We start from the raw sequence: 53,767 nt of genomic DNA on the forward strand, positions 1-53,767 counted from the left end.
CCAACGTTCCGGCAGAGCAAGGAGAGTAGCGGTGCAGCGCGAGATCTTCACCGAGCAGCACGACGACTTCCGGGCCACCGTGCGGTCCTTCCTGGCCAGGGAGGTGCTGCCGCACTACGACCGCTGGGAGAAGGCCGGCATCGTCGACCGCTCCGCCTGGCTCGCGGCCGGCCGTCAGGGCCTGCTCGGCCTCGCCGTTCCCGAGGAGTACGGGGGCGGCGGCACCCCCGACTTCCGCTACGCCGCCGTGCTGGCCGAGGAGTTCGCCCGGGCCGGCGCCTCCGGCCTGGCGATCGGCCTGCACAACGACATCATCGGCCCCTACCTCACCTCGCTCGCCACCGAGGAGCAGAAGCGCCGCTGGCTGCCCGGCTTCTGCTCGGGCGAGCTGATCACCGCGATCGCGATGACCGAGCCCGGCACCGGCTCCGACCTCCAGGGCATCCGTACCCAGGCGGTCGACCAGGGAGACCACTTCCTGCTCAACGGCGCCAAGACCTTCATCTCCAACGGCATCCTCGCCGACCTGGTGATCGTGGTCGCCCGCACCACCCCGGAGGGCGGCGCGCACGGGCTGAGCCTGCTGGCCGTCGAGCGCGGCACGCCCGGCTTCGAGCGCGGCCGCAACCTCGACAAGATCGGCCAGAAGGCCCAGGACACCGCCGAGCTGTTCTTCGAGGACGTCCGGGTGCCGAAGGAGAACCTGATCGGCGAGCTCGACGGCGGCTTCGTCCACCTGATGCAGAACCTCGCCCAGGAGCGGCTCACCATCGCCGCCGCGGCGATCGCCGGTGCCGAGTACCTGGTCGAGATCACCACCGACTACGTCAAGCAGCGCGAGGCCTTCGGTCGCCCGCTCGCCAAGCTCCAGCACGTGCGCTTCGAGATCGCCGAACTGGCCACCGAGTGCGCCGTCACCCGCGCGTTCGTGGACCGCTGCATCACCGAGCACAACCGCTGGGCGCTCACCCCGGCGGACGCCTCGATGGCCAAGTGGTGGGCCACCGAACTGCAGAAGCGCACCGCCGACCGCTGCCTCCAACTGCACGGCGGGTACGGCTACATGAGCGAGTTCCCGGTCGCCCGGGCGTTCACCGACGGCCGCATCCAGACCATCTACGGCGGCACCACCGAGATCATGAAGGAGATCGTCGGCCGGTCCGTCCTCGGCTGAGCGGACCCCGTTCCCGCCGCTGTCCGTACGTTCCCCGTTCCGGATTCCCGCCCGTCCCCGGCTTCCCGCCCCTGGAGCTCCCCGCCCCGCGGGCCTCCCGCCCCCGAAAACCCGCTGAAAGGCGTTCCCACCGTGACCACCGAAGCGTACGTCTACGACGCGATCCGCACCCCGCGCGGCCGGGGCAAGGCCTCCGGCTCGCTGCACGGCACCAAGCCGATCGACCTGGTCGTCGGACTGATCCACGAACTGCGCAACCGCTTCCCCGGGCTGGACCCGGCCGCGATCGACGACATCGTGCTCGGCGTGGTCAGCCCGGTCGGCGACCAGGGCTCCGACATCGCCCGGATCGCCGCCATCGCGGCCGGCCTGCCCGACACCGTCGCCGGCGTCCAGGAGAACCGCTTCTGCGCCTCCGGCCTGGAAGCCGTCAACCTGGCCGCCGCCAAGGTCCGTTCCGGCTGGGAGGACCTGGTCCTGGCCGGCGGCGTGGAGTCGATGTCCCGGGTGAAGATGGCCTCCGACGGCGGCGCCTGGTTCGCCGACCCGATGACCGCGTACGAGACCAACTTCGCCCCGCAGGGCATCGGCGCCGACCTCATCGCCACCATCGAGGGCCTCTCCCGCACCGACGTGGACGCCTTCGCCGCCGAGTCCCAGGCCCGCGCGGCCAAGGCCCAGGCGGACGGCCTGTTCGACCGCTCGGTCGTCCCGGTGCGCGACCGCAACGGCCTGGTCGTGCTGGAGCGCGACGAGTTCATCCGCCCCGGCACCACCGTCGAGACCCTGGCCGGCCTCAAGCCGTCCTTCGCCGCCATCGGCGAGGCCGGCGGCTTCGACGCCGTCGCCCTGCAGAAGTACCACTGGGTCGAGGCCATCGACCACGTCCACCACGCGGGCAACTCCTCCGGCATCGTGGACGGCGCCGCCCTCGTCGCCATCGGCAACCGCGAGGTCGGCGAGCGGTACGGGCTGCGCCCGCGCGCCCGGATCGTCTCCGCCGCCGTCTCCGGCTCCGAGCCGACCATCATGCTCACCGGCCCCGCCCCGGCCACCCACAAGGCGCTCGCCAAGGCCGGGCTCACCGCCGCCGACATCGACCTGGTCGAGATCAACGAGGCCTTCGCCGCGGTCGCGCTCCGCTTCATCCGCGAACTCGGCTTCCGCCACGACCAGGTGAACGTCAACGGCGGCGCGATCGCGCTCGGCCACCCGCTCGGCGCCACCGGCGCGATGCTGCTCGGCACCGTGATCGACGAACTGGAGCGGCGCGACCTGCGCTACGGCCTGATCACCCTCTGCGTGGGCGGCGGCATGGGCATCGCCACCATCGTCGAGCGCATCTGACCCCCCTCCCAGACCTGGAGCACCTGATGAGCGACACCACCACCATCCGCTGGGAGCAGGACCAGGACGGCGTGGTCACCCTCGTCCTCGACGACCCCGCCCAGTCCGTCAACACCATGAACGAGGCCTTCACCGCCGACTTCGAGACCGTCGTCGGGCGGCTGGCCGAACTCGCCTCCGCCGACGCGCTGCGCGGCGTGGTGATCACCTCCGGCAAGAACACCTTCTTCGCCGGGGGAGACCTGCGGATGCTCTCCGCCGCCCGCCCGCAGGACGCCGGGGCCGTCTTCGAGAAGTCGATGCGGATCAAGCGCGCGATGCGCACGCTGGAGACCCTCGGCAAGCCCGTCGTCGCCGCCGTCAACGGCAGCGCGCTCGGCGGCGGCCTGGAGATCGCCCTCGCCTGCCACCACCGGATCGCGCTGGACACCCCGGCCAGCCGGATCGGCCTGCCCGAGGTCACCCTCGGCCTGCTGCCGGGCGGCGGCGGAGTGGTCCGTACGGTCCGGCTGTTCGGCATCACCGACGCCCTGCTGAAGTTCCTCCTCCAGGGCCGCCAGTACCGTCCGGCGCAGGCGCTGGAGCACGGCCTGGTGCACGAACTGGTCGACACCCCCGAGGAACTGGCCGCCCGGGCGCGCGCCTGGATCGAGGCCAACCCGACCGCCGTCCAGCCCTGGGACGTCAAGGGGTACAAGATCCCCGGCGGCACCCCGGCCACTCCGGCCTTCGCCGCCAACCTGCCCGCCTTCCCGGCCAACCTGCGCAAGCAGCTGAACGGCGCGCCCTACCCGGCGCCGCGCAACGTCCTGGCCGCCGCCGTGGAGAGCGCCCAGGTGGACGTCGACACCGCGATGACCGTCGAGGCCCGCTACTTCACCGAGCTGGCCTGCGGGCAGACCAGCAAGAACATGATCCAGGCCCTGTTCTTCGACATGCAGGCGGTCAACTCCGGTGCCGGGCGCCCGAAGGACGTCGAGAAGCGGCTGGTCCGCAAGGTCGCGGTGCTCGGCGCCGGGATGATGGGCGCGGGCATCGCCTACACCTGCGCCAAGGCCGGCATCGAGGTCGTGCTCAAGGACGTCAGCGTCGAGGCCGCCGAGCGCGGCAAGGCCTACTCCGAGGGGCTGCTGGACAAGGCCGTCGCGCGCGGGCGCTCCACCGAGGCCGAGCGCGACGAGCTGCTCGCCCGGATCACCCCCACCGGCGACACCGCCGACCTGGCCGGCTGCGACGCGGTGATCGAGGCCGTCTTCGAGAACACCGAGCTCAAGCACAAGGTGTTCCAGGAGATCGAGGGCGTGGTCGACCCCGACGCGCTGCTCTGCTCCAACACCTCCACCCTGCCGATCGGCCTGCTCGCGGAGGGCGTCGAGCGCCAGGCCGACTTCATCGGGCTGCACTTCTTCTCGCCGGTCGACAAGATGCGCCTGGTCGAGATCATCCGCGGCCCGCGGACCGGGGACGGCGCCCTCGCCCGCGCCTTCGACCTGGTCCGGCAGATCGGGCGCACCCCGATCGTGGTCAACGACTCCCGCGGCTTCTTCACCTCGCGGGTGATCGGCCAGTTCCTCAACGAGGGCGTCGCCATGGTCGGCGAGGGCGTCCACCCGGCCAGCATCGAGCAGGCCGCCGCCCAGGCCGGCTACCCCGCCAAGGTGCTCTCCCTGATGGACGAGCTCACCCTCACCCTGCCGCGCAAGATCCGCGACGAGTACCGGCGCTCGGTGGAGGCCGTCGGCGGCACCTGGACGCCGCATCCGGCCGACGCGGTGGTCGACCGGATGGTCGACGAGTTCGGCCGCCCGGGACGCAGCGGCGGCGCGGGCTTCTACGAGTACGGCGAGGACGGCAAGCGCGGGCGGCTCTGGCCGGGGCTGCTGGAGCACTTCGGCGGCTCGCCCGCCGACGTCCCGTTCGAGGACCTCAAGGAGCGGATGCTGTTCAGCGAGGCGCTGGACTCGGTGCGCTGCCTGGAGGAGGGCGTGCTGACCTCGGTCGCCGACGCCAACGTCGGCTCGATCCTCGGCATCGGCTTCCCGGCCTGGACGGGCGGCGTGTTCCAGTACATCAACGGGTACGAGGGCGGCCCGGCCGGCTTCGTGGCCCGCGCCCGCGAACTCGCCGCCGCGTACGGCGAGCGGTTCGCGCCGCCGGCGCTGCTGGAGCGGGTCGCGGCGGAGGGGCGGACGTTCACGGACTGAGCTTCTCGGGCCGAGGCTCTCGGACGGGGGTTCTTGGGCTGGGGTTCTCGGGCTGCGGCTCTCGGGCTGACCGGCGGGGCGGTCCTTGCCCCGGTGAGGCCGTGCGGTGCACGGCCTCACCGGGTTCCTGCTCCTGTCGTGGCTGCTATTGGGCCTACTCCTGCTCCTGCTCCTGTTCGTGCTGGTGCTCGTGCTGGTGCTCCTGGCGCAACTCCTCGCCCAGCTCCTCCCGCAGGTACCGCTGGAAGGCCGTGACCAGTGCCTGCGCCACCATCGGCTGGATGTGGTCGGTCAGCGCCCGCATCCGGGCCAGCTCCGCCGGCTCGGGCTCGCTCTCCCGGTACGGCTTCCACACCGTCTCGCGGAACAGCCGCTGCAGCTCCCGCGCCGTCGCCCGGCTGTGCTCCACCACCACCGCCCGGGCCGCCAGCAGCGTCTCCAGCGGGATCGGCACGTCCAGGATCCGCACGCCCAGCGGCAGCAGGCCGGGATCCACCCGGAACACCTCCGGATCGTCCGTCCGCTCCAGCGCCCCCATGGCGGCGAGCCGCTCGACCTGCTCCTCCGTCAGCCCCCGACCGGCCCGGCGCTCCAGCTGCGCCCTGGTGGCCTCCTCCGGGGTCTCCGGCGTCCAGGACGCCACCAGCGCCCGGTGGATCGCCAGGTCCAGCGGGGAGCTGTCCTCCGGCAGCCGCGCCAGGTACCGCTCGATCGCGGCCAGCGTGAGCCCCTGCCGCTGCAGTTCCTCGATCAGCTCCAGCCGGTCCAGGTGCGCCGCCCCGTACAGCCCCACCCGCCGCGGCCCCAGCTCGGGCGGCGGCAGCAGGCCCTTCGTCCCGTAGAACCGCACCGTGCGCACCGTCACCCCGGCCCGCGCCGCCAGCTCGTCCACCGTCAGCCGCGGCCCGGCTCCGGCCCTGGTACCGGCTCTGGCCCCGGTTCCGGTCCTGGTCCCGGTGGTGGCCCCGGTTCCGGCGCCGCCGTGCTCCCCCATTTGCCGCCTCCCGCGCTGGCACACTCCTGCTGTGACAGCAGCAGTGTGACAGTGCGCTCCGTGGCGGTCCACCGACGCGGAGGGAGGTGCGTGCGGGGACGGGGCGCCCGGCCGGGTACGCCGACGCCCCTGCCGTCCGCCGGGGATCCGGTCCGGCTTCGGGCAGGGGCGTCGGGACGGTGCGCGTTTCGGGTCAGGCGAGGGCGGGGTGGTGGCGGCGGGTGACCTCGGGGTGGGCCCTGGTGTAGCCCTTCCACTCGTTGAGGCCGAAGTCGGCGAAGAGCGGGTTGTCCGGGTCCTCGGTGGCTCCGGGGGCGTGGTGGGCGAGCGGGAAGTCCAGCGGCTCGATGTGGGCGTCGAGGCGGGGGTTGTAGAAGAACGGCACCGAGAAGCGCTCGCGGGCGCCGGGCGGGCTGACCACCCGGTGGCTGGTGGCCTTGAGGTAGCCGTCCGTGGCCACCTCCAGCAGCTCGCCGAGGTTGACGACGAAGGCGCCGTCGAGCGGCGGGACGTCCAGGAAGGTGCCGTCCGCGCGCTCGACCTGCAGGCCGCCGACGGTGTCCTGCAGCAGCAGGGTGATGAAGCCGTAGTCCTTGTGGGCGCCGACGCCCTGGCCGGCGCCGTCCGGGGCGGTGCCGGGGTAGCGGACCAGCTTCAGACGCAGGTGGGGGTGGCCCGCGAAGGCCTCGTCGTAGAAGTCGGGGCGGGCACCGATCGCGGCGAGGAGTTCGTGCAGCAGACGGCGGGCGACGTCGCCGAGGTGGTCGATCCAGCCGAGCGCGGCGGTGCGCAGCTCGGGCAGCGCCGCGGGCCACTGGTTGGGCCCCTCCAGCCACCAGTACGGGGGCTCGCCGGTGCCGGGGACGTGCGGGGGCAGCTCGGCGCCGATGTCCAGCTGGTCGCGCCAGTCCTGGCTGCCGCCGGTGCGCTCGTCTCCGGTGCGGGTGTAGCCCCGGTAGTGGGGGGAGTTGAGGTTGCTCACGGCGAGCCGGTCGGCCTCGGGGAGCGTGAAGAAGGCACGCATGGCCCGGGTGAGGGCGGCGGTCTCCTCCGGGGTCACGCCGTGGCCGACGAGCTGGAAGAAGCCGACGCCGGTGGCCGCGGAGCGGAGCTCGTCGTGCAGCCGGCGGCGGTCCTCCGGGCTGCCGTCGGCGAGCGAGAGGTCGATCACCGGGAGGGCGTCGGGGACGGATCCGGCACCGGTTTCGGATATGGGGGTGTACTGCTGCGTCATGTGTGACATCCGCTGGGTCTCGTCCCGGCTGGTCCCGGTGGTCGACCGGGGACGGCCGGAGCAACGCCTGGTGCGGCGGGTGCTCGGGAGCCGGGAGGTGGTGGCGACCGGGCAGGGGTCGCCGTTGAGGGTGGTGGCGCGAGGTTCAGCCGGAGCGTCGACAGGACATGGTCGTCACGCGGAGCAGGTCCACGTGGCGGCGGCGAACAAGGATGAGCACCCCACCAGCCTAATTGACCCGTTCCGCGGCAGGCGAGCCCCCTGCGGCGGAGGGCCACCCCTCACTTGTCGGTGGTCTATCAAACTGTGGGGTGGTGGTGCCGGTGGCGGTGCCGGCGCGCGGCCGACGGGCGACCCCTTCAGGAGTTGTTGAGGTAGGCCAGGACGGCGAGGACCCGGCGGTTGTCGTCGTCGGAGGGCTGGAGATCGAGCCGGACGAAGATCGACGCGGTGTGCTTGGCGACCGCCCGCTCGGTGATCACCAGTTGCTGGGCGATCGCCGCGTTGGACCGGCCCTCCGCCATCAGGGCCAGCACCTGCCGCTCGCGCGGCGAGAGGGTGGAGACCGGACCGGCCGAGGAGTTGTGGGTGAGCAGCCGGGTGATCACCTCCGGATCCATCGCGTTGCCGCCCTGGGCGACCCGTCGTACGGCGTCGATGAACTGGGTGCCGTCCATCACCCGGTCCTTGAGCAGGTAGCCGATCCCGCCGGTGCTGCCGGCCGGCAGCTCGCGCGCGTAGAGCTGTTCCACGAACTGCGACAGCACCAGGACGGGCAGGCCGGGGTGGGCCTTACGGGCCGCCAGCGCGGCCCGCAGCCCCTCGTCGGTGAAGCCCGGCGGTCGGGATGTCTTCTCGGCAGACCGTCGGCATGGTGCTCACCTCGGTCTGCGGCAGCGGGCTGGTGGCCGGGTTGGTCGGGGTCCCGATCGGCGTCCTGGTGCACCACCAGGTGCTGCCCGCGATGGCCCGGGCCGCCGGGATCGGGGTGCCGGACGCGGACCTCGCCGTGTTCGCCCCGCCGGTGGTGGGGCCGCTGATACTCGGCGGCCTGGTGCTGGCCCTGCTCGGCGCGGCCCTCCCGGCCACCTGGGCGGCCCGCACCCGCACGGTCGCGGCGCTGCGGACGGAGTGACATGGAGTGCGGGCGAGAGAGGGCCGGTAGCCGGGCCGGACGCGGCGTCCAGCCAGATCCCTCCGGCCCCTCCCGGCCCGGATCAGGACAGCCGTGCCGCCGCGTACGCCTCCATGGCGGCACGCTGGTACGCGGCCAGGCCCGGGGCGACGGCCTCGTACGCGGCGCTCCACCGCTCGTTCTCGGTGCAGGAACGGGCGATCGCCAGGTACTCCTCGGTCGGGACGGACCGGAGGGCGCCGAGCAGTCGGTATTCCTCGTCGATCGCGCTCTGCACGGGCTCGGCGTCGGCGGGGTGGCCGGCGGCCATCAGCTCGGCCAGGTGGATCATGCGGGCGGTCCGCTCGCGCTGTCCGGCCTCGATCTCGGCCGGGGTCATCGCGGCGGTCGCACGCCGGGCCGCCTCGGCGTGCTCGGGGAAGTCGCGCAGGCTCGCGTCGACGTCGTCGGGCTGGACGCCTTCGAACAGGTTCTCGGGGCGGTTGATGGTCATGGGTGTGCCGTCCTTCCGGGAGCGTTCCAGGTCGGCGATCGTGCGGGAAACGGTGACGGCCAGGGCGTCGAGCCGGTCGCGCTCGGCTACCAGCCGCCGCCGGTGGCCCCGCAGGGCCTCCAGCTCGTCCACCTGATCGCCCAGGATCCGGGCGATCTCGGTCAGCCCCACGCCCAGCGCCCGCAGCACCAGGATCTGCTGCAGCTGGAGCAACTGCCGCTCCTCGTAGTAGCGGTGGCCGTTGGAGCCGATCCAGGCCGGGGTCAGCAGCCCGATCTCGTCGTAGTGTCGGAGCGTCCGGGCGGTCACGTTCGACATCCGGGCCACCTCGGCGATGGGCCAGGCCATGGCCGCCTCCCTCGTTTCCGCGTCCCCACGTTCGCGTGGACTGGGGCCGGTTCTCCGGCCCCGGTCACGACGGTAGAAGCTGCCGCTGCGGCAGCTTCAAGCCCGACAGCCCGCTCCGTTCCCGCCGGTCTCCAGCAGTCCCCGGTCGCCCCGTCGTCCGGCCGCCTACGCCTCGCCGAACCAGTCCAGGGACTGCCCGTGCGGCCCGGTGAAGGCCACCGGCCGTTCGTCCAGGGCGAGCGCGAACAGCCCGGAGCCGGCCGGGGCAGGACGGGGAAGGCGCCGGGCGACGGTCGGCAGCACCGAGACCGCCTCGTTGGAGATCCAGTGCCCGGGCAGCCCGCGCATCGTCGCCGCGAACTCCTCCCGCTCCTCCGGCGGCAGGTACGCGAGCACCGCGCTGTGGAACACCACTGGCGTCGCCCCCGCCGGGGCCCGTGCCACCAACTCCCTTACCGTCGCGTTGAGATCGCCGCGCACCAGCAGCGGCGGTTCGGCCCGGGCGACCCGCACGGCGCCGCGCAACCGGTCCAGCCGGTGGGTCTGCTCGGGCCAGACCAGCGACTCCAGCCACCGCATGTCCTCCTCGGCCCGCACGTCCAGCGGATTGAGGTCGATCCCGGCCCGCCACACCACCTCGGGCAGCCGCTCCCGCAGGGAGGCGGGCAACGGCACCGGCCCGCTCACCTCGCAGTCCAGCGTCACCGGGCTCGCCTCGGGGCCGAACTCGGAACCGATCTCGGAGCCGAATCCGGTAGCGGTCACGTAGCGGTACCGATACCGGTCCGGGTACAGGCAGAGCCCGGCCGAGGCGCCCACCTCGATCAGGGCGAGCGGCTGCGGCAGCGCGGCCAGCACCGGCAGCAGGGTCGCGCAGCGGCCCGCCTCGTTGGTCTGCGTCCGCCGCTCCAGCATCGTCGCCGAGACGTCGGCCCAGTGCCCCACCGCCCAGTCGTGGAAGGCCGGCCAGCCCTCCGTCACCGGGCCGCCCAAGTGCCGGACGGCGCCGAACAGCAGGTTCGGCTGCCGCTTCGCGGCCGGAAGCCCGTCCAGCAGCGCACACAACCGCCCGTCCCCGGCGACGCGTTCGGCCAGCTCCTGGTAGCTCGGCGAATTGCCGCGCGCCTCCCGCTCCGCGAACGCCCGGTAGAGCTCCCCCGTCTCGCCGCGCATCCCCCGCACGTCCCTTCCGCACCCTCTCGCGTGGTCGAACCGGCCCAGCCTACGCCCGGCCCGCCCCGCCTTCAGTCGCGCCTTCCGCCGCCCCCAGCGCACCGACCAGCACGCGGAGCACGGGTCGGCTCCAGGCCCCTCCCGGACGACTGCGTGCACGGTGCGAACCGGCTCCCGATCGGGGCAACCACCGTATGACGACACCCGGATGGCGCCGACTCAGGCCCAGCAGCGGGGCCGGCACCCCCCCAGCCCGGCCGCGACGAACCCCTGCGCGGTGGCGTAGTCCGGGACCGGGTCGGGCGGCTCGGCGCCCACCCAGGGCCCGCCCGCGAGTTCGGCCGGCTCCGAGCACGCACCGGGCGGCGAGCCGACGGCCCCAAGGCAGCACGGCGCGGTACGGATCGTCCCGCAGGCGGACCACCCGCAGGCCGTCCGGGGCCGGCGCGTCCGTGGGGCGGATCACCACTGCCAGCCCGGCGCGGCCGTCCCACACCTCGCCTGAGCGGTCCCCCGGGCTCGGTCGTGACGAGGTCGAGCCGTACGCCCGGAGGCTCCCGGCGGAACGCGGTGCAGGCGGTAGCGAAGCAGCGGACGGTCAGGCTGCCGCTGCGCCCGGCCCGCAGCTCGGCCGGCGCCGCGCCCGCCTCGGCGATGTGCCGGTCGATGGCGGCATCGTCCCCGGCCAGCTGGCGGTCGGCTCCGCGCTCTCCGGTCTGCTCGGTGAACTCCTCGGCCCGCGCTCCACGATCCGGCTCGGCGGGGCCGTCCTGGCGACGGCCTTCCTGCCGATGTTCCTGTCCCGCTCCGCATCCGCCGCAGCGTGCCGGAGCCAGGACGGCCCCGCCGATCGGCCCGGCCCGGCCCCCGCCCGGCACCGAGGCCGGGCCGGGTCGGCTGAGGCGCTCAGCCCAGCAGTCCGCCCATGTGCCCGTCCTCGGCGAGCAGCCGCCAGGAGCAGCCCGGCGAGGCGAAGGCCTCCGGGTCGACGGCCTCCACCAGCCGGTCCACCACCGCGCTCAGCAGCGCCTGCGGATCGAACACCGCCCAGGTGTCCCGGGCCCGGCCGTAGTCCCAGCGGTCCCACTCGGCGCGCAGCCGCTCGTACGTCCAGAGGGCGTAGAGCAGGGCGGACAGATCGCGGTTCAGGTAGGCCTCGGGGTGGCCGTCGTCGTACCAGTCCGGCAGCTCCAGCCGGCCGGTGGCGCCGTCCAGGGCGATCGTGAGGTCGGTCGGCCAGTCCCCGAGGGCCAGGAAGTCCCGCTGGTACGGCCGCTCCTCCTCGCCGTCGAAGTACTCGGGGTACGCCTCGCCCATGGTGACCAGCGGCTCCTCGCACACCCCGAACATCGCCCCGCCCAGCGGCAGGCCGACCTCGGTCAACAGCTGCCGGGTCGGCCCGTGCACCAGGGCGGCGGGCAGTTCCTCGGACCGGAAGCGGTGCACCCGGCCGGAGCCGCCGTCCTGGTCCGTCAGCGCCGCCAGCTCCGCCACCAGCTCCGGGGTTATCTCGTACGCGGGTCCGCCCGGACCGCCCGGCAGCGCACCCCAGCCCAGCGCCCGCACCAGCAGCGCGGTGCCCCAGTGCGGGGGCGGCGCGGACGCGTCGCCGAACAGCCCGGGATCGACGTCCCGCATCCGCCGCTCGGTCTCCGCCAGCACCTCCGCCATCACGGCAGGCCCGCGCCGCCCGTCCAGCGCCTCCGGCCGCCGGGCCGCCTCGGCCACCGCGTCCACCTCACGGACCAGGTCCGCCAGCGCGGTCAGGCCGGAGGCCAGCAGGTCGCGCCGCGGGCCGCCGTTGTCCAGGAACACCTCGCCGGTCACCCCGTCCAGCAGCACCAGGCTGCCGCCGGCCGCGAAGGGCGTGCAGTACTCCGTCTCCCCGAGGACGAACAGCCGCTCCGCCTCCGCGGGGAACGCCGTCAGCTGCCCGTCCCCGAGCGCCTCGAAGTCCAGGAACGCCCCCGTCGACGGCAGCCCCTCCCGCACCAGGAACTCCCGGCTCCCCGCGTGCACCACCCCGTCCGGCGCCTCCGCCACCCGCTCGAACCCCACCCGTCCCACCCCTCTCCCGACCTACCCCGTGACCCACAGACCCTAGCGGCCCGGCCCGACAACTCCGACGGGCGTGCTGTGGGGAGGTGTGCGGCGGGCGGTGGGGTGTGGTGGTTGCCTGGGTGGGGGGCGGTCTGTGGCGGCCGGGGTGCTTTCCGTCGGGGAGGTGTTGTGGGGCGGGCCCGTAGAGTGCGGGGATGAGGCGCTACGTGCTGACCGGCACGCCGGGGGCCGGGAAGACGGCGATCCTGCGGTGGCTGGAGTGCGCGGGCCATCCGGTGGTCGAGGAGGCCGCCACGGACGTGATCGCGCTGCGGCAGGCCCAGGGCGAGCCGGAGCCGTGGACGGACCCGTCGTTCGTGGACGCGGTCGTCGCCCTGCAGCGGCGGCGGCAGGAGGGGGCGGTCGGCCCGCCGGGGGAGGTGCGGCTCTTCGACCGCTCGCCGGTGTGCACGTACGCCCTGGCGGTGTACCTCGGCCATCCGGTGACCCCGGCCCTCGCCGGGGAGCTCGACCGGGTCCGGGAGGCGGGGGTCTACGAGCGCCGGGTGTTCTTCGTGGAGAGCCCGGGCTTCGTCACCCCGACCGGGGCGCGGCGCATCTCGTACGAGGAGTCGCTGCGGTTCGAGCGGATCCACCGGGAGGCCTACGCCGAGTTCGGGTACACGTGCGTTCCGATCGCCCCGGGGCGCCTGGCCGACCGGGCGGCGGCCGTCGTACGGCACGTCGGCGCGGCCGCCCGGCACGGAGGCTGACGTCCCCGGTTGCCTCGGATCCCTGACGCCCCGAACCCCCGGTCTCCGAAGCCCCGACTCAGGCGAGCCCGCCGGCCTCCCGGGCCGCCCGCTCCACGCGGTCGTGGTGGGCCCGCCACCAGTCGGCGTCGCCGGGGGCGGTGTTGGCGCCGTCGGAGCGCTGGCCGGCGGAGCCGTCCACCAGTTCGCGGACCAGGTCGGCGTGGCCGACGTGGCGGTGGGTCTCGGCGATCATGTGGACGAGCACCCGGTGCAGGGTCTGCTCGTGGCGGGCGCCGAACGGCACCCTGCCGACGGCGTCCAGCGGCAGGGCCTCGATGGTGGCGTCGGAGTGCGCCCAGACCCGCCGGTAGCGCCCGATGATCTCCTCGGTGCCCTCGTCCGCCCGTGCCCACAGGTCGCCGTTCGGCTCGGTCCCACCGGTGATCCACAGGGGGGCCGGTTCGGGGAAGGGTCGGCCGAAGGTGTCGCCGAAGTACAGGGCCTCGGCGCCGGTGACGTGCTTGACCAGCCCCAGCAGGTTGGTCCCGGTGGGGCTGAGCGGTCGGCGCAGGTCGTACTCGGAGAGGCCTTCGAGCTTCCAGAGCAGGGCGTCGCGGGCGTCCTGGATGTAGATCCGGAGGTCGGTCTTGTCGTCTGTCACGGTCATCGGATCAGTCTGTTGATCTCAGAATGCCTGTCCATCGATTTCCGACGCCGACGGCTCCTGGCCGCCAGTCGATCCACATTCCGACCAAGCCCGTTCACCGGGAACCTCCCCGAGGGAGGCGGAGAGTGCGCGGTCAGCGGACGACGTCGAGGACCTGCTTCTGGATGCCGTTGGCGTACGCCTCGTGCTCGACCAGCTTCAGCTTCTGGGCGTCCTTGTCCGTCGCGCTGAACAGGCGCTTGCCGGCGCCGAGCAGCAGCGGGAAGACGAGCAGGTGGTAGCGGTCGATCAGGCCGGCGTCCGAGAGGGCGTGGTTGAGGGTGGCGCTGCCGTGGACGATGATCGGGCCGCCCTCGGTCTCCTTCAGTGCGGCGACTTCGTCGAGCGAGCGCAGGATGGTGGTCTCGCCCCAGTTCGACACCAGGTCGCCGTCGGTGAGGGTGGTGGAGACGACGTACTTCGGCAGCGTCCTGTAGCGGGCGAACTCCGCCATGTCCGGCCACACCTGGCTGAACGCCTGGTAGCTGGTCCGGCCCAGCAGCATCGCGGTGGCCTCCTCCTGCTCCCGCCCCTTGATCTCGAACGCCTCGGGGAGGAACTCGACGTCCTTGAAAGTCCAGCCGGAGTTGCGGTAGCCGGGTTCGCCGCCGGGGCCCTCGACGACGCCGTCGAGCGAGATGAAGGCGGTGCTGATCAGGGTGCGCATGGGTGGTTCCTCGGTTCTCGTGCGGGTCCGGAGCCGTCGGCCCCGAGGGCCTGACAGCTCGGAAGGGGTTCCCGTAGGTCTACGGGCCCGGATGGTCTGAACGATCTGAAGGGTCTCGAAGGTCTGGAAGATCTGGACGGTCCGAACGACCCGGACGAAGCAGGTCAGGCGAGGAGCCCGGCCAGCCACCGCTGCCAGGCGGCCTCGGCTCCGACTCCGTCCCCGGCCCCGCCCTCAGCGCTGGCCCCGGCCTCAGCCCCGGCACCGTCCGGGACCGGGCCGAAGAGGTGGTGGAACATCAGCACCAGCCCGGAGCCGTGGTGGAAGGTGTAGAGCCCGTCGGCGCTGCGGACCTCCAGGCGCTCGTCGTCCGCCCAGACCACCTCACCGTCCAGCGGCGGCAGGCCCGCCGGTCCGCCGTGGACCCGCGTGCCCACGGCGGCCGGGAGCGGCAGCGACAGGGCGCGGGCGAGCAGGGCCCGGACCTCGGGCTCCGGCCGCCCGCCCGAGGGCGCGGCGGCGAAGACGGGGACGGCGGTGCGGCCGGGGAAGTGGCTGAGGTACTCGCGGAGCGTGTGGAGGTGGAACGGCCAGCCGCGGCGCAGCGCGTCGTACTCGTCCTGCCAGTTGTCGCCGAGCAGCCCGCTGTGGACGACGCGGAGCACGGTGGAGCCGCCGTCCCGGCCCTCGATCAGGTACTCGAAGGCCATGAACCGGCCGTCCTCGCCGGTGGCCGTACGGGTGGCCAGACGCTTGCCGGGCTCGTAGGCGGTGACGACGGCCTCCTCGCGGTGGCCTCCGGTCTCCATGACGGCGGTGCCGCCCTCGCGCGGGTCCAGTTCGTTGCGGCCCATGAACCAGGAGTCGATGCCCGGTCCGGTGGCGATCGCCTCCCAGACCTGCTCGGGGCTCGCCGGGAGGGAGGTCTCCAGCTCGATCTCGAACGGGTGGGTCATCGCGGGTCCTCCTGGTTCGGCTTCTCCCCGTTCGGCGCGGTCCCGGCGGCGCCGGTCTCCGCCCCGGCTCCGGGCTGTACGGCGGGGATCTGGTGGAGCCCGACGACCACCCGGTGGCTGCGGCCCCCGGGGGCGGACTCGTCGTGGTAGCGGCTGACGAGGGCGGCCACGGACTGGGCCAACTCCTCGGCGAAGGCGGCCCGGTCGGCCGCGGAGGCGAACCGCACCTGGGCGTCGATGCCGAAGGTGGCGACCCGTCGGCGGGCCCGGGAGGCGCCGGTCAGCAGGGTGCCGACCTCCTGCACCAGCCGGGAGCCGAGCGCCAGCAGCCAGCGGGCGGAGAGCTGGTCGGGGGAGCGGGTCGGGTCCGGGCTCACGGCGGCCAGGACGCTGGGGGAGATCACGTAGGAGGACGCGGTGGCGCGGTACACCCGTTCGGTGACGTTGCCCTTGCGGCGTTCCTCGGCGAGTTCGACGAGGCCGTGCCGCTCCAGTTCCTTCAGGTGGTAGTTGACCTTCTGCCGGGGCAGCCCCAGCCGGCCGGCCAGCATGGCGGCCGAGGCGGGCTCGGTCAGGGCGGCGAGGAGGCGTGACCGCATCGGGTCCAGCGAGGCCTCGGCCGCGGCGGGTTCTTCGATCACGGCGACTTCCAGCACCGTTCCAGGATCCGCCCGACAAAAAAATTTGTCAAGGAAAAAATTCCTGTCGGAAACCCGAGCGGCCCCGTGCCCGTGCCTCCCCTGCGAGGCACGGGCACGGTCGGTCCTTCAGGAGCCGGTCTTCCCGGGGTGTTTCTCGTGGCCGGCGACGGTCAGCCTGCACTGGCCGTCCTCGCAGGAACGCTGGAGGCGGCCCCGCGAGATGGTCTGCATCAGGCCGATCGTCCAGCACATCGGGCAACCGCGCAGGGCGAACAGGCCGACCGGCAGGAGGACCAGGCCGACCGGTCCGACCAGCGGGAGGAGGGCGATCGAGCCGATCAGCGAGCCGAATCCGACCACTCCGCGCGCGACGTGCTCGGGCAGGGACCTGCTGGCGTAGTCGGGGCCCTGGGGGCGGGCTCCGGCTCCGGTTCCGGTCGGCGTCTTGATCAGCGTGGTGGTCGTCGTCCTGGCCGTCGCCTTGGTCATCGTTCCGGGCATCGGTTCCCTCCGGGGACTGGTTCGGGGGTGGCCAGCAGGGCCCGTTGAACCGCCGAACGGGCCCGGTGCAGGCGGGACTTCATCGCGGGCGTGCTGAGGCCCAGCGCGTCGGCGACCATCCGGCCGCTGTAGCCCTGGACGTCCCGCATGATCAGCACTCGGCGCTGGTCGTCGGGCAGGGCGGCGACGGCGGCCGCGACCCGGTCCGCTTCCAGGCGCCGCAGGACCGCCTCCTCGGCCGAGGCCACCGAGGCGTCCTGCCGCAGCGGTGCGGCGTCGTCCCGCAGCCGGGTCCGCGCGCGCCGGAGGCACTCGTTGCGGACGATGCGGAACATCCACGACGCCAGGGCGCCGGAGGCCCGCAGCATCCCGATCTTGCGGTACAGGATGATCAGAGCCTCCTGCGCCGCGTCCTCCGCGTCCTCCGGGGTGGCGCAGAGCGAGCGGGCGAACCGTTGCACATTGGGGTGCGAGCCCGACACCAGCGCGGCGATCGAGTCGACGTCACCGCCCTGCGCGGCGGCGATCAACTGCTCACCGGGCCAGGTCGATTCAGCCACGCCCGGCTCGCTTGCGCTTCACGACCAGCATGCAGGTGCAGAGCAGCACCAGGGCGACGGCGATGCCGATTCCGATGACCATCACTACCTCCAGATCCCGTGCCCGACGTTTGTCGGAACGTTTATAAGAGGCACGGGCCGCTCCAAAGGATTCGGCCCCACCGCGGAAAACTCGTCCGCGTTCCCGGCGGGGCGCCGGAGGGTCGCCGACGGGGCGTCAGCGGTCCGTCGGCGGACCGGGATCCCCGTGTGCGGCCTGATCGCCGGCGGCACGAGACCACGGTGGACACGCTCGGCGCCATCCGGGCGTACCCGCTGGACTCTCGATGGTGTCCGCGCCGTACCTCTCCTCGATCTTCGGTGGGGCGGTGCAACGGAGAGTGACGGGTGGGTTGACCAGGTCGGACTTGAATCTTTGCGAACGAATGTTCGATCCTGGGGGTGTGCCCGTTTTCGAATCTGTTTTCGAATCCACCGCCGAGCAGCCCGCACGTCCCGTGCTCCGCCCGGTGGCGTCCCCGGCTGCCGCGCCGGGGACGCCGGGGACGCCGGGGGAGCGGGAGGGGCAGGCGGCGGAGCGCCGGGGGCTGCTGCCGGTGGCGCCCGCGCTGCGGGAGGTGCTGCCCGACGCCGGGCTGCGCCGGGGGACGGCGGTGTCGGTGGCGGGCGGGGACACCGGGCTGCTGCTGGCGCTCGCCGCCGGGGTGAAGGAGACCGAGGGCGGCTGGGCCGCGGCGGTCGGGCTGCCGGACCTGGGGCTGGCCGCCGCCGAGGGGTACGGGCTGGACCTGCGCCGGCTGCTGGTCGCGGACGATCCGGGGCCGCACTGGGCCGAGGTGGTCTCGGTGCTGGCCGGCGCGGTCGAGCTGATCATGCTGCGCCCGGACGGGCCGGTGCCGCCGAAGCTGGCCGCCCGGCTGGCGGCGGTGCTGCGGCGCAGCGGCTGCGTGCTGCTGGTCGCCGGGCCGTGGCCGGGCGCGGCCCTGCGGCTGGGTGTGCGCTCGGGGCGCTGGTTCGGGCTGGGCGACGGCCACGGGCAGCTCGTCGGCCGACAGGTGGAGGTGGTGGCCGAGGGCCGTGGCTCGGCGGGGCGCGGCCGGACGGCCCGGCTCTGGCTGCCGGACGAGCACGGCGCGGTGCGCCCGTTCCAGGAGCAGCCGCAGCAGGAACAGCCGCAGCCGATGGCGGAACCGGCGGCACCGGCGATACCGGCGATACGGGCGATACCGGTGGTCCCGGTGGTACCGGCGGCGGAGCCGGTGGCCCCCCTCGTGGCGGCGGTGGTCTGAGATGGCGGACGACAGAACCCCCCGGGTGCTGGTGGTCTGGTGCCCGGACTGGCCGGTGGCGGCGGTCACCGGCGACGACCCGGTCGCGGTGACCGAGGGCGGGCGGATCCTCGCCTGCTCGGCGGGCGCCAGGGCGGCCGGGGTGCGGCAGGGGCAGCGGCTCAAGCTGGCCCAACGGCTCTGCCCGGAGCTGGAGCTGCGCGACCGCGACCCGGAGGCGGAGACCCGACGCTTCGAACCGGTGGTCGCGGCCGTGGAGGCGTTCACGCCCCGGGTGGAGGTGATCCGCCCGGGCCTGTGCGCCATCCCGGTGAAGGGCCCGGGCCGCTACTTCGGCGGCGAGGAGGCGCTGGCCGCCAAGGTCGGCAGAGCGGTGGCGGACGCCCTCGGGCAGCCGCTCGTCCCGGACGCCGTCCCGGGCGCGGTGGCCGTGGACGAAGGCCCGGTGCCCGTGGACGGGCACGCGGGGGCCGTGGCCGAACGGCCGGCGGACGCCCCCCAGGCCCAGGTCGGTGTCGCCGACGGCCTGTTCGCCGCCGTGCTCGCCGCCCGGGCGGGGGTGCTGGTCCCGGCCGGCCGGACGGCGGAGTTCCTCGCCCCGTACCCGGTGGGCGCGCTGGGCGACGAGGCGTTGGCCGGACTGCTCGGGCAGCTCGGCCTGCTCACCGTCGGGGCCTTCGCCGCGCTGCCGGTCGAGTCGGTCGCGGACCGCTTCGGCCCGGCCGGGACGGTCGCGCACCGGCTGGCCCGCGGCCTGCAGCCGCGCCCGCTGGTGCCGCGCGACGAGGAGCCGGACCTCGCCGTCGAGCAGCGCTTCGACCCGCCGGAGCCGCTGGCCGAGCCGCTGGTGTTCGTCGCCCGCACGCTGGCCGAGCAGCTGCACCAGCGGCTGGCCGGGGCCGGGCTGACCTGCCGCCGGGTGGCCGTCGAGGTGGCCTGCGCGGACGGCCGGACGGCCTCCCGGCTGTGGCGGCACGAGGGCCGGCTGTCCGCGACGGCGCTGGCCGAGCGGGTCCGCTGGCAGCTCCAGGCCTGGCAGGGCGCGGGCACCTTCGCGAGCCCCGATCCCAGCCGCGACCCGAACGGCCTCTCGAACGGCCACCCCAGCCGCGACCCGAACGCCCACCCGAACGGAGATCCGGGCGGCCAGGAAGGCTTCACCCTGCTCCGGCTGGCCCCCGACGGCCTCTCCCCGGACCAGGGCCGCCAGCTCGCGCTGTGGGGCCAGGCCGTGGCGGACGACCGGGTGGAGCGGGCGGTCGCCCGGGTGCAGGCGGTGCTCGGGCACGCCGGGCTGCGCCGGATCGAGCCGGCCGGCGGGCGCGGCCCGGGCGAGCAGGTGGTCAAGGTGCCGTGGGGCGAGCCGTACGAGGCGGCGGTGCCCGCCGACGCGCCCTGGCCGGGGCGGCTGCCGGAGGTGTGGCCGACCGTGGTGCTGCGGGAGCCGGCGCCGGTGCGGGTGCTGGACGGGGCCGGGCGGCCGGTCACGGTGGACGGCCGGGCGGGGGTGTCGGCCCGGCCGGCCCTGGTCGTGGCCGGGGGCCGGGAGGAGCGGGTGGACGGCTGGACCGGGCCCTGGCCGGCGGTCGAGTACTGGTGGGACCAGTCGCGGGCCCGGCGCCGGGCGCGGTTCCAGGTCGTGGTGGGCGGTGGCCGGGCGCTGCTGCTCACCGTGGAGGGGGGTGCCTGGTACCTGGAGGCCGGCTACGACTAGCGGCGCCCCGGCACCCGGAGGGGGGAGCAGAACGAGCACGAGAACGACGAAGGCAACCCCTGATGGGCTTCACCAGCCACCCCACCCTCCCCTGGAGCGAACTGCACCGCCGGCTGTCCGGCACGGCGCCGGACCGTACGGTCGTCCCGCTGCGCCGCTCCACCCGGGAGCAGCCGGACGCCGGGCCCACCCCCGAGGAACTCCCCGCCCCGAACACCGGGGCCGCCCCGAACGCCGGCTCCACCCCGAACACCGGCCCCGCCCCCGGCCCCGCCCCCGGTCAGGCCCCCGGTCAGGCCCCCGGTCAGGCCCCCGAACCCTGGGCCGAACTGCACGTCCACTCCGCCTTCAGCTTCCTGGACGGCGCCAGCGACCCGGAGGACCTGGCCGCCGAGGCGGTCCGGCTGGGCGTGGAGACCCTCGCGATCACCGACCACGACGGCCTGTACGGCGCCGTCCGGCTCGCCGAGGCGGCCCGGGGCACCGGCCTGGCCACCGTGTTCGGCGCCGAGCTGACCATCCGCGACGGCGACGCTGAGGAGCACCTGCTGGTCCTCGCCCGCGACCCGGCCGGCTACCGCCGCCTGTCCGCCGCGATCGCCGCCGCCCAGCTGGCCGGCGGCGCCAAGGGCAACCCGCGGTACGACCTCGCGGCGCTCGCCGGGGCGCACGACGGTCACTGGGCGGTGCTCACCGGCTGCCGTCTCGGCCGGGTCCCGGCCGCACTGCCCGACCGGGGCGAGGCCGGGCGCCGACTGCGCACCCTCGCCGAGGCGTTCGGCCGCGAGAACGTCCACGTCGAGCTGATCGACCAGTGGCTGCCCGGCGACGACCGGCGCAACGACGCCCTCGCCGCCCTCGCCGCGGAGCTGGACCTGCCCGTCGTCGCCTCCACCAACGCCCACCACGCAGGCCCCGCCCAGGGCCGCCTGGCGCAGAGCCTCGCCGCCCTGCACGGGCGCCGCACCCTCCAGGACGCGGTCGGCTGGACCAGGGCGGCCGGCACCGCGCACCTGCGCTCGGGCCGCGAGATGGCCGGCCGGCTGGCCCGCTTCCCCGGGGTGCAGCGGGCCACCGCCGAACTCGGCCGGGCCTGCGCCTTCGACTTCGCCAAGCTGGACCCGGAGCTGCCCGGCTTCCCCGTCCCCGAGGGCGAGACCGAGATCAGCCACCTGCGCGCCCTGGTCGCGGCCGGCGGCCCGGCCCGTTTCGGCCCCGGCAACGCCGCCGCCCGCCGCCAGCTCGCCAGGGAGCTGGACGTGATCGAGGACCTCGACCTGGCCGGCTACTTCCTGATCGTGCACGACATCGTGGACTTCTGCCGCCGCCAGGACATCTGGTGCCAGGGCCGCGGCTCGGCCGCCAACTCCGCGGTCTGCTACGCCCTCGGGATCACCGCCGTCGACCCGATCCACTACAAGCTGCTGTTCGAACGCTTCCTCTCCACCGCCCGGGACGGGCCGCCCGACATCGACCTGGACATCGAGAACCGCCGCCGCGAGGAGGTCATCCAGTACGTCTACGGCCGCTACGGACGCGAGCACGCCGCCCAGGTCGCCAACGTGATCACCTACCGGCCCCGGCTGGCGATCCGCGACGCCGCCCGGGTGCTCGGCTACCCGCAGGGGCAGGTGGACGCGTTCAGCCGGCAGACCGACTTCCGCTCCGCCCCCGGCGCGGACGCCGTCATCCCCGCCGACGTGCTCCAGCTCGCCACCCAGCTCCACGGCCTGCCCCGCCACCTGGGCATCCACTCGGGCGGCATGGTGCTGACCCGGGAGCCGATCGGCGAGATCTGCCCCACCGAGTGGGCCCGGATGCCCGGGCGCTCCGTGCTCCAGTGGGACAAGGAGTCCACCGCCGGCGCCGGGCTGGTGAAGATCGACCTGCTCGGCCTCGGCATGCTCGCCGCGCTGCACGACGCCTGCGACCTGGTCGCGGAGCACCACGGCCTGCGCTACGACCTGGCCACCATCCCGGACGACGACAAGGGCGTGTACGCGATGCTGCGCCGGGCCGACACCGTCGGCGTGTTCCAGGTCGAGTCCCGGGCGCAGATGGCGACCCTGCCCCGGCTCAAGCCGGACCACTTCTACGACCTGGTGGTCGAGGTCGCGCTGATCCGCCCCGGCCCGATCCAGGGCGGCTCCGTCCACCCGTACCTGCGCCGCCGCGCCGGGGTGGAGCCGGCCGGCTGCCCGCACCCGCTGATGGAGAACGCGCTCGGCAAGACCCTGGGGGTGCCGCTGTTCCAGGAGCAGATGATGCAACTCGCCATCGACTGCGCCGGGTTCACGCCCGCGGAGGCCGACCGGCTGCGCCAGGCGATGGGCGCCAAGCGCTCGCACGAGCGGGTCGCCCGGCTGCGCGAACGGCTGCTGGGCGGGATGGCCGAGCGCGGCATCCCGCCGGAGGTGGCCGAGGACGTCTACGTCAAGATCGAGGCCTTCTCCAACTACGGCTTCCCGGAGAGCCACGCGATCAGCTTCGCCTACCTGGTGTACGCCAGCGCCTGGCTGAAGCACCACTTCCCGGCGGCCTTCACCTGCGCCCTGCTGGCCAACCAGCCGATGGGCTTCTACTCGCCGCTCAGCCTGGTCGCGGACGTCCGGCGGCACGGCGTGCGGGTGCGCGGGGTGGACGTCAACGCCAGCGGGGCGCGGCCCACCCTGGAGCCGTACCGGGGGCCGACCCCGAAGCCGCCGCTGACCGCCGGACGTCCGCAGCCGGCGATCCGGCTGGGCCTGGAGACGGTGCGCGGCATCGGCACCCCGCAGGCCGAGGCGATCGTGGCCGGGCAGCCGTACGCCGACCTGGAGGACTTCGCCTGCCGCACCGGCCTGCCCGGGCCCGTCCTGGAGGCGCTGGCGACGGCGGGCGCCTTCGACTGCTTCGGACTGACCAGGCGTCAGGCCCTCTGGGCCGCAGGGGCGTTCGCCGGGATCTCGGCCGATCTGATCCCCGGCACCACCCCCGGCACCGAGGCGCCGGAGCTGCCCGGCATGAGCCCGGTCGAGGAGACCATCGCCGACCTGTGGGCCACCGGCACCTCCGCCACCAGCCACCCGCTCCAGCACCTGCGCACCCAGCTGGAGCGCGGCGGCGCCCTCTGCGCCGTCCAACTCCCGGACGTGCCACCGGGAACGGCGGTGGTGGTCGGCGGCCTGGTCACCCACCGGCAGCGGCCGCCGACGGCCGGCGGGGTGCTCTTCCTCAGCCTGGAGGACGAGACCGGGCTGATCAACGTGATCTGCAACCGCCCGGTCTGGGAGTCCCAGCGCCGCACCGCCCTGGACCGGGCCGGGCTGCTGGTCCACGGCCACATCGAGCGGGACCGGGGCGCCACGAACCTGATCGCCACTCGGCTCACCCCGCTCCGGATCGGCCTCTGAGGCCTCCGGAGGGGGTGCGCCGACGCCAGCCTGACCGGACGCCATCGCCAGTGGACGCCATCGCCGGTGGACGTCGGCGCCCGTGGACGCCAGTCAGTCGGCGGGCGTCAGCCCGGGTACCCGATCTCCGCGAGGTCCTCGGCGAGCTCGTCGAGGTCGGTGTCCGGGTTGAGCGCCGCCACCACGGCCGGGGTGAGCGGGCGCAGCGCCAGGACGTGCTCGACCGCGGCGGGGTCCAGCGCCTGCTCCGGCTCGAAGTAGTCCTCGGCCCACGCCCGGTAGGCCTCGGCGGAGCCGTCCAGCAGCAGGTCGAAGAGGCGCTCCGCGCCGCGTTCGGCGGCCGCGCCGTGCCAGGCGTCGTCCCCGGGGGCGCGCCAGAAGCAGCGGGTGACCGTCGGCCCGTCCTCGTCCCCGAAGGCGGGCTCCTCGGCGAAGCGGCGGAACTCCTCCGGCACGGCCGCGAGCAGCTCCGGGGCGTTGGGCGCCTCGAAGCCGCGCCCGTAGGCGCCGACGGCGGAGAAGACCACGACCCAGTCGTCGCCCTGGCCGTTGCGCATCGAGGCCATCTCCTCGCCCTCGTCCCAGGCGGCGTCGAAGGAGTGGTAGCGCGACTCCCAGTCGTCCGGGCTGAGGATCGCGTCGAGCGTGGCCAGCGCGCGGCAGCGGCCGCGCAGGTCGGGGACGGCGGGCAGGTGGCTGAGCAGGTCGTTCATGGCGGCCATTCAACCCCGGCGGTCCGACAGCGCCGCGGCCGGGGCCGCCGCCGAGCCTCCCGGGGCCGCCGCCGAACGTCCCGGGCCCCGCCACCGGGAGCCTCCCGGCCCCGGCCCCGGCCCCGGCCCCGGCCTCAGCCTCGGGGCCCGCCCCCGCCCGTTCTACGCCCCGGGCTGCCGCCCCTTGCCCGGCGCCCCGGCGAAGGCCTGGGCGATCGGGAGCCAGGCGGTGGCGACCGGTCCGGTGGCGGTGAGCGCGAGGTCGTCCCGGTGCCGGCGCTGGGTCACCAGCAGGCAGAAGTCCACGGCCGGGCCGGCCACCACGTCCGGCGCCCCGGCCGGGCCGATGGACCAGGCCCCGCCGTCCGGCGCGGTCAGTTCGAGCCGGACCGGGTGCTCCGGTGCGGGCAGTCCGTGCAGCGTGAAGGCGAAGCCCAGGGTGCGCAGCCCCAGGTGGGCGATGTGCCGCAGCCGGTCGGTGGGCTCACGGGTGGCGCCGAGCGCGTCCGCGACGTCCTGGCCGTGCGCCCAGGTCTCCATCAGCCGGGCGGTCGCCATCGAGGCGGGCTTCATCGGCGGGCCGAACCAGGGCAGCCGGACGTCGGCCGGGGCGGCGGCGAGCGCGGCCAGCACCTGCGCCCGCCCGGCCCGCCAGCGGGCGAGCAGGGCCGCGGGTTCGGCGGCCGCACCCGCGCGGGCGCCCTCCTCGACCGGGTCGGCGCCGGCCGCCAGCAGCTCGGTGAAGCGCCCGCCGAGCGACGCGCCGAAGCCCTCCGGGTCGCGCGCGGCCAGGGCCGTCCAGTCGTCCGTCCAGGCCAGGTGGGCGATCTGGTGCGCCACCGTCCAGCCCTCGGCGGGCGTCGGGCGGGCCCAGTCCCCGGCCGGCAGCCCGGCGACCAGGTCGTCCAGCACCGCGCTCTCGGCCCGCAGGTCCGCCAGCAGCCCGCCCAGGACGTCACCCGGGGCGTTCGGGTCGGTCATCGCTCTTCCCTCCGGCATCTTCCCCTCCGACATGTTCCCCTCCGGCATCGACTTCTCCCTGCGGGCCCGGGCGGTCGCCGTCCGGCGGTTGCTACCCGCCGGTAGTGTCCCGGCGCACCCTACGCCCGCCCGGCCGCCGCCGTCCGCGACTCCACGGAACACGCATGTCAGGACTCTCGCCACCGGCCCCACCGCGTGTGACAATTCCGCGATGACCAGGGCTGCGGACCCCCACCTTGCGCAACCCGTCGACGGCGCTGTGCGGCCCGACGACCCCGAACTCGCCGCGCGCGCCGCCGAGCTGGTGCGGGACGCCGTACTCGGCGACCTCGCCCGCCGGGTGGTGGCCGAGTGCGGCGCCGACGTCGGACTGGTCGGCGTGCCCGAGCCGCTGCCCGGGAGCCGCCCCGGCAGCGAGGGCATGGTGCTGCGCCACTGGGCCGGCACCCGGGCCGACCTGCTGCACGACGTGCCCGTCCCGGCCGGACTCGGCCTCGGCGGCCGGGCGCTCGCCGAGCGCGCGCCCACCTGGGTGCCCGACTACCGTGCGGCGACGAACATCTCGCACCACTACGACGCGGCCGTGGCCGCCGAGGACCTGTACGCGATGCTCACCGTCCCGCTGATGGACGGCGGCACCGTGCACGGCGTGGTGTACGCCTCGCTGCGCGCCGTCGTCCCGTTCGGGGACGTGCGGATCTCCGCGGTCGGCACGCTGGCGAAGGCGGCGGCCCGGGCACTCGCCGGGGCCGCCGCCTGGAACCGCGAACAGCCCCGGAAGGCGGCCCCCGTACCGCCGTTGACCCCGCGCGAGCACGAGGTGCTGCGCTGGGCGGCGACCGGCCGGACCAACCCGGAGATCGCCGCCCGACTGGGCCTGACCTGCAACACGGTGACGGGCTACCTCAAGTCCGCGATGCACAAGCTCGGTGTCCGCAACCGGACCGAACTCGCCCTCGCTGCGCGGGAGTCGGGGCTGGTCAGTTGACCTGGCGGTCCCGCCCGGCCCAGTACGGCTCGCGCAGCCGGAACTTCTGCAGCTTCCCGGTGGCGGTGCGCGGCAGGGCGTCCCGGAACTCCACCGTGGTGGGCGACTTGTAGCCGGCCAGCCGCTGCTTGCAGTGCGCGATCAACTCGGCCTCGGTGACCGCCTGGTGGCCCTCCCGGAGCACCACCAGCGCCTTCACCGTCTCGCCCCACTTCTCGTGCGGCACGCCGATCACCGCCGCCTCGGCGACCGCCGGGTGGTCGTACAGGCAGTCCTCCACCTCGATCGAGGAGACGTTCTCCCCGCCGCTGATGATGACGTCCTTCTTGCGGTCGGAGATGGTCAGCAGGCCGTCCGTGAGGGTGCCGCCGTCACCGGTGTGGAACCAGTCGTCCCGTAGCGCCTCGGCCGTGGCCCCGGGCTGCTGCCAGTAGCCGTCCAGCACGGTGTTGGAGCGCACCAGCACCTCGCCCTGGGCGTCCACCCGCAGCCGGGTGCCGAGCGCCGGGGCGCCCGCCTGCACCAGCTTCTCGGCCCGCTCGGCGGCCGGCAGCGCGTCCCACTCGGCCCGCGAGCGGTTGACCGTGACCACCGGGGAGGTCTCGGTCAGGCCGTAGAGCTGCATGAACTCCCAGCCCAACTGCTCCTCGACCTGCTGCACCACCGAGGTCGGCGGCGGGGCGCCGGCCACGATCATCCGCACCCGGTCCCGGCCGGGCACCGGGCCGTCCCAGTCGGCGGCCGCGTCCAGCACCATCTGGACCACGGCGGGCGCGCCGGACAGGAAGGTCACCCCGTGCCGCTCGACCCGGCGCAGGATCTCCGCGCCGTCCACCTTGCGCAGCACGATGTGCCGGGCGCCCAGGCCGGTGAGCGAGTACGGCAGGCCCCAGCCGTTGGCGTGGAACATCGGCAGGGTGTGCAGGTAGACGTCCCGGTCGCCGGCGCCGTAGTGCAGGGCCATCACCGTCGCGTTCAGCCAGATGTTGCGGTGGGTGAGCTGAACGCCCTTGGGGCGGGCGGTGGTTCCGCTGGTGTAGTTGATGGTGGCGGTGTCGTTCTCGGCCACCGCGTACTGCCGGGGTGTGCCGTCGAAGTCGTACAGCACGGCGTCGCTGTCGGCGCCGAGCACGAACTTGTGCTTGGCCACCACCCCGCTCAGCGAGTCGGCGATCTCCGGGTCGACCAGCAGCACGGAGGCGCCGCTCTGCTCGACGATGTACGACACCTCCTCGGCCCTCAGCCGGAAGTTCACCGGCACCAGCACCCGGCCGTACCCGCTCACCCCGAAGAAGGAGGTCAGCAGCCGGGCCGAGTTGTGCGAGACGATCGCGACCCGTTCGCCCGGCCCGACGCCGAGCCGGTCCAGCCCGGCGGCCTGGGCCCGGGCCAGCTCGGCGATCCGGCGGTAGCTCAGCTCGCCCCAGGATTCGGCCGGCTGCACCGGCTCGTCGACGATGCCGACCCGGTCGCCGTAGACCAGCTCGGCCCGGTCGAGGAAGTCCATCACGGAGAGTGGAATCTGCATGGGGCCACTGTCCTCTCCCGGTCGCGCCCTGCACACCCCCGATCGGGGGTGTCACCCGTCCGCGTGAGGACCGGCGGCGGGCGGCGCCACCGCGGGCGGCCCGGCCTCGTACGGCCCGGCCTCGCGCGACCCTTCCGCGGGCACCCCGGCCGCCGCCAGAGCCGCCACCAGCCGGTCCCGGGCCTCGGTCTGGGCGGCGATCCGGCGCTCCAGCACCGCCAGCCGCTCCCGGGCGATCCCCAGCACCCGCTCGGACGGCCGGACCGCCAGCACGTCCCCGTCCAGGCAGCCCAGCAGCGGCCGGAGGTCCTCCAGGGTGAGCCCGGCGGCCACCAGCGCGCGGATGTTGCGCACCCGGACGACCGCCGACTCGTCGTACTCGCGGTAGCCGTTCGGCGCGCGGTCGGAGTCGATCAACCCGGCCTGCTCGTAGTGCCGCAGGGCCCGGGCGGTACTGCCCGTCCGGGCCGCCAGCTCACCGATCCGCACCGCCATCCGTCCCCTCCCGGTCAGCCCACCAGCGCGCCGCCGTCCACCGACAACACTACGCCGGTCACGAACGAGGCCTGCGGCGAGGCGAGTTGGGTGATCGCCCAGGCCACCTCCGCCGGCCGGCCGATCCGGCCCAACGGGGTGTGCTCGATCTGCCACTTCCGGATCGCTGCCCGCTGCTCGGGGCCGTACCCGGAGTGGTCGCCGATCGGGGTGTCGATCGCCCCGGGCGCCACCGCCACCACCCGGATGCCGCGCGGTGCCAGTTCCACCGCCCAGCTGCGGGTGACCGTCTCCAGCGCCGCCTTGCTCGCCGCGTACACCGAGTTGCTCGGCCAGCCGCGCTGCCCGACGGCGGTGCTGACGTTGACCACCACGCCCCGGCTCCGCTCCAGCGCGGGCAGCGCGGCCTGCCCGAGCAGCACCGGGGCGACCAGGTTGGTGGCCAGCAGCGCCTCGACGCCCGTACGGTCGAAGCCGCCGATGCTCTGCCGGTCCTGCACGATCGCCGCGTTGTTGACCAGCACGTCCAGCCGTCCGAACCGCTCCAGCGCCACCCGGACGATCTCCTCCGGCGCCCCCGGCCCGGTCACGTCCGCGGCCAGCGGCTCGATCAGCGCGGGGAACGCGGCCGCCGTCTCCTCCAGCGGCTCGAACCGCCGCCCCACCGCCAGCACCCGCGCCCCCTCGGCGGCGAAGGCCCGCGCGGTCTCCCGCCCGATCCCCGTCCCGGCCCCCGTGACCACCACGACCCTGCCCCGCGTCCCGCTCTCATCGCTCATGGGCCCCACCCTCCAACCCTGCCGCCAACGTCAGGGTCAAGCGGGAACCCCGCCCTTCCGCCACCGGAGCCCGCCCCTCCGCGACCGGAGCCCGCCTCGCCCGGCGACGGGAGCCCCCGCCCCCGCGACGGGAGCCCCCGCCCCGCCTGCCGAACCTGCCGCTCCGCTTGCTGAGCCCGCCGCGAACAGGGCCCGAAGCCCCGCCGCCCGCCACCTCCGACTGCTAGGAAGGGGGCCAACGCACGGTCCACCCACGGGGAGCACACTCATGAACGACCCACGGCCCGACACCACGCTCTACGAGGCCGTCGGCGGCATCGACGTCCTGCGCCGGCTCAGCCACACCTTCTACCGGGGCGTCCTCGCCGACCCCCTGCTCGCCCCGGTCTTCGCCGGCTTCACCCCGACCCACATCGAGCGGGTCGCGGTCTGGCTGGCCGAGGTCTTCGGCGGCCCGACCGGCTACACCGACGAACTGGGCGGCCACCAGGCGCTGCTCCGCGTCCACCTCGGCCTGGCCATCACCGAGGAGCAGCGGCTGCGCTGGATGGAGCTGATGGCCGAGGCCGTCCGCGCGGAGCTGCCCGAGAACGAACTGCTCCGCCGCCGGGTGCTGGAGTACTTCGACTGGGGCACCCGGATCGCCGAGGACGTCTCCGCCTCCCCGGCCGGCACCGACCTCGGCGAGCCCGGCCCGACCCCGCGCTGGGGCTGGGAGGGCCTCAAGTGACCGCCGGCGCGGCCCCGGTGGCCGACGGCCTGCTGCTGCGCCCCTTCGAGGACGCCGACGCGCCCGCGCTGATCGAGGCCTACCGGGACGAGACCCTGCGCCGCTTCACCCTCACCCCGGTGGACGACGCCGAGCAGGCCGCGCACTGGCTGCGCCTCCAGGACGAGGGCCGGGCGGCCGGCACCCGGTACTCCTTCGCCGTCCTGGACGCCGGCGAGCTGGTGGGCAACGTGGTGCTCAAGCGCGGCGCCCCGGGCGGGGAGACGGCCGAGGTGGGCTACTGGACGGCCGGCCCGGCCCGCGGCCGGGGCGTGGCCCCGCGCGCGGTGGAGGCCCTCACCGCCTGGGCCTTCGCCGCCTTCGCCGAGGACGGCCTGCGGCGGATCGACCTGCTGCACGAGGGCGACAACCACGCCTCCTGCCGGGTCGCGGAGAAGAGCGGCTACGCGTTCGCGGAGATCGTCCCGGCCTTCCCGCCGTATCCGCGGGACGGCCACCGGCACTCCCGGAAAAGGCTGGACGGATCCGATCGGCGCAGGTGAGAGTAGGCCCATGGCTTCTCTGGTACGACACGTGACGATCGACTGCGCCGATCCGTACGCCCTCGCCGGCTTCTGGGCCGAGGCCCTGGAGGGCACCGTGAGCGAGGACGACAACCCGGGTGACGACGAGGTCCTGGTGGACTCCGCCGGCGCCTCGCTGCTCTTCATCCGGGTGCCCGAGGGCAAGTCGGCGAAGAACCGGGTGCACCTCGACCTCCAGCCGCAGGACCGCGGTCGGGACGAGGAGGTGGCCCGACTGGTCGTCCTGGGCGCGACCGTGCTGGCGGACCGCCGCACCCCGGACGGCAAGGGCTGGGTGACCCTGGCCGACCCGGAGGGCAACGAGTTCTGCGTCGAGCGCAGCCAGGCCGAGCGGGCCGCCACCGAGGGCGCCTGACCGACCGGTCAGTCCGGCCACTCGCCCACGGCCGCCCGCCAGGTCCACGAGGACCTGCGCGGGCGGCCGTTCAGTTCCGCGCGCCCGGTGCACCAGAGCAGGACCTCCGCGGGGTGGGCGGCCGGCTCCCGCGGCGCGTCCGGGAAGAGCCGGTCGAGCGCGAAGCGGCACGGTCCGGCCGGCGGTCGCCAGGCCAGGCCGAGGCCGCTGGTGATGTCGTGGGTGTGCAGCAGGGTCTCGGCGACGCCCATCGCGGCGAAGCCGAGCGGCTCGCAGGGGCCGTGGTGGTAGGCGCGCAGCTCGGGCGGGGCGGCGTCCAGGGCGGTGGCGAGCAGGTGCCCGGCGGCGGTGACGACGGTGAGCACCTGGGCCGGGTCCGCCTCGGGCCGCACGGTGAGGTCCAGCGGCAGGTAGCGGTCCCGGGGGCGGGCGGCGAGCTGGCCGGCGTAGGCGAGCAGGTCGTGGGCGATGTGGGCGGCGGTGTCGCGGCAGCTCCACTCCAGGAGTCCGGCGGGCACGTCCCAGTCGCGGTCCCCGGTGTGCGGGGCGAGGACCGCCAGCGAGGCGTCCAGGGCGGTTCGTACGGGGTCGCCGTTGCGCATGATCACTCCTTCGACGGAACGTCACACGATAGGCCCAACGCCCGGGCCCGCGCCGGGAGTCCGTCCGATAATCGACCCTGTCCGACGTGTTCCGTCCGGTCGCCGGCACCCCCGCCGCGCGAGCCCCCAGGCAGGCAGGTACCCATGGCCAGAATCGCCGTGATCGGCGCCAACGGCACCATCGGCAGCGCCGTCGTCGCCGAGGCGGCGGCGCGCGGGCACGAGGTCACGGCCGTGGTCCGCGACCCGGACCACTACCGGGGCGCGGCCGCCTCCGTGGAGCGCGGGGACGTGCTGGTCCCGGCGGACGTGACCCGGGTGGCGGGCGGCCAGGACGTGCTGGTGAGCGCCGTCGGCGGCGGCGACGGCCCGGGCCACCTGGCGCTGATCGAGCCCGCCGCCCGCTCCCTGGTCGAGGGCCTGCGCGCGCTGGGCGACGCGGCGCCCCGGCTGGTCGCGGTCGGCGGCGCGGGCAGCCTGGAGACCGCGCCGGGCGTGCGGGTCTGGGACGCCCCGGGCCTGCCGGAGCCGGTCCGCCAGATCATGCACGCCCACGGCGAGGCGCTGGACTACTACCGGACGGTCTCCGACCTGCGCTGGACGGTGCTCAGCCCGGCCGCCGAGATCGGCCCGGGGGAGCGGACCGGCCGCTACCGCACCGGCCTGGAGCAGCTGCTCACCGACGCCGAGGGGCGCAGCCGGATCACGGTGCCGGACTACGCGGTCGCCCTGGTGGACGAGATCGAGCAGCCCGAGCACATCGGCGAGCGCTTCACCTGCTGTTCCGCCTGAGGACCGGGCGGCCCGCGGGAGGGCCTCCGGGAGGTGTGAGCGCCGGGTCCCGCGGGGTCAGCCCAGCTGGATCGAGCGCTTGGCCAGGCCCATCCAGAACCCGTCGATGACGCTGCGCTGGCTGTCCAGGTCGGCCTCGCCGGCGCCGAGGGTGACGAACAGCGGGGCGAAGTGCTCGGTGCGCGGGTGGGCGAGGCGCCCGGCCGGGGCCTTGTGCTCGAAGTCGAGCAGCGCGTCCAGGTCGTGGGCCTCCAGGGCGCGCCGGCCCCAGTCGTCGAACTCGGCCATCACCGAGGTGACCCGGCCGTCGGCGCTGAGCGCCCGCAGGTTGTGGGTGAAGAAGCCGCTGCCGACGATCAGCACGCCCTCGTCGCGCAGCGGGGCGAGCCTGCGCCCGATCTCCATCAGCCGCTGCGGGTCGAGGGTGGGCAGCGAGACCTGGAGCACCGGGACGTCGGCGTCCGGGTACATCTCCACCAGCGGGACGTACGCGCCGTGGTCGAGTCCCCGGTCGGGGATGTCCTGGACGGGCGTGCCGGGAGCGCGCAGCAGCTTGCGCACGCGCTCGGCGAGCTCCGGCGCGCCGGGGGCGGCGTACCGGACCCGGTAGTAGTGCTCGGGGAAGCCCCAGAAGTCGTACACCAGCGGGAGGGTGGTGACGGCGCCGAGGGCGAGCGGGGCCTCCTCCCAGTGGGCGGAGACCATGAGGACGGCCTTGGGCCGGGGCAGGTCGGCGGACCAGGCGGCCAGCTCGCCCGGCCAGATCGGGTCGTCGGCCAGCGGCGGAGCGCCGTGCGACAGGTACAGGGCGGGCATGCGCTCGGGGGCCGCGGTGCTCATGGCGTCCTCCTCGGGACCGTTCGACCGGATGGGCGGTGGGCGGTGGGCAGGTAGTTCAAATTTGAACGTCTACTGCGGTCGACGGTACACCTTCGTTCGAATTTGAACAACAGGAGTAGGCTTCACCCATGTCCTCTCTGAACGAACCCCGCTGGCTGGACCCGGACGAGGCGGCCGCCTGGCGGGGCTTCGTGGTCGCGAGCAACCTGCTGAACCGGCGGCTGGAACGCCAGCTCAAGGAGGACTCCGGGCTCTCCCACCAGCAGTACGAGATCCTGGTGCACCTGTCCGCCGCCCCCGGCGACTCGCTGCGGATGACCGAACTCGCCGACAAGCTGGTCACCTCCAAGAGCGGCCTGACCTACCAGGTCACCCAGCTGGAGCGGGCCGGCCTGGTCGCCCGCCGCTCCTGTCCCAGCGACGTGCGCGGCGTCATCGCCGAACTCACCGACCGGGGACGGGAGGCGCTGCGCCAGGCCGCGCCCGGACACGTCGCCCTGGTGCGGGAGCTGCTGATCGACGTGCTCACCCGCGAGCAGCTCGCGGTCCTCGCCGAGGGCCTCGGCGCGGTCAGTGCCCGGCTGCGCCTGGAGGACGTCTGACGTCCGCCCCGCTCACGCCGGGCGAGGCCCACCGTCCGACTCCACGGCCACCTCGACCGCCCCGCCGCCTGACGCCCCGGCGCCGCCCCGCGGGTCTGCCGCCCGAAGCCCGCCGCCGCACGCCGGAAGGGGCCGGACGGTGGTCCGAAAACACTCGCCGGAGCCGGGTTTCCATGCCAACATGCCCCATATGGGGACGATTCTGCACGGCACCTTGGTCACGCTCCGCCCGGCCACCGGCGAGGACATCCCGGCACTGGCGGCCATCCGCGGCACGCCCGAGGTGTTCGCCCGCTGGCGCGGCGGCGACGACCTGGCCGGCGAGGTCGCCAACGACCTGGAATCGCCCGGTACCGAGACCTTCGCGATCGACCTCGGCGGCCAGGTGGTCGGCGCCATCCAGTGGTACGCCAACAACGACGACGAGTACCGGCACGCCGGGATGGACCTCTACCTCGACCCGACGGTGCACGGCCTGGGCCTGGGCACCGACGCCGTGCGCACGATGGCCAGGCACCTGGTGCACGACCACCACTACCACCGGCTGGTGATCGACCCGGCCGCGGACAACCTCGCCGCGATCCGCTGCTACACCAAGGTCGGCTTCCGCACCGTCGGCACCATGCGCCAGTACGAGCGCGGGCCGGACGGCACCTGGCACGACAACGTGCTGATGGACCTGCTCGCGGACGAACTGCTCGAAGGCTGACGCCCGGGCCGCGCCGGTACCGGCCCCGCGCCGGCCGGGCGTCAGGTCCGGTGGGCCCCGGTCCCGGCCCTGTGCCGGCCCGACACCAGTTCCGGCGGCCCCGGCGTCAGTCCCGCGCCGCGGCCGGCGGGCAGCCGCAGGAGCGCCGGACCACCAGCCGGGCCGGGAAGGTGCGGGCGCCCCGGGCGCGGCGCTCCGGCCCGCCGAGGACGAGCTCCAGCGCGGCGCGCGCCATCTCGTCCTGCGCCGTGGTGACGGTGGTCAGCGCGGGCCCGGCGATCACCGCCTCGGCGATGTCGTCGAAGCCGGCCACCGCGAGGTCCTCCGGCACCCGGATGCCGAGGTCGTCGGCGGCCCGCAGCAGGCCGATCGCCTGGTCGTCCGTCGCGCAGAACACGGCGGACGGCCGGTCGGGCCGGGCGAGCAGGGCGAGCGCCTCGGCGTGCGCCCGGACCCGGTCGAACGGTGCCGGGGTGAGCCGTCCCTCGGTGGGCAGTCCGGCCTCCTCCAGCGCGGCGACCCAGCCGGCCGTCCGCCCGGTGACCGGGTCGTGCGGGCTGAGCGCGCGGGTGCCGCCGAAGCAGTGCACCTCGGCGTGCCCGTGCCCGAGCAGGTGGCGGACCACCTCGCGGGCGCCGCCCTCGTCGTCCGCGACCACGGCGACGCCGTCGGTGCTCTCCGCCCGGTGGTGCAGCAGCACCACCGGGGTGCCGTCGGCCACGTCGAAGCCGGTCAGCCCGGGGGTCGCCGGGTCCTGGGTGACCAGGATCAGACCGTCCACCTGCATCCCGAGGAAGGCGCGGATGTAGTGCGCCTCGCGCTCGTCGGCGTAGTCGGAGTTGCCGATCAGCAGCAGCCGGCCGTGCTCGGCGGCGGCCTGCTCGACGGCGTGGGCGAGCCCGGCGAAGAACGGCTGGCGGGCGTCCGGCACGACCATCCCGAGCAGGTCGGTCCGCCGCCGGGCCATCGCCTGGGCGACCCGGTTCGGCCGGTAGCCGAGCTCCTCGACCGCCGCGAGCACCCGCGCCCGGGTCGCCGGCGCCACCGGCCGCGGCCCGTCGTTGATCACATAACTCACGACCGCCGTGGACGTCCCCGCCGCCCGCGCCACATCGTCCCGCGTCACCCTCGCCATGACCGTTGAGCCTACACAGCCCCTCCGACCAGCCCGTTTGCCGAGGCCCCGGCCGCCCGGAGGGTGGCGGGACAGGTCCACGCCCCGCCCGGCGGCCCGCCCGTGGGCCCGCACCCATGGTGTGGGCACAGGCCAGGGGGACTTGGCGACGATCGCGGCGCTGCGCGAGACCAGCATCGTGATCGCCGCGCTGATCGCCGCCGTGGTGTTCCGCGAGGGCCTCGGCCGGCTGCGGCTGACGGCGGCGTTCACCGTGCTGGGCGGGATCGCCGTCCTGGAACTCGCCCGCCCCTGAGGCGCCGGGGCGCGGGCGAGCTCCGGTGGTTCCGGTCAGCCCGCGTCGGGGACGACGACCGTCAGCGAGGTCTCCTGGAGCACGAAGTCCAGCGCCTCGTACACCCGGCGGGCCGGGTTGCCCTCGGAGACCACCAGGGTCACGTCGGCGAGCCCGCGCTCGGCGGCGTCCCCGAGCGTCCGGCGCAGCAGGTCGGCGCCGAGGCCGCGGTAGCCGCGCTCCGGGTGGCGGAAGACGTCGGCGACCCAGGGCCGGCCGTCGCGGTCGGTGAGGACCAGCCCGGCGACCACGCGGTCCTCCGCGTCCACGGCGAGCACGCTGGACGGCAGCACCGGGCCGATGACCTTGCCCGCGAGCAGGGGAGCGAGCCGCTCGGCCAGCGCCCGGGCGTCCTCGCCCGGGTAGTGGTCGACGTGGCCGGCGGGGAAGGCGGCCCGCCAGGCCTCGTACAGCTCCTCGGGCGCGCGGTCGCAGGGCACCGCCCGCAGGCCCTCGCGCAGCGGCGCCCCGGCCCAGTCGGCGGGCGGGGGATCGGCGCGCAGGTCGCGGCGGAAGGTGTGGGCGTGCCGCAGCACCCGCGAGCCCTGCGCCACCAGCTCCCGGCCGAGCCCGGGAGCGCCGGAGACCACCCAGCCGGGCAGCTCGGCCCGGATGAACGCGGCGGCGTCCACCGACTCGTCCAGGACCTCCAGCAGGTCGGCCCAGGGCCGGCCCTCCCGCTCGTCCAGCACGTAGCGCAGCACCGGCTCGCCGTCGGCACCCCGCCTGACCACCCAGTCCTCGGCCATGGCCCACCCCACAATCTCGCGGTCGGATCCCGCGGTCGTCCGTCGGCGGCCATGCTCACCGAGGGCCTGCCGTCCGGCAACCGGTTATTCCGGTCCGCCGGCGCGGGGTCCCCGGACGGAGCTCCCGGCGTGGGCCCCGTCGTGGGGTACCGGCGCGGTGTCAGCGTCGTGGGATCACCGGCGCCGGTCCACCGGTGCCGGTCGCCAGGCCCGGGCGCGCCCCCCGGGTCAGGCCACCACCGCGGCCCGGACGCAGAGCACGTCCGGCAGGTGGGAGATCAGCAGCGACCAGCTCTCGCCCTCGTCCCGGCTGCCGTACACGTCGCCGGTCCGGTTGCCGAAGTAGATCCCGGCCGGGTCGGCGTCGTCGGTGCGCAGGGCGTCGCGCAGCACGATGCCGTAGTGGTCCTCGCCGGGCAGGCCCTGGGCGAGCTGCTGCCAGCTGGTGCCGCCGTCGGTGGTGCGGAAGACCCGGCAGCGGCGGCCGGGCGGGATGCGGTCGTCCGAGCCGCCGAGCGGGAAGAGGTAGGCGGTGTCCGCCCGGCGCGGGTGGGCGGCCACGGCGAAGCCGAACTCGGCGGGCAGCCCGTCCACGATCGACTGCCAGCTGCCGCCCCAGTCGTCGCTGCGGTAGACGCCGCCGTGGTTCTGGAGGTAGAGCCGGTCCGGGTGGACCGGGTCCGCGGCGATCTTGTGCACGCACTGGCCGAACTCGGGGTACTGGCTCTCCTCCGGGAAGAACTCGGCGCGCAGGCCGGTGTTGGAGGGCTGCCAGCTGTCGCCGCCGTCCTTGCTGCGGTAGACGCCGCCGCTGGAGACGGCGATCAGCAGCCGCTGCGGGTCGCGCGGGTCGGTCAGGACGGTGTGCAGGCCCTGGCCGCCGTAACCGGCTCCCCACTGCGGCCGCTGGGGGTGGTTCCAGAGCGGCTCGACCAGCGCGAAGGTCTCGCCGCCGTCGGTGGAGCGGAACAGCGCGGCCGGCTCGGTGCCCGCGTAGACGACGCCGGGGGCCTCCGCGCCGGCGGGCTGGAGCTGCCAGACCCGGGTGAGCGAGGCGCCGGTGGACTCCGGGAAGCGGATGGCCGGCTGCGGCGGCTCGAACCAGCTCTCGCCGAGGTCGTCGGAGCGCCAGATCGAGGGCCCCCAGTGGCTGCTGTCGGCGCCGACCAGCACTCTGGTCCGGCCGTCGCGGCGGTCGATCGAGACGGAGTAGATCGCGTTCATCGGGAAGTGCGGCCCGCTGAACTCCCACGTCAGCCGGTCGCGGCTGCGGCCGAGGAAGAGGCCCTTCTCGGTTCCGACCGCCAACAGCACCTCGGACATGCCACACACCACCTGGTCACGAGTACGGCCCCCCGGGACGCCCCCGACTGCCAGTGTCCCGCCGTCCACCGGTGGTCACATCTCGCCGCGCCGGTCACCCGGGAGGCCGACATCCGTTCGAGGGGCCGCCCGTTCGGGTCGAGGGGCCGCCCGTTCGCGGCCGGGGGCCGCCCCCGTTCGGGGTCAGCCCCGGCAGTCCTCCAGCAGCCGCAGCCAGACCTCGCTGATCGTCGGGTACGCGGGCACCGCGTGCCAGAGCCGGTCGATCGGGACCTCGCCGACCACCGCGACGGTGGCCGAGTGCAGCAGCTCGGCCACCCCGGGGCCGACCAGGCAGGCGCCGACGATCAACTGCCGGTCCAGGTCGAAGACCACCCGGGCCCGGCCGCGGTAGTCGTCGCCGTAGAGCGAGGCCCCGGCGACGGAACCGATCTCGTGGTCGACGGTCTTCACCCGCAGTCCGGCCTCCTCGGCGGCGGCCCGGGTCAGACCGACGGCGGCGACCTCGGGCTGGGTGAACACCACCTGGGGAGCGCCCGCGAGGTCGGCGGACGCGGCGTGCGCGCCCCAGCGCGAGGTGTCCAGCGGGCGCCCCTGGGCGCGGGCGGCGATCGCGGCGCCGGTGATCCGGGCCTGATACTTGCCCTGGTGGGTGAGCAGCGCCCGGTGGTTGACGTCCCCGGCGGCGTAGAGCCACTCGCCGCCCTCGCCGTCCGCCCCGTCCACGTTGAGCACCGTGCAGCTGTCGTCCACCTCCAGCCAGTCGCCCGGCTTCAGGCCGACCTGCTCCAGTCCGATGTCGGCGGTGCGCGGTGCCCGGCCGGTCGCGTACAGCACCTCGTCGACGGTCAGCGTCCCGCCGCCGTCGAGGGTGAGGGTCACCGGCCCGGAGCCGTCCGCCCGCTCCAGCGCGGTGACCTCGGTGCCGAAGCGGAGGTCCACCCCGGCTGCCCGCAGGCCCTCCGCGACCAGCTCGCCCGCGAACGGCTCCATCCGCGGCAGCAGCCCGTCACCGCGCACCAGCAGCACCACCTCGGAGCCGAGCGCCCGCCAGGCGGCGGCCATCTCCACCCCGACCACCCCGCCGCCGACCACCGCCAGCCGCCCGGGGACGGACTGCGAGCCGGTCGCCTCCCGGTTGGTCCACGGGTGGGCCTCGGCGAGCCCCGGCACGTGCGCGGGCAGCACCGGTCGGCTGCCGGTGCACACCGCGACGGCGTGCCGGGCGGTGAGCACCCGCTCGCTGCCGTCCTCGGCCTCCACCGTCACCGTCCGCACCCCGGCCAGCCGGCCGTGGCCACGGACCAGCTCGATGCCGGTGTCCCGCAGCCACTGCACCTGGCCGTCGTCCTGCCAGTCGGAGGCGAAGGAGTTCCGCCGGGCGAGCACCGCGGCCGGGTCCAGCCGCCGGTCGCCGACCGCCTCGCGGGAGCCGGCCACCGCACGGGCGTCGGCCAGCGCGGCCACCGGCCGCAGCAGCGCCTTGCTGGGCATGCAGGCCCAGTAGGAGCACTCGCCGCCGACCAGCTCGGCCTCCACGATCACGGTGCGCAGCCCGGCGGCGACCGTCCGGTCGGCCACGTTCTCGCCGGTCGGGCCGGCCCCCAGGACGATGACGTCGTACTCCTCGGCGGTGCTGGTCATGCCCGGTCCTCCGTCGTCTAGATGGCCGCCCCGGTCCGTGGGGCGGCGGTGGCGGGTGTGCGCTCGCGGTTGTCGTGCGGTCGGACGTGCCGGTCCGCGGCCGGCCCACCGGTCGGTCCGCCCGGCGGGGCGGCCCTCCGGGAGCTCGGGCCGCGGCCGCCGCCGTTCCCGTTCCCGTACCCGTACCCGAGCCTGAACCGGACCGCCTGCCGCGGCCACTTCTCCCGCTCGTGGCGCAGCCGTGGGGTGACCACGGTGCGGGAGCCGGGCGGGGTGCCCGGCGGGGCACCCCGCCCCGCACCGCCGTCCGACCGGAACTCCGGTCCGGAGTCCGGCGGTTCGGTACGGCTGGGCTGCTCGCGCACGGGTGCTCGCTCTTCGCTCGGGTACGGCGTGGGCCCCATCCTGCCGGTCCGGGCGCGCTCGCGCGACGGACGGACACGCCGAGGGCGCCGTCGGAACACCGCCGGACGCGGACGGGACAGTCCCGGGGCCGGTGGCGGCCGGGAGCGGCGGCCGGTGACGGCGGCCCGAGCGGCGGACGCGCCACCGGACGGACCGCCGGGCTCAGAGCGCGGCGAGCTCCGCCAGCACCGCCGCCGTGTCGGCCGGGCGGGAGAACATCGGCCAGTGCCCGGTGGGCAGTTCGCGCAGCTCCCAGTTCGGCCCGGACATCCCGGCGAAGTACGGGTGCCCGGCGGCGATCAGCTCGCGCACCTGGGACAGCGGGAAGGAGCAGGAGACCAGCGCCTGCGGCAGCGCGGCCCCGGCACCGGTCAGCCGCAGCCGGTCCCGGTACACCCCGGCCGGGTGCGGGGTGGCGCGGGAGCGGACGCGGGCGAGGGTGGCCTCGTCCAGCCCGGCCACGCTCGCGCCGTGCTCCGCCAGGAACTCCCAGGACGGCATCGGCAGACGGCCGTCGACCACCGAGGCCTCGGCCGCCCGCTGGTAGTCGGGCTGCCAGACGTCGAAGAGCGCAGAGCCGTCGATCAGCGGGCCGCTGTCCAGGTAGACCACCCGGCGGATCCGCTCCGGCAGCCGGTCCGCGAGCCCGCCGACCGGGGCGCAGGCGCCGCTGTGCGCCACCACGACGACGTCCGACAGGTCCTCCCGGACCAGCAGCCCGGCGAGGTCGGCGATGTGGTCCTCCAATCCGAACTCGCCTTCCTCACCCGTGCGTTCGGCCACTCCGGGCAGGCTGACGGCGTACACCCGGTGGCCGTCCGCGCGCAGCGCTTCGGCGACCTCGTCCCAGGCCCAGGCGCCGATCCAGAAACCGGGGACCAGTACGAACGTGCTCATGGCGGATCACTCCATTCGTCGGTGGGGATGTCGCGGAGGCCTCGGCGAGCCGGGACGAGCCGAGCCGGCGGGCCGGTCGAGCCCCGGCATGCTTCGACGGCCTCGACGGGCCCGCGGAGGGCATCGCCCCGGTGGGGCCTCCTTCACCGCCGACTCTAGGATCGGATCCGGACAGAAGTCGCCCGGATTTCCCCCGCGTCGCCGCCGGGCGCCCGGAAGGACCTCAGGAAACGGCACGGACGCGGCACGGAGAGCGGCACGGGCCGGTACGGAAAGCGGCGGGGCCGGCCACGAAGAGCGGCGCGGAGACGGAGAGGAGCACGCGGTGGAGCACCCGGTCAGCCGTGTCCTCGCCCTGCTGGAACTGCTCCAGGACCGCCCCGGCCTGACCGGCGCCGAACTGGCCGCCCGGCTGGACGTGGACGAGCGCACCGTCCGCCGCTACGCCGCCCGGCTGGCCGAACTCGGCATCCCCGTCCAGGCCGACCGGGGCCGCTACGGGGGCTACCGCCTGCGGCCCGGCTACCGGCTGCCGCCACTGATGCTCAACCCGGACGAGGCCGCCTCCGTGGTGCTCGGCCTGCTGGCCGGCCGCAGCTCCGGCCTGTCGGTGGGGGAGGGGGCCACCGAGACCGCCCTCGCCAAGATCCAGCGGGTCCTGCCGCCGCCGCTGCGCGAACGCGTCTCCGCCGTCGAACAGACCCTCGGTCTCACCGCCCTCCCCGCCACCGGACCCGGCCCGGCCGCCGCCGCGCTGTTCACCCTGGCCGAGGCGGCCCGCCGGCGGCGCCGGGTGCGGCTCTCCTACCGGGACCGCGAGGACCGGCCCAGCGAGCGCGAGTTCGACCCGTACGGGCTGGTCTTCCACTCCGGGCGCTGGTACACCACCGGGCTCGACCACCGCAGCGGCGAGCCGCGCACCTTCCGGCTGGACCGGATCACCCGGGTCGAGCAGGGCGAGACCGGCTTCGAGCCGCCCGAGGACTTCGACCCGGTCCAGCGGGTGGTGGAGTCACTGGCCGGGGTGCCCTGGCGGCACCGGGTCGAGGTGGAGCTGGAGACCACCCTCGCCGAGGCCCGCCGCCGGCTGCCGCCCGCCGTCGGCACGCTGACCGGACTCGCCGAGGATCGGGTGCTGCTGCGGGCCCGGGCGCAGAACCTGGACGGCGTCGCGGTGCTGCTGGCCGGGCTGGGGTGGCCGTTCACCGTCCGGGAGCCCGCCGCGCTGCGCGCCGAGGTACGGGCGCTCGCGGCCCGGCTCGCCGCCTGGGGCGCCGACCCCGACTGACGCCCGGAGCCCGGGCGCGGCGGCCACGCGCGGGGGCCGACAGGAGGCCGGGAACGGCGAGGGCCCGGGGAGACGATGCTCCCCGGGCCCTCGGACGTCCGGATCAGGCCTGGCCGCCGGCCGCCTGCTCCTCGGCGACCTTGCGCTTCACCTCGGCCATGTCCAGGCCGCGGGCCTGGCCGATCAGGTCCTCGAACACCGCCTCCGGCAGCGCTCCGGGCTGCGAGAAGACGAGCACGCCCTCACGGATGATCGCCAGTGTCGGGATCGACTGGATGTCGAACGCGGCGGCCAGCTCCTGCTGCGCCTCGGTGTCCACCTTGGCGAAGACCAGGTCCGAGTGGCGCTCGGCCGCCTTCTCGTACACCGGGGCGAACTGGCGGCACGGCCCGCACCACCCGGCCCAGAAGTCGATGAAGACGAAGTCCTTGCCCTCCGGGCCCGGGACGATCTCGTCGAAGTTCTCCTTGGTCAGCTCGACCGTGCTGCTCATCTCGCGCTTCCTTCCCTTCCGGAGGTGGCGGTCCGGGCCGGTTCGGGCCTGGTGCCCGCCACAACGGCCCCGGTCGGCGGGGTATTCCGGACGGGGTGCCGGTAGTCCCGGCGTCCGGGATCGAGCAGCCGGCGGCCGCCGCCCGTACAGGAGGGTGTCCGGTCCGTCCCGATCCATTCCCCCGCGCGGGAGGCACCCCATGCGCAGCACACTCCGCACCCGCCGGGCCGCCGTGCTGGCCGCGTCCGGCATCCCGGCAGCCGCCCTGATCGCCGGCTGCGGGTCGTCCGGCGGCTCCTCGGGTTCGTCGAGCAGGCCTAGCGCCCCGGCGGGCGTCACCCTGCAGACCGCCCAGGACCCGAAGCTGGGCACGATCGTCACCGACAGCGCCGGCTTCACGCTCTACCGCTTCGACCAGGACCGGAACAGCCCGCCGGAGTCCTCCTGCAACGGGAGCTGCGCCGTCGTCTGGCCGCCCGAGCACGCCGACGGCGACGTCACGGTGAAGGGCATCGACAGCAAGCTGGTCGGCACCGTCACCCGTGCCGACGGCACCGAACAGGTCACCCTCAACGGCTGGCCGGCGTACCGCTACTCGCCGGACACCAAGCCCGGCGACACCAAGGGCCAGGGTGTCGGCGGCACCTGGTTCGCGCTGACCCCGGGCGGCGACAGGGCGGGCACCCCGGGCGGTTCCACACCGAACCCGGCCGGCCCCGGCAATCCCGGCAGCCCGATGCCCGGCACCCCGGGCTACTGACCGGTTCCGACCGCCCTCGACCAGGAGGCCCGGGTGCGCAACGATGATGTGGTGACCGAGGAGCACCCCGTCGGTCGCTCCGGCGGTCACGGCGCGGGGGCGCCGGACGAGGACCTGATGCGAGCCCTCTACCGGGAGCACACCGGTCCGCTGTTCGGCTTCGTGCTCCACCTGGTCGCCGGGGACCGGCAGCGGGCCGAGGACGTCGTGCAGGAGACGCTGGTCCGCGCCTGGCGCAACATCCACCGGCTCGACGCGGAGGGCGGCTCGCTGCGGCCCTGGCTGGTCACGGTCGCTCGGCGGATCGTGATCGACGGCCACCGCAGCGCCCTGGCCCGGCCGCGCGAGGTGGACGCCTCGGCGCTGGACCAGCTGCCCGCCGAGGACGATACCGACCGGGCGCTGCGGATGATGACCGTCGCGGACGCGCTCGGCGACCTCTCGCCCGCACACCGGGAGATCATCGTCGAGACCTACCTGAAGGGCCGCACGGCCAACGAGGCGGCCGCCGAACTCGGCATCCCGGCCGGGACGGTGCGCTCGCGGGTGTTCTACGCGCTGCGCTCGCTCAGGCTCGCGCTGGAGGAACGGGGAGTGACATCGTGACCAGGCACCCCGACCCCGAGCCGGCCCCCGACCGGCTGCCCGACGGTCTGCCCGGCGACGCCGTCCCGCCCGGCGACGCCTCCGGCGCACCTCGCCACGCCCCCGGCCCGGAGCACGTCGACGCCGGCGCGTACGTCCTCGGCCTGCTGGAGCCCGCCGAGCGCGCCGCCTTCGAACGGCACCTCGCCGACTGCCCGCAGTGCGCCGATCAGGTGGGCCGGCTCCGCCCGGTGGAGCCGCTGTTGGCCGAGTACGCGGCCACCGCGCGGGTGGCCGGAACGGACCCGGCCGGCCCCGGCCCGCAACCGGATCCGCGACTGCTGGACCGGCTGGTCGCCGAGGTCGGCGCCACCCGGCGGCGGGGCCGGGTGCGGCGGCTGGTGCTCGCCCTGGCCGCGACCGTGATGGTGGCGGCCGGCCCCGCCGTCACCGCCGCCGTCCTCATCGCCGAGCAGACGCCCGCCGTCGTCGCGGCCGCCCAGCAGTACAGCGCCACCGACCCGGGCACCGGCGCGCACGCCACCGTCGGCGTGGACGGCGCCACCTGGGGCAGCCGGATCAGTCTGCAACTCGGCGGCGTCCAGGGCCCGTTGACCTGCCGGCTGGTCGCCGTCTCGCGCACCGGCGAGCAGCAGACCGTCACCACCTGGTCCGTCCCGGCGGGCGGCTACGGGAACGGAGGCGGGGACGGCACCGTGCGCACCACCGGCGGCACGGCGCTCCAGCCCGGGGACATCGACCACTTCGAGGTCCGGGTCCAGGACGGCGGCGCGCTACTGGTCGCGATCCCGACACACCACGCCTGACTCCCAGCGGACCGTGTACGACTCCAACCGCTCCACCCGGGCCGTCCCCCGGACCCCGGGCCAGTGCGGGCTGGCACCGCCGGTGGCGGTCATGTGCTCCCGCCGCCAGGTCCGGCTCCAGCCGACCCGCAGCGCGGGCTCGAAGCTGTGCCACCGCCCGCAGCCGCAGGGCACCAGCACCCGGGCGCAGCAGCGGCACAGCCCGGCGTGGCCGCTGCCGTGGCAGGTCGGGATCCGCACCGGCGGGCCCTGCTCCCCGCAGGCCGGGCAGCCCGGCAGCTCGACGCCGTCCAGCAGCGCGTTCTGCCGCCGGACGTAGTCGGGCAGGCTCAACGGCGGGTGCAGGAAAGGGTCGTGCTGCCAGGCCGCGTCCGGCGAGCCCCACCAGCGCCGGTGCCACCAAGCGGTCTCCGGCGGCTGCCGCCGCCCTTCCCGCTTCTTCGCCCGGCGCCGCGCCCCGTACTCCTCGGCCCGGACCCGCCACAGCTCGCGCGCCTCGTGCAGTTCGTCCACCGCGCGGACCAGCGCGTCCGGGTCGGTCTCCAGACAGCGGGGGATCCGGGCGCTGACGGTGAGGTGGTGGTACGTCGCCCGCAGGCTGTACGGGGCGAAGCGGGTCAGGCAGGTGCGCAGCGCGGAGTGTCGCCGGCACGGCGGGAGCGAGGCGTCGTGCACCCGGGCCCGGTGGGTGTGGAAGCTGGTCATGACGGCGGCTCCAGGTCCAGGGCGCGGGCGAGCGCGGCGGTGACGGCGGCGGCGTACCCGGGCACCTGCCGTTCGGCCCAGCGCGCCGCGAGCGCGAGGAAGTCGCGCAGGTCCCGCTCGGCGCCGGCGAGCAGTCGGCGCAGCTCGTCCACCGGCAGCTCGATCACCGGGCCGCCGCCCCCACTGCCCCCACCGTCCTCGGCGTTCTCGGCCTCCTGGGCGTCCTGGGTCAGCCGCACGACCCGGCCGACGCACTCGGCCCGGGCGTCGGGGTCGTGGCCGAACCAGGCGGTGCCGGAGCCGTCCGTGACGTTCAGCCAGTCGCGCCAGTCCTCCAGGCCGCTGCAGCAGCCCGGCTCGAAGACGGCACCGGTGGCGGAGTCCGTCACGACCAGCCCGCCGGGCGCGTACGGGTGCGACTCGGTGAGCAGCCCGTGCAGGAAGGCCCCCAGCGGCTCAGCCGGCCGGGCCCCGCGCTCCTCGCCCTCGACGTCGTTGCGCTCGGCCAGCCACAACACCGCCGTGCCCACCTCGTCCGGCGTCAGCCGCCCGTCCAGCGTGAGGCTTCCGCACGGCTCGTGGCCGCCCGTCGGCCAGAGCGTGAAGCCGTCGGGGGCGGAGAACTCCAGGACCGGTCGCATCGACATCATCCGCCGATCATGCCGAACGGCCCCCGTCCTGACCAGCGCGATTACGCCCGCCCCGGTCGGCCTCCGCCCGCCCTGCCCGCGTGCGGGCCAGGCAGGTCCGCGGTCGGGCTACGGCACGTCGGGAGGGCGTGGCCGCGATCCGGCGAGTTCGTGTGCCAGGTGGCCGGCCGACCGGAGGCAGCGCCGGAGCCCGGTTCCCGTGCCTGATCGGACGCCACCCTGCACCCGGCGCTGGGGGACCGGTCGCTGTGATCCGGGCCAGGGCTCGACGGGAGGGCGATGACGCGCTGGGCGAGCGGGAGCAGCAGCCCGGCCAGGCGGGCGTGGGGCGCCTGGCCGACCGGAGGCGGCGCGGGAGAGCCGGGCCCCACTTCCTGGTCGGCCGCCTCCCGCGACCCGCCGCGCGCCGGGCCTGGCCGCGCTCCGCCGCCGTACTCGGCTCCGGTGTCTCGACCGCTCCGCTGCCGCACAACCGGCCAGGGCGCCGTGGTGCGGGCCGGTGCGTGTCCGCGGTGGCGGGCGAAGATGCCCCGGCGCTGGAGGCCGTGGGTGGGCGAGTCGGGAATGTCGGACGAGCGGCCGGCTGAAGGCGGCGGCTGCGGGACTGGGTCCGCAGCGACAGCCGGGCGGCTCGCTCGACCGGCCTGCGTTGTTCCACTGGTTCTGCCGTGATCCAGGGCAGGGCGCGTTCGTAGCGGCGGGCGACAGGCGGCGGGCGCCGGGCAAGCCAGGTGTGCCAGGCGACTGCTGGTTGATGGCGGTGGCCGGGGAACGGGCCCTCGCCCGGCCCGGGTCGCGAGGGGGCCCGGTGCGGGCCCTCCATGGCGGGCGCAGGTGCCTGCGCGGTGGAGGCCGCGAGCCGGGCGTGTCCGGTGATCGACTGGCTGACGGCGCTGGCGGGATGCCGGCCCCCGCCGTCCGCTACCCGCTCCCCGGGCGGCTCCCGGCGCTCACCCCGCGTCGGCGGCGATCCGGGCCAGTACGCGCCCGCAGCGGCGGGCGAAGGCGCGTTGGGCGAGGGGGAGCAGCGGGCCGGCCAGCCGGGCGTACCAGGCGACCGGTCGGCTGAAGGCGGTGACGGAGAAGCGGACGCCGCCGTCCGGTGCCAGCTCGACCAGGAAGGTCTCCTCGCCCTGGGCCAGGTGCCCGGCCCTGGTGCCGTAGGTGAAGCCGTACCGGTCCGGGCCGTCGACCACGGCCAGCACCCGGTTGGGGGCGCCGGCCCGCAGCGAGCCGAGGCCGATGGCGCAGTGGACGGCGACGTCCGGGGCGGCGCGGTCGGCCGCCGCGTCGATCCGGACGCCCGCGAGCCGGTGCATCCGCCATTCGAGCAGGGCGGCTCCGGCGGCCGCCAGGGCGGGCCGGCCGCGGCCGATGAGCGCGCTGTGCCGCAGGTGGTTGTAGCCGGCGGGCAGTTCGCCGGTGCGGCTGGCGCCCTGTTCGGGGTAGCTGTAGTCGTTCATCGGGCGGCCTCCCGGGCCTCGGTCGGGGTGGTGGTGACCCGGTCGGCGCCGGTAGGGCCGGCGGCGATCCGACGCCAGGCGAGCAGGGCGCAGAGCGCGAAGCCGAGAGCGTTGCCGACGCCGTGGGTGGCGGCCATCCAGGTCAGGGTGGGGTGGGGGAGGCCGGCGGCCCGGCCGAGGGCCCACCACAGGGCGAGCACCATGGTGAGCGCGAGGACGGCCGAGGAGACGGCGAGCAGCCGGGCGGTGGCCCGGTCGTCGCCGCGGGGCCGCAGTTCGCGCCAGGTGACCAGGCCGACCAGCCACATCCCGGCGCTCAGTACGGCGGCCCCGGCGAACTGCCACCAGTTGCCGAGGAAGTACCCGGCCAGCACCAGCAGGGTGCCCGCGGGGACGCTGAGCGCCGCGCAGCGGGCCGCGCCGGAACCGGGGCGGACGGTGCGGCAGACGAGTCCGGCGACCAGGGCGGCGGTGAACCCGGCGTAGTGGAAGTGCGGGACGGTGAGCGCCAGGATGTGCGGCTCGAAGCTGAACAGCGGGTAGCCGGAGCGCTCGGCGACCAGGGCGACCCCGGCCACCGAGGGTGCGGCGAGCGCGGCGAGCACCGCGACCTCGGCGGGCGCGAGCGAACGGGTGCGGGCCAGCCGCAGCGGCGCGTGCAGGGCGATCGCCAGGGTGCCTAGCGCGTAGAGCACGGCGCTGCCGGTGGCCAGGCCGCCGCGGGGCAGCCAGAGCGAGAGCGCGCCGGGTACCGCGGCGATCGGCCAGAACCGGCGGACCCGGGCGAGCCCGGGCTCGTCGACCAGGGCGAGGCCGAGTGGGACGACGGCGCCCATGCCGAGCAGGATCAGCAGGTCGACCAGTTCCGTGGTGCCCTTGCCCATGGTGGGCACACCCCCTTGAACGCGTTCAAATGGCTTCCCTCACCGACTCTACGCGGCTGAATTGAACGCGTTCAACCCTCCCCCGGGCGCCGGCCCGGGAGCCGTCCGGATCGGCTGGCCTGGTGTTCACGGTGGGTGCGGCGCACCCTGGAGGAGTAACCGATGGAGGTGATCCGCCATGCAGACTCTGGTCGGTTGGCACATCGAGATGGAGTTCCGCGAAGACGGCCCGCGGACCAGCGCCGCCGCACTGCTGCGGCTCGGCGACGGGACCGAACTACGCGCCCACGGCTACAGCAGCCGTCACCCCTCCGACCCGGAGCAGCTGAGGGTCGGCGAGGAGATCGCGGGGGCCCGCGCGCTCAACGAGCTCGCCTCGCAGCTGCTCACCAAGGCCCACGGCGAGATCCAGGAGGTCAGTCCGGTCCCGACCCACCCGCTGTCCTGACTTCCCCGCGGCCGGTCGGCGACGGGTCGGTGCTCGCTCGACGGTCGAGCGGTGCCCCGGGAGGCGCCGGAGGCAGTCCCGAGGGCGGCCCCGGAGGCGCCGAGCGCCGGGGTCGCCACTCCTGGACGCTCGGCGTGCCCAGCGAATTGACGGTCCGTCAGTTCGCGCAGTAGCCCGTCGGCGGCTGCCACTCCGGCCCGACCAGCCGCTGTTCCAGTTCGTTCGGCGTGATCCGGATCCCGACCGTCCCCGCCAGCCCCACCCGGAACCGGCTGCGGGCCAGCGCGATCAGCGCCGTCAGGCCGTACTTGTTGATCAGCGAGGTGCGGTAGCGGGCGGTGTCGTCGGCGTCGCAGAGCCGTGCCCGGGCCGGGACCTGGCGGCCGGTGGGGCGCCCGCGGGCGTCGCAGGGGCCGATCAGTACCCGGGGGTGGCGGCGGATCCGTTCGGCCTCGCCGGAGTGGGCCGGGGCCCAGACCCCGAGGGCCGTGCCGTCGGGCACCACCCAGAGCTGCGAGTCCATGCGGCCGCCGTCCTGGTCGAACGTGGTGAGCAGGAGGTACCTGCTGTCGGCGAGCCCGTCGGTTCGGTGGTGCACCTGTCCTCCCTGTGCCGTCGGGGGGTGCGGGTGAGCACGCCCGCGGGGCGGGCCACTCCATTCTCGTCGACCGCGGCGGCCTGTTCGAGGGGGCGGGGCTGTTCGTGCGCCGTGAGCCGGGTGTTCGGGCCCGCAAACCACGCGGGCCCGAACACCACGCAGGCCCGGTCCCCCACGAGGCCCGGAAACGGCGAGCGGCCCGCCCGGTGTCGTGGAGGACACCGGACGGGCCGCGTACGCACCCGAGCAACCCCTGGGCGTCAGTGCACCAGCACCGGCACCTCGTTCTCCTTCGCCGCGCCCGTGTCCGAGCCCGCCGCGGCACCCGGCCGGCCGGCGTTGACGAAGGTGAAGGCGACCGCGGCGGCCGCCACCAGGATCCCGAAGGACACCCAGATCGCGGTGGAGAAGCCGTGCACCATGCCCTGGAACTGGAGCGCCTTGGCGGCCTCCGGCGAGGCGGCCGCGGCGGTGGCGTGCGAGGCCAGCCAGCCGGTGGTCGCGCTGGCCGCGATGGTGTTCAGCAGCGCGGTGCCGATGGCGCCGCCGACCTGCTGCGAGGTGTTGACCATCGCCGAGGCCACCCCCGCGTCGCGCGGCTGGACGCCGTGCGTGGCGAGGCTCATGGCCGGCATGAACGCGGTGCCCATGCCCAGGCCCATCAGGACCAGGCCGGGCAGGATCAGCGCCGGGTAGGAGGTGTCCACGCCGATGTGGGCCAGCAGGAACATGCCGACCGAGGCGGCCAGGAAGCCGGGCGCCATCAGGTAGCGGGCCGGGACCCGGGTCATCAGCCGGGCGCCGATCTGGGTCGAGCCGGTGATCATGCCCGCCACCATCGGCAGGAAGGCGACGCCGGTCAGCACCGGGCTGTAGCCGAGCACGATCTGCAGGTAGTAGGTCAGGAAGAGGAACAGACCGAACATGCCGATCACGGCCATGCCCAGCGACAGGTACACCCCGCCGCGGTTGCGGTCGAGCACCACGCGCAGCGGCAGCAGCGGGGCCTTGACCCGGCGCTCCACCAGCACGAAGGCGGTCAGCAGCACGGCGGCCGCGACGAACAGCCCCACGGTGCTGGCGGAGGACCAGCCGTCGGACTCGGCGCGGGTGAAGGCGTAGACCAGCGAGACCAGGCCGGCGGTCACCAGCAGCACGCCGGGGACGTCCAGCTTGTTGCGGTTGCGGCCCTCGGCGGGCTCGCGGATCACCATGACGGCGCCGACGGCGGCCACGATCGCGAACGGGATGTTGACGAAGAAGGTCCAGCGCCAGTTCATGTACTCGGTGAGCAGGCCGCCGAGGATCAGACCGATGGCGCCACCGCCACCGGCGATCGCACCGTAGATGCCGAAGGCCTTGGCGCGCTCCCTGGCCTCGGTGAAGGTCACCGCGAGCAGCGACAGCGCGGCCGGCGCGAGCAGCGCGCCGAACACGCCCTGCAGGGCGCGGGCGCCGAGCAGCATCGCGGTGTTGGCCGCGGCGCCGCCGAGCGCGGAGGCGAGGGCGAAGCCGGTCAGGCCGACGATGAAGGTCCGCTTGCGGCCCCACAGGTCCGCGATCCGGCCGCCGAACAGCAGCAGTCCGCCGAAGGCCAGCGCGTAGGCGGTGATCACCCACTGGCGGTTGCCGTCGGAGATGCCCAGGTCCTGCTGCGCGGACGGCAGGGCGATGTTCACGATGGTCGCGTCGAGGACGACCATCAGCTGGGCGAGGCCGATGAATATCAGCGCCTTCCAGCGCCGGGGATCGGGCAGCGTCGCCGGTCGGGCGTCGGTTTGAGGCATGGGGGTACTCACTTCACGGTGCGTGTGGTGTGCGTGAACGGTCGAGCGCCGTACGGGGACACGGCTGGTCGCCGTACGGGAAGGTGCGGTGTCAGGGCGCGCCGGGGCGCGGCAGGGCGCCGCCGGAACGGCCGGTACTGGTGGTCGGTGCTGGTGCTGGGTGCCGGTGTTCGGCACGGGCGGTCGGTGCTGGTGGTCGGTCAGTTCTGGGGCTGGAAGTCCTCGAAGGTCGCGGACCGGCCGGGCAGGGCCGAAGGCGCCGGTGCGCGCAGGCCGTCCAGGAAGATCTGCAGGTGCCGGTGGACGAAGTCGTCGAGCCGGCAGGAGGTGTTCGGCAGCGGCCGGGTCAGCTGGCTCATCGCGATGAACAGGTCGCCGTGCTCGACGTCGGCCCGCAGCTCGCCCGTGGCCCGGGCGCGCTCCATCAGCCCGCCCACGGCGGCCTGCAGACGCTCCCGGATCTCGGTCAACTCCGGGCCGAACGGGTCGACATGGGTGCTGAACAGGGTGCAGAGCCCGCCGATCTTCTCCCCGACGGACGCGTGCACGAACCGCTGGAGGGCGTCGAACGGGCCGCTGCCGTCAGGAGCGTCCGCCTCCGCCGTCGCCGCCTCGGCGAGGGCCAGGATGCGGTTCTTGACGAGCAACGCCACCTCGTGGATCAGCGCCACCCGGTCCGGGAAGTTCCGGTACAGCGTGGCGTTGCCGACCCCCGCCCGCTTCGCGATCTCGTCCAGCGGCGCGTCCGCACCGTACTCGACGAACGCGTCCCGGGCCGCCAGCACGATCCGCTCCCGGTTCCGGCTCGCGTCCGCACGCAACTTCGGCGTACGCGCGCTCCCGGCGGGACGGCCCGACTCGGCGGTGGTGGTCACGACGACTGCTCCTCAGGATACCGGGGAAATTCTCCCCGCTTCTGCCAACGTACTCGAAAACGGGGAATCCGTCCCCGGAATTTCCGCCGGTGATGTGTCCTGTGCCACATCGATGACCGGGTCGATCGGCTCGGCTATGGTCGGAAGCGGACGGCCGTAACCGCCCCGCCGGTGAACTCGTTCACCCGGAGGGTGTCCAGGCGAAGGAGGAAGGCCCGTGACTGTGATCTCCGAGCGCCCGCAGATGCTGCCCGAGCAGTTCGAGGAGTTCGCCCGTCACCTGGGTCGAACCGTCGAAGGCATCCGGCTGGAGTTCATCAACGGGAAGTTGGGGATCAAGCCCGTGCCAGACGGCGACCACGGCCGCATCGTCCAGTGGCTCCTGCGGATCTGCATCCAGGCCCGGCCGGAGCTCTACCTGCATGATCAAGGCCTGAGGCTCGAGGGCTACCGGGACGGGCGCGCCCGCCCGGACGGCACGCTCGCGGATGCGGACGCCTTCGTCGGGTGCGGCGACTGGGCGCCGACCGGCGGGGCCCTGATGGTTGCGGAGGTCACCTCCTACGACTCCGACACCGACCGTCGTGATCGCGTCGAGAAGCCCCGTGCCTACGCCGAGGCCGGCATCCCGGTCTACCTCCTGATCGACCGGGACTCCGCGGAGGTCGTCGTCCACAGCCAGCCCGACGGCGTCCGCTACGAGACCGTCCGGACCGTTCCGTTCGGCAGGACCGTCCACCTGCCCGACCCGGTGGGGATCTCCCTGGACACCGAGCCCCTCAAGAACTGGGTGCGCTGATCCCGGGCATGGCTTCCCCGGGGCGGTGCGGGTGGCGGCCTAGGGTGTGGGTGTCCCGGGCGGCCGGTGGGCCGTGGGAGTCGGGAGGGGCCCGGCGGCCGGGTGGGCGAGGAGGTTCGCGATGGGCAGCGGTGAGACGGCCGCGAGGGTGCGCTGTGTGGCGGCCGTACCGTGCTGGGTGAGCCTGATGGCCCGGGACCTGGAGGACGCCGAGGAGTTCTACGGTCCGCTGCTCGGCTGGGAGTTCGAGCCCGTGGCGGACCGCTTCGGTCCGTACGTGCACGCGGTGACCGGCGGGGAGGCGGTGGCCGGGCTGGGCGTCGCCGGCGGCGGGGCGATCCCGCGCGCGTGGACCAGCTACTTCGGGACGGAGAGTGCCGACGCCGCCGCGGACGCGGTGCGCGAGCGCGGCGCGACCCTGGCGGTCGGGCCGCTGGCCTTCGACGCCGGGCGGGTGGCCTTCGCGGCGGACCCTGCGGGCGCGGCGTTCGGCATCTGGGAGGGCCCGCTGGGCCGGGCCCGGCGGCTGGACCTGCCCGGGGCGCCGGTCTGGATCGAGCTGCGCACCCCGGACCCGTTCGCGGCGGCGCTGTTCTACGGCGAGGTGTTCCGCTGGGACGGCCGTGACCCGGAGCGCTTCGACGTCCGCTGGGAGCACGACCGGGTGGTGCTGCGGGCCGAGGGGCACAGCGTGGCCGCGCTGGCCAAGGAGCAGGCGGGCGGACCGGCCGGGACGCCGCCGCACTGGGAGGTGTCCTTCGCCGTTCCGGACACCGACCGGGCGCTGGCCCGGACCGTGGAGCTGGGCGGCGCGTCCGTCGGCCCGGCCTTCGACTCCCCGTACGGCCGGGTGGCCCGGCTGCGGGACCGCGACGGCGCCCGGTTCGCGGTGATCGGGCCGAAGGGCTGATCAGTGGCCGACCAACCGCTGATCGGCCACTGATCAGCCGGAAGGGATCGATCGACCGACGGGGATCGACCGAAAAGGATCGATCGGCAGGAAGAATCGATCAGCCGGAAGGCCCGGCCGGCCCCTCGGGCGCCTCCAGCTCCGCCCGTTCCGCCCGCAGCCGGTCGCCCAGCGCGGTGCGGGCGGC

Annotated in this window: 56 protein-coding genes and 1 pseudogene (2 of these 57 cut by a window edge); 24 read left to right on the top strand and 33 right to left on the bottom strand. The window is 74.9% G+C overall.

The features are described from left to right. From ACFY0X_RS26745 to ACFY0X_RS26760, 4 genes are all read left to right on the top strand, one after another. Window positions 1–29: the 3' portion of a CaiB/BaiF CoA transferase family protein gene (locus ACFY0X_RS26745; RefSeq protein WP_387758203.1), read on the top strand. Its footprint begins 1,207 nt before the window's first position; the window shows 29 of its 1,236 coding nt (coding positions 1,208–1,236); its start codon lies beyond the left edge, outside the window; the stop codon is at window positions 27–29. A 2-nt stretch (window positions 30–31) separates the two neighbouring features. After that, complete coding sequence (locus ACFY0X_RS26750; protein ID WP_387758205.1) at window positions 32–1,174, top strand: acyl-CoA dehydrogenase family protein; 1,143 nt, start codon at window positions 32–34, stop codon at window positions 1,172–1,174. Window positions 1,175–1,306: 132 nt separating this feature from the next. After that, window positions 1,307–2,521, top strand: a complete 1,215-nt coding sequence (locus tag ACFY0X_RS26755; RefSeq protein WP_380451908.1) for an acetyl-CoA C-acetyltransferase — start codon at window positions 1,307–1,309, stop codon at window positions 2,519–2,521. A 26-nt stretch (window positions 2,522–2,547) separates the two neighbouring features. After that, window positions 2,548–4,725: a 3-hydroxyacyl-CoA dehydrogenase NAD-binding domain-containing protein gene (locus ACFY0X_RS26760; RefSeq protein ID WP_387758207.1), complete on the top strand. Its 2,178-nt coding sequence runs from the start codon at window positions 2,548–2,550 to the stop codon at window positions 4,723–4,725. 154 nt (window positions 4,726–4,879) lie between these two features. Here the strand turns inward: ACFY0X_RS26760 and ACFY0X_RS26765 are convergent, their stop codons facing one another. The 3 genes and pseudogenes from ACFY0X_RS26765 to ACFY0X_RS26775 form a co-directional block, all read right to left on the bottom strand. Then, window positions 4,880–5,719, bottom strand: a complete 840-nt coding sequence (locus ACFY0X_RS26765; RefSeq protein ID WP_387758209.1) for a MerR family transcriptional regulator — start codon at window positions 5,717–5,719, stop codon at window positions 4,880–4,882. A gap of 193 nt (window positions 5,720–5,912) precedes the next feature. After that, a complete protein-coding gene (locus tag ACFY0X_RS26770; RefSeq protein ID WP_387758211.1) occupies window positions 5,913–6,953 on the bottom strand; it encodes an isopenicillin N synthase family dioxygenase in 1,041 nt (346 codons plus the stop codon). Between the two features lie 359 nt (window positions 6,954–7,312). Further along, window positions 7,313–7,795 (bottom strand): annotated as a pseudogene (locus tag ACFY0X_RS26775) (LuxR C-terminal-related transcriptional regulator); the annotation flags it as partial. A gap of 5 nt (window positions 7,796–7,800) precedes the next feature. On the opposite strand from ACFY0X_RS26775, the gene ACFY0X_RS26780 reads away from it, so the two are divergent. Further along, a complete protein-coding gene (locus tag ACFY0X_RS26780; protein WP_387758212.1) occupies window positions 7,801–8,088 on the top strand; it encodes a hypothetical protein in 288 nt (95 codons plus the stop codon). Between the two features lie 82 nt (window positions 8,089–8,170). On the opposite strand, the gene ACFY0X_RS26785 is transcribed toward ACFY0X_RS26780, so the two are convergent. The 3 genes from ACFY0X_RS26785 to ACFY0X_RS26795 form a co-directional block, all read right to left on the bottom strand. After that, entirely contained in the window at window positions 8,171–8,929 is a 759-nt protein-coding gene (locus ACFY0X_RS26785) for a MerR family transcriptional regulator (protein ID WP_387758214.1), read from the bottom strand. 165 nt (window positions 8,930–9,094) lie between these two features. Continuing rightward, window positions 9,095–10,102 carry a DUF2332 domain-containing protein gene (locus ACFY0X_RS26790; protein ID WP_387758216.1) on the bottom strand — a complete coding sequence of 336 codons (1,008 nt, stop codon included), beginning with the start codon at window positions 10,100–10,102 and terminating at the stop codon, window positions 9,095–9,097. 906 nt (window positions 10,103–11,008) lie between these two features. Next, complete coding sequence (locus ACFY0X_RS26795) at window positions 11,009–12,160, bottom strand: SUKH-4 family immunity protein (RefSeq protein ID WP_387758218.1); 1,152 nt, start codon at window positions 12,158–12,160, stop codon at window positions 11,009–11,011. Window positions 12,161–12,357: 197 nt separating this feature from the next. Between ACFY0X_RS26795 and ACFY0X_RS26800 the strand changes: the two genes are divergently transcribed. Further along, the gene (locus tag ACFY0X_RS26800) at window positions 12,358–12,915 is read left to right on the top strand and encodes an ATP-binding protein (protein ID WP_387758220.1); all 558 of its coding nucleotides are present in this window, start codon (window positions 12,358–12,360) and stop codon (window positions 12,913–12,915) included. A 58-nt stretch (window positions 12,916–12,973) separates the two neighbouring features. Here ACFY0X_RS26800 and ACFY0X_RS26805 read toward each other — a convergent pair whose 3' ends face one another. From ACFY0X_RS26805 to ACFY0X_RS26830, 6 genes are all read right to left on the bottom strand, one after another. Beyond that, complete coding sequence (locus ACFY0X_RS26805) at window positions 12,974–13,564, bottom strand: DinB family protein (RefSeq protein WP_387758221.1); 591 nt, start codon at window positions 13,562–13,564, stop codon at window positions 12,974–12,976. Between the two features lie 133 nt (window positions 13,565–13,697). Beyond that, window positions 13,698–14,270 (bottom strand): dihydrofolate reductase family protein, encoded by a 573-nt coding sequence (locus ACFY0X_RS26810; protein WP_387758223.1) that lies wholly within the window; start codon window positions 14,268–14,270, stop codon window positions 13,698–13,700. Between the two features lie 164 nt (window positions 14,271–14,434). Next, window positions 14,435–15,226 carry an SRPBCC domain-containing protein gene (locus tag ACFY0X_RS26815; protein ID WP_387758225.1) on the bottom strand — a complete coding sequence of 264 codons (792 nt, stop codon included), beginning with the start codon at window positions 15,224–15,226 and terminating at the stop codon, window positions 14,435–14,437. Beyond that, window positions 15,223–15,882 (bottom strand): ArsR/SmtB family transcription factor, encoded by a 660-nt coding sequence (locus ACFY0X_RS26820; protein ID WP_387758227.1) that lies wholly within the window; start codon window positions 15,880–15,882, stop codon window positions 15,223–15,225. Before ACFY0X_RS26820 ends, ACFY0X_RS26815 begins: the two co-directional genes overlap by 4 nt. Before the next feature lie 111 nt (window positions 15,883–15,993). Then, window positions 15,994–16,368 carry a hypothetical protein gene (locus ACFY0X_RS26825; RefSeq protein ID WP_387758228.1) on the bottom strand — a complete coding sequence of 125 codons (375 nt, stop codon included), beginning with the start codon at window positions 16,366–16,368 and terminating at the stop codon, window positions 15,994–15,996. Next, window positions 16,353–16,928 carry an RNA polymerase sigma factor gene (locus ACFY0X_RS26830; protein ID WP_387758229.1) on the bottom strand — a complete coding sequence of 192 codons (576 nt, stop codon included), beginning with the start codon at window positions 16,926–16,928 and terminating at the stop codon, window positions 16,353–16,355. Before ACFY0X_RS26830 ends, ACFY0X_RS26825 begins: the two co-directional genes overlap by 16 nt. A 443-nt stretch (window positions 16,929–17,371) precedes the next feature. On the opposite strand from ACFY0X_RS26830, the gene ACFY0X_RS26835 reads away from it, so the two are divergent. The 3 genes from ACFY0X_RS26835 (at window position 17,372) to ACFY0X_RS26845 (ending at window position 23,323) form a co-directional block, all read left to right on the top strand. After that, the gene (locus ACFY0X_RS26835) at window positions 17,372–18,217 is read left to right on the top strand and encodes a hypothetical protein (protein ID WP_387758230.1); all 846 of its coding nucleotides are present in this window, start codon (window positions 17,372–17,374) and stop codon (window positions 18,215–18,217) included. A 1-nt stretch (window position 18,218) separates the two neighbouring features. After that, window positions 18,219–19,931 carry a DNA polymerase Y family protein gene (locus tag ACFY0X_RS26840; RefSeq protein WP_387758232.1) on the top strand — a complete coding sequence of 571 codons (1,713 nt, stop codon included), beginning with the start codon at window positions 18,219–18,221 and terminating at the stop codon, window positions 19,929–19,931. A gap of 62 nt (window positions 19,932–19,993) precedes the next feature. Further along, window positions 19,994–23,323, top strand: coding sequence for an error-prone DNA polymerase (locus tag ACFY0X_RS26845; RefSeq protein WP_387758234.1), 3,330 nt, complete (start codon window positions 19,994–19,996; stop codon window positions 23,321–23,323). A 107-nt stretch (window positions 23,324–23,430) separates the two neighbouring features. Here the strand turns inward: ACFY0X_RS26845 and ACFY0X_RS26850 are convergent, their stop codons facing one another. Both ACFY0X_RS26850 and ACFY0X_RS26855 read right to left on the bottom strand, forming a co-directional pair. Further along, window positions 23,431–24,036 carry a hypothetical protein gene (locus ACFY0X_RS26850; protein WP_387758235.1) on the bottom strand — a complete coding sequence of 202 codons (606 nt, stop codon included), beginning with the start codon at window positions 24,034–24,036 and terminating at the stop codon, window positions 23,431–23,433. A gap of 162 nt (window positions 24,037–24,198) precedes the next feature. Next, window positions 24,199–25,017, bottom strand: a complete 819-nt coding sequence (locus ACFY0X_RS26855; RefSeq protein ID WP_387758237.1) for a TIGR03084 family metal-binding protein — start codon at window positions 25,015–25,017, stop codon at window positions 24,199–24,201. A 211-nt stretch (window positions 25,018–25,228) separates the two neighbouring features. Between ACFY0X_RS26855 and ACFY0X_RS26860 the strand changes: the two genes are divergently transcribed. Next, on the top strand, window positions 25,229–26,005 hold the full coding sequence (locus ACFY0X_RS26860; protein ID WP_387758239.1) for a LuxR C-terminal-related transcriptional regulator: 777 nt from the start codon (window positions 25,229–25,231) through the stop codon (window positions 26,003–26,005). Here the strand turns inward: ACFY0X_RS26860 and ACFY0X_RS26865 are convergent. The 3 genes from ACFY0X_RS26865 to ACFY0X_RS26875 are packed head-to-tail and all read right to left on the bottom strand — an operon-like array spanning window position 25,998 to window position 28,807. Beyond that, window positions 25,998–27,533 carry an AMP-binding protein gene (locus tag ACFY0X_RS26865; protein WP_387758241.1) on the bottom strand — a complete coding sequence of 512 codons (1,536 nt, stop codon included), beginning with the start codon at window positions 27,531–27,533 and terminating at the stop codon, window positions 25,998–26,000. The two genes, ACFY0X_RS26860 and ACFY0X_RS26865, sit on opposite strands and share 8 nt — an antisense overlap. Window positions 27,534–27,584: 51 nt before the next feature. Further along, window positions 27,585–28,022 (bottom strand): MerR family transcriptional regulator, encoded by a 438-nt coding sequence (locus ACFY0X_RS26870; RefSeq protein ID WP_387758323.1) that lies wholly within the window; start codon window positions 28,020–28,022, stop codon window positions 27,585–27,587. Window positions 28,023–28,042: 20 nt separating this feature from the next. Further along, complete coding sequence (locus ACFY0X_RS26875; RefSeq protein WP_387758243.1) at window positions 28,043–28,807, bottom strand: SDR family NAD(P)-dependent oxidoreductase; 765 nt, start codon at window positions 28,805–28,807, stop codon at window positions 28,043–28,045. A 268-nt stretch (window positions 28,808–29,075) separates the two neighbouring features. On the opposite strand from ACFY0X_RS26875, the gene ACFY0X_RS26880 reads away from it, so the two are divergent. Genes ACFY0X_RS26880 through ACFY0X_RS26890 form a run of 3 tightly spaced genes read left to right on the top strand, consistent with a single transcriptional unit; the run spans window position 29,076 to window position 30,476 of the window. Further along, a complete protein-coding gene (locus ACFY0X_RS26880; protein WP_387758245.1) occupies window positions 29,076–29,537 on the top strand; it encodes a group II truncated hemoglobin in 462 nt (153 codons plus the stop codon). Beyond that, window positions 29,534–30,079: a GNAT family N-acetyltransferase gene (locus tag ACFY0X_RS26885; RefSeq protein ID WP_387758246.1), complete on the top strand. Its 546-nt coding sequence runs from the start codon at window positions 29,534–29,536 to the stop codon at window positions 30,077–30,079. Before ACFY0X_RS26880 ends, ACFY0X_RS26885 begins: the two co-directional genes overlap by 4 nt. A 10-nt stretch (window positions 30,080–30,089) precedes the next feature. Beyond that, a complete protein-coding gene (locus tag ACFY0X_RS26890; RefSeq protein WP_387758248.1) occupies window positions 30,090–30,476 on the top strand; it encodes a VOC family protein in 387 nt (128 codons plus the stop codon). Between the two features lie 8 nt (window positions 30,477–30,484). On the opposite strand, the gene ACFY0X_RS26895 is transcribed toward ACFY0X_RS26890, so the two are convergent. Further along, a complete protein-coding gene (locus ACFY0X_RS26895) occupies window positions 30,485–31,078 on the bottom strand; it encodes a maleylpyruvate isomerase N-terminal domain-containing protein (RefSeq protein WP_387758249.1) in 594 nt (197 codons plus the stop codon). Window positions 31,079–31,222: 144 nt separating this feature from the next. Here ACFY0X_RS26895 and ACFY0X_RS26900 point away from each other — a divergent pair, with 144 nt between their 5' ends. Further along, entirely contained in the window at window positions 31,223–31,870 is a 648-nt protein-coding gene (locus ACFY0X_RS26900; protein ID WP_387758251.1) for an NAD(P)-dependent oxidoreductase, read from the top strand. A gap of 57 nt (window positions 31,871–31,927) precedes the next feature. Here ACFY0X_RS26900 and ACFY0X_RS26905 read toward each other — a convergent pair whose 3' ends face one another. Then, window positions 31,928–32,710, bottom strand: coding sequence for a dioxygenase (locus tag ACFY0X_RS26905; RefSeq protein ID WP_387758253.1), 783 nt, complete (start codon window positions 32,708–32,710; stop codon window positions 31,928–31,930). A gap of 137 nt (window positions 32,711–32,847) precedes the next feature. Here ACFY0X_RS26905 and ACFY0X_RS26910 point away from each other — a divergent pair, with 137 nt between their 5' ends. Both ACFY0X_RS26910 and ACFY0X_RS26915 read left to right on the top strand, forming a co-directional pair. Continuing rightward, a complete protein-coding gene (locus ACFY0X_RS26910) occupies window positions 32,848–33,312 on the top strand; it encodes a MarR family winged helix-turn-helix transcriptional regulator (protein ID WP_387758324.1) in 465 nt (154 codons plus the stop codon). Window positions 33,313–33,502: 190 nt separating this feature from the next. Continuing rightward, window positions 33,503–34,021: a GNAT family N-acetyltransferase gene (locus ACFY0X_RS26915; RefSeq protein WP_387758255.1), complete on the top strand. Its 519-nt coding sequence runs from the start codon at window positions 33,503–33,505 to the stop codon at window positions 34,019–34,021. Window positions 34,022–34,127: 106 nt separating this feature from the next. Here the strand turns inward: ACFY0X_RS26915 and ACFY0X_RS26920 are convergent, their stop codons facing one another. Beyond that, window positions 34,128–35,156, bottom strand: a complete 1,029-nt coding sequence (locus ACFY0X_RS26920) for a LacI family DNA-binding transcriptional regulator (protein ID WP_387758257.1) — start codon at window positions 35,154–35,156, stop codon at window positions 34,128–34,130. A 142-nt stretch (window positions 35,157–35,298) separates the two neighbouring features. Here ACFY0X_RS26920 and ACFY0X_RS26925 point away from each other — a divergent pair, with 142 nt between their 5' ends. Then, window positions 35,299–35,451 (top strand): hypothetical protein, encoded by a 153-nt coding sequence (locus ACFY0X_RS26925; protein WP_387758259.1) that lies wholly within the window; start codon window positions 35,299–35,301, stop codon window positions 35,449–35,451. Window positions 35,452–35,486: 35 nt separating this feature from the next. On the opposite strand, the gene ACFY0X_RS26930 is transcribed toward ACFY0X_RS26925, so the two are convergent. The 4 genes from ACFY0X_RS26930 to ACFY0X_RS26945 all read right to left on the bottom strand — a co-directional run bounded on the left by ACFY0X_RS26930 (window position 35,487) and on the right by ACFY0X_RS26945 (window position 40,508). After that, window positions 35,487–36,239 carry a GNAT family N-acetyltransferase gene (locus tag ACFY0X_RS26930; RefSeq protein WP_387758261.1) on the bottom strand — a complete coding sequence of 251 codons (753 nt, stop codon included), beginning with the start codon at window positions 36,237–36,239 and terminating at the stop codon, window positions 35,487–35,489. 228 nt (window positions 36,240–36,467) lie between these two features. Further along, window positions 36,468–37,562, bottom strand: a complete 1,095-nt coding sequence (locus tag ACFY0X_RS26935) for a WD40/YVTN/BNR-like repeat-containing protein (protein ID WP_387758263.1) — start codon at window positions 37,560–37,562, stop codon at window positions 36,468–36,470. Window positions 37,563–37,745: 183 nt separating this feature from the next. Beyond that, a complete protein-coding gene (locus ACFY0X_RS26940) occupies window positions 37,746–39,206 on the bottom strand; it encodes a dihydrolipoyl dehydrogenase family protein (protein ID WP_387758264.1) in 1,461 nt (486 codons plus the stop codon). A 567-nt stretch (window positions 39,207–39,773) separates the two neighbouring features. Continuing rightward, window positions 39,774–40,508 (bottom strand): alpha/beta fold hydrolase, encoded by a 735-nt coding sequence (locus ACFY0X_RS26945; RefSeq protein WP_387758266.1) that lies wholly within the window; start codon window positions 40,506–40,508, stop codon window positions 39,774–39,776. Window positions 40,509–40,833: 325 nt separating this feature from the next. On the opposite strand from ACFY0X_RS26945, the gene ACFY0X_RS26950 reads away from it, so the two are divergent. Beyond that, window positions 40,834–41,796, top strand: a complete 963-nt coding sequence (locus tag ACFY0X_RS26950; RefSeq protein WP_387758268.1) for a helix-turn-helix transcriptional regulator — start codon at window positions 40,834–40,836, stop codon at window positions 41,794–41,796. A 103-nt stretch (window positions 41,797–41,899) separates the two neighbouring features. Here the strand turns inward: ACFY0X_RS26950 and ACFY0X_RS26955 are convergent, their stop codons facing one another. Beyond that, window positions 41,900–42,289, bottom strand: a complete 390-nt coding sequence (locus ACFY0X_RS26955; RefSeq protein WP_387758269.1) for a thioredoxin family protein — start codon at window positions 42,287–42,289, stop codon at window positions 41,900–41,902. A gap of 199 nt (window positions 42,290–42,488) precedes the next feature. Between ACFY0X_RS26955 and ACFY0X_RS26960 the strand changes: the two genes are divergently transcribed. From ACFY0X_RS26960 to ACFY0X_RS26970, 3 genes are read left to right on the top strand one after another with little or no spacing between them, the layout of a single operon-like run. Beyond that, entirely contained in the window at window positions 42,489–43,049 is a 561-nt protein-coding gene (locus ACFY0X_RS26960; RefSeq protein WP_387758271.1) for a hypothetical protein, read from the top strand. 33 nt (window positions 43,050–43,082) lie between these two features. Continuing rightward, window positions 43,083–43,655 (top strand): sigma-70 family RNA polymerase sigma factor, encoded by a 573-nt coding sequence (locus ACFY0X_RS26965; RefSeq protein ID WP_387758273.1) that lies wholly within the window; start codon window positions 43,083–43,085, stop codon window positions 43,653–43,655. Next, window positions 43,652–44,461 carry a zf-HC2 domain-containing protein gene (locus tag ACFY0X_RS26970; RefSeq protein ID WP_387758275.1) on the top strand — a complete coding sequence of 270 codons (810 nt, stop codon included), beginning with the start codon at window positions 43,652–43,654 and terminating at the stop codon, window positions 44,459–44,461. Before ACFY0X_RS26965 ends, ACFY0X_RS26970 begins: the two co-directional genes overlap by 4 nt. On the opposite strand, the gene ACFY0X_RS26975 is transcribed toward ACFY0X_RS26970, so the two are convergent. From ACFY0X_RS26975 to ACFY0X_RS26990, 4 genes are all read right to left on the bottom strand, one after another. After that, window positions 44,429–45,166: a hypothetical protein gene (locus ACFY0X_RS26975; RefSeq protein ID WP_387758277.1), complete on the bottom strand. Its 738-nt coding sequence runs from the start codon at window positions 45,164–45,166 to the stop codon at window positions 44,429–44,431. The genes ACFY0X_RS26970 and ACFY0X_RS26975 overlap by 33 nt on opposite strands. Further along, window positions 45,163–45,816, bottom strand: a complete 654-nt coding sequence (locus tag ACFY0X_RS26980) for a hypothetical protein (RefSeq protein ID WP_387758279.1) — start codon at window positions 45,814–45,816, stop codon at window positions 45,163–45,165. The genes ACFY0X_RS26975 and ACFY0X_RS26980 overlap by 4 nt, the downstream gene beginning before the upstream one ends. 950 nt (window positions 45,817–46,766) lie before the next feature. After that, complete coding sequence (locus ACFY0X_RS26985; protein WP_387758281.1) at window positions 46,767–47,279, bottom strand: DUF1990 family protein; 513 nt, start codon at window positions 47,277–47,279, stop codon at window positions 46,767–46,769. Next, a complete protein-coding gene (locus ACFY0X_RS26990; RefSeq protein ID WP_387758282.1) occupies window positions 47,276–48,163 on the bottom strand; it encodes a YndJ family protein in 888 nt (295 codons plus the stop codon). Before ACFY0X_RS26990 ends, ACFY0X_RS26985 begins: the two co-directional genes overlap by 4 nt. Before the next feature lie 178 nt (window positions 48,164–48,341). Here ACFY0X_RS26990 and ACFY0X_RS26995 point away from each other — a divergent pair, with 178 nt between their 5' ends. After that, window positions 48,342–48,611 carry a DUF1876 domain-containing protein gene (locus tag ACFY0X_RS26995; RefSeq protein ID WP_387758283.1) on the top strand — a complete coding sequence of 90 codons (270 nt, stop codon included), beginning with the start codon at window positions 48,342–48,344 and terminating at the stop codon, window positions 48,609–48,611. Window positions 48,612–48,768: 157 nt separating this feature from the next. Here the strand turns inward: ACFY0X_RS26995 and ACFY0X_RS27000 are convergent, their stop codons facing one another. The 3 genes from ACFY0X_RS27000 to ACFY0X_RS27010 all read right to left on the bottom strand — a co-directional run bounded on the left by ACFY0X_RS27000 (window position 48,769) and on the right by ACFY0X_RS27010 (window position 51,871). Beyond that, the gene (locus ACFY0X_RS27000) at window positions 48,769–49,209 is read right to left on the bottom strand and encodes a PPOX class F420-dependent oxidoreductase (RefSeq protein WP_387758285.1); all 441 of its coding nucleotides are present in this window, start codon (window positions 49,207–49,209) and stop codon (window positions 48,769–48,771) included. A 260-nt stretch (window positions 49,210–49,469) separates the two neighbouring features. Continuing rightward, window positions 49,470–50,996, bottom strand: a complete 1,527-nt coding sequence (locus tag ACFY0X_RS27005) for an MFS transporter (protein WP_387758287.1) — start codon at window positions 50,994–50,996, stop codon at window positions 49,470–49,472. A gap of 200 nt (window positions 50,997–51,196) precedes the next feature. Then, the gene (locus ACFY0X_RS27010) at window positions 51,197–51,871 is read right to left on the bottom strand and encodes a TetR/AcrR family transcriptional regulator (RefSeq protein WP_387758289.1); all 675 of its coding nucleotides are present in this window, start codon (window positions 51,869–51,871) and stop codon (window positions 51,197–51,199) included. Window positions 51,872–52,088: 217 nt separating this feature from the next. Between ACFY0X_RS27010 and ACFY0X_RS27015 the strand changes: the two genes are divergently transcribed. Together ACFY0X_RS27015 and ACFY0X_RS27020 are read left to right on the top strand one after the other, a co-directional pair. Next, window positions 52,089–52,670 (top strand): Uma2 family endonuclease, encoded by a 582-nt coding sequence (locus ACFY0X_RS27015; RefSeq protein ID WP_387758291.1) that lies wholly within the window; start codon window positions 52,089–52,091, stop codon window positions 52,668–52,670. Between the two features lie 121 nt (window positions 52,671–52,791). After that, window positions 52,792–53,580, top strand: coding sequence for a VOC family protein (locus tag ACFY0X_RS27020; RefSeq protein ID WP_387758293.1), 789 nt, complete (start codon window positions 52,792–52,794; stop codon window positions 53,578–53,580). Window positions 53,581–53,680: 100 nt separating this feature from the next. Here the strand turns inward: ACFY0X_RS27020 and ACFY0X_RS27025 are convergent, their stop codons facing one another. Then, window positions 53,681–53,767, bottom strand: the final stretch of a protein-coding gene (locus ACFY0X_RS27025; RefSeq protein WP_387758295.1) for a hemerythrin domain-containing protein. It continues 393 nt past the right edge of the window; only the last 87 of its 480 coding nucleotides appear in the window; its start codon lies off the right edge, out of view; the stop codon is at window positions 53,681–53,683.

It is taken from the genome of Kitasatospora sp. NPDC001547 (assembly GCF_042894165.1).
In the GTDB taxonomy this organism is placed as follows: Bacteria; Actinomycetota; Actinomycetes; order Streptomycetales; family Streptomycetaceae; genus Kitasatospora.

Excerpts from the sequence above, each read along its gene's own strand:
- ACFY0X_RS26760 (WP_387758207.1), top strand. The coding sequence starts at position 2,548 with ATGAGCGACACCACCACCATCCGCTGGGAGCAGGACCAGGACGGCGTG.
- ACFY0X_RS26765 (WP_387758209.1), bottom strand. The coding sequence starts at position 5,719 with ATGGGGGAGCACGGCGGCGCCGGAACCGGGGCCACCACCGGGACCAGG.
- ACFY0X_RS26770 (WP_387758211.1), bottom strand. The coding sequence starts at position 6,953 with ATGACGCAGCAGTACACCCCCATATCCGAAACCGGTGCCGGATCCGTC.
- ACFY0X_RS26780 (WP_387758212.1), top strand. The coding sequence starts at position 7,801 with ATGTCTTCTCGGCAGACCGTCGGCATGGTGCTCACCTCGGTCTGCGGC.
- ACFY0X_RS26785 (WP_387758214.1), bottom strand. The coding sequence starts at position 8,929 with ATGGCCTGGCCCATCGCCGAGGTGGCCCGGATGTCGAACGTGACCGCC.
- ACFY0X_RS26790 (WP_387758216.1), bottom strand. The coding sequence starts at position 10,102 with ATGCGCGGCGAGACGGGGGAGCTCTACCGGGCGTTCGCGGAGCGGGAG.
- ACFY0X_RS26800 (WP_387758220.1), top strand. The coding sequence starts at position 12,358 with ATGAGGCGCTACGTGCTGACCGGCACGCCGGGGGCCGGGAAGACGGCG.
- ACFY0X_RS26805 (WP_387758221.1), bottom strand. The coding sequence starts at position 13,564 with ATGACCGTGACAGACGACAAGACCGACCTCCGGATCTACATCCAGGAC.
- ACFY0X_RS26810 (WP_387758223.1), bottom strand. The coding sequence starts at position 14,270 with ATGCGCACCCTGATCAGCACCGCCTTCATCTCGCTCGACGGCGTCGTC.
- ACFY0X_RS26815 (WP_387758225.1), bottom strand. The coding sequence starts at position 15,226 with ATGACCCACCCGTTCGAGATCGAGCTGGAGACCTCCCTCCCGGCGAGC.
- ACFY0X_RS26825 (WP_387758228.1), bottom strand. The coding sequence starts at position 16,368 with ATGCCCGGAACGATGACCAAGGCGACGGCCAGGACGACGACCACCACG.
- ACFY0X_RS26840 (WP_387758232.1), top strand. The coding sequence starts at position 18,219 with ATGGCGGACGACAGAACCCCCCGGGTGCTGGTGGTCTGGTGCCCGGAC.
- ACFY0X_RS26845 (WP_387758234.1), top strand. The coding sequence starts at position 19,994 with ATGGGCTTCACCAGCCACCCCACCCTCCCCTGGAGCGAACTGCACCGC.
- ACFY0X_RS26850 (WP_387758235.1), bottom strand. The coding sequence starts at position 24,036 with ATGAACGACCTGCTCAGCCACCTGCCCGCCGTCCCCGACCTGCGCGGC.
- ACFY0X_RS26855 (WP_387758237.1), bottom strand. The coding sequence starts at position 25,017 with ATGACCGACCCGAACGCCCCGGGTGACGTCCTGGGCGGGCTGCTGGCG.
- ACFY0X_RS26860 (WP_387758239.1), top strand. The coding sequence starts at position 25,229 with ATGACCAGGGCTGCGGACCCCCACCTTGCGCAACCCGTCGACGGCGCT.
- ACFY0X_RS26865 (WP_387758241.1), bottom strand. The coding sequence starts at position 27,533 with ATGCAGATTCCACTCTCCGTGATGGACTTCCTCGACCGGGCCGAGCTG.
- ACFY0X_RS26875 (WP_387758243.1), bottom strand. The coding sequence starts at position 28,807 with ATGAGCGATGAGAGCGGGACGCGGGGCAGGGTCGTGGTGGTCACGGGG.
- ACFY0X_RS26880 (WP_387758245.1), top strand. The coding sequence starts at position 29,076 with ATGAACGACCCACGGCCCGACACCACGCTCTACGAGGCCGTCGGCGGC.
- ACFY0X_RS26890 (WP_387758248.1), top strand. The coding sequence starts at position 30,090 with ATGGCTTCTCTGGTACGACACGTGACGATCGACTGCGCCGATCCGTAC.
- ACFY0X_RS26895 (WP_387758249.1), bottom strand. The coding sequence starts at position 31,078 with ATGCGCAACGGCGACCCCGTACGAACCGCCCTGGACGCCTCGCTGGCG.
- ACFY0X_RS26900 (WP_387758251.1), top strand. The coding sequence starts at position 31,223 with ATGGCCAGAATCGCCGTGATCGGCGCCAACGGCACCATCGGCAGCGCC.
- ACFY0X_RS26905 (WP_387758253.1), bottom strand. The coding sequence starts at position 32,710 with ATGAGCACCGCGGCCCCCGAGCGCATGCCCGCCCTGTACCTGTCGCAC.
- ACFY0X_RS26915 (WP_387758255.1), top strand. The coding sequence starts at position 33,503 with ATGGGGACGATTCTGCACGGCACCTTGGTCACGCTCCGCCCGGCCACC.
- ACFY0X_RS26920 (WP_387758257.1), bottom strand. The coding sequence starts at position 35,156 with ATGGCGAGGGTGACGCGGGACGATGTGGCGCGGGCGGCGGGGACGTCC.
- ACFY0X_RS26930 (WP_387758261.1), bottom strand. The coding sequence starts at position 36,239 with ATGGCCGAGGACTGGGTGGTCAGGCGGGGTGCCGACGGCGAGCCGGTG.
- ACFY0X_RS26935 (WP_387758263.1), bottom strand. The coding sequence starts at position 37,562 with ATGTCCGAGGTGCTGTTGGCGGTCGGAACCGAGAAGGGCCTCTTCCTC.
- ACFY0X_RS26940 (WP_387758264.1), bottom strand. The coding sequence starts at position 39,206 with ATGACCAGCACCGCCGAGGAGTACGACGTCATCGTCCTGGGGGCCGGC.
- ACFY0X_RS26945 (WP_387758266.1), bottom strand. The coding sequence starts at position 40,508 with ATGAGCACGTTCGTACTGGTCCCCGGTTTCTGGATCGGCGCCTGGGCC.
- ACFY0X_RS26955 (WP_387758269.1), bottom strand. The coding sequence starts at position 42,289 with ATGAGCAGCACGGTCGAGCTGACCAAGGAGAACTTCGACGAGATCGTC.
- ACFY0X_RS26960 (WP_387758271.1), top strand. The coding sequence starts at position 42,489 with ATGCGCAGCACACTCCGCACCCGCCGGGCCGCCGTGCTGGCCGCGTCC.
- ACFY0X_RS26975 (WP_387758277.1), bottom strand. The coding sequence starts at position 45,166 with ATGACCAGCTTCCACACCCACCGGGCCCGGGTGCACGACGCCTCGCTC.
- ACFY0X_RS26980 (WP_387758279.1), bottom strand. The coding sequence starts at position 45,816 with ATGATGTCGATGCGACCGGTCCTGGAGTTCTCCGCCCCCGACGGCTTC.
- ACFY0X_RS26985 (WP_387758281.1), bottom strand. The coding sequence starts at position 47,279 with ATGAACGACTACAGCTACCCCGAACAGGGCGCCAGCCGCACCGGCGAA.
- ACFY0X_RS26990 (WP_387758282.1), bottom strand. The coding sequence starts at position 48,163 with ATGGGCAAGGGCACCACGGAACTGGTCGACCTGCTGATCCTGCTCGGC.
- ACFY0X_RS26995 (WP_387758283.1), top strand. The coding sequence starts at position 48,342 with ATGCAGACTCTGGTCGGTTGGCACATCGAGATGGAGTTCCGCGAAGAC.
- ACFY0X_RS27005 (WP_387758287.1), bottom strand. The coding sequence starts at position 50,996 with ATGCCTCAAACCGACGCCCGACCGGCGACGCTGCCCGATCCCCGGCGC.
- ACFY0X_RS27020 (WP_387758293.1), top strand. The coding sequence starts at position 52,792 with ATGGGCAGCGGTGAGACGGCCGCGAGGGTGCGCTGTGTGGCGGCCGTA.